The organism is Mycobacterium sp. SMC-4 (assembly GCF_025263265.1).
Classification (GTDB): domain Bacteria; phylum Actinomycetota; class Actinomycetes; order Mycobacteriales; family Mycobacteriaceae; genus Mycobacterium.
On record NZ_CP079869.1, the window covers coordinates 1,603,691 to 1,658,730 of the forward strand.

The following is a 55,040-nucleotide window of genomic DNA, read 5'->3' on the forward strand; positions in this document are numbered from 1 at the left end:
GCGCGGGAGGTGACCCGAGAGCTCGGGCGGCGGGTCAAGGGCAAAACGACCTGAAGGCCGGCGCGGCCGGCAGACAACAACACGCTGACTCTCTCGCATCCGGCCCAATGATCTGCGCCGATTAGCTAGTTTCTAGCTGGGCATTCCTGTCTGGTGGTTCGTCGGCACAGCGGGAAGGAGGCGGGTGACACCTACCTTCCAGCGACCGTGTGTGCTTCTCGTCGCCGCAGTCTCGGCGCTGGCGGTGGTCAACGCGCTGGCCTTGTGGGGCCAACAGGTGGCCGAGCAGGGCGAAACGCTGCTGCGGGCACTGACCAGCCTCGGTGCAGCGGCCTTGGGCGTGGTGATGGCGTCACGGATGAACGGCTTGGCGCGGTGGTGGCGGCTGCTGTCTGTCGGCGCATTGCTGACCTGGTTGATCGGCCAACTGATGTGGTTCGCCAGCGCCGCCCAAGCGGTGCCGGTGGTCGCGCAGGCGCTGTATGTGGTGATTCCGGTGCTTGCGCTGGGGTCGCTGGCGCTGCTGTTCACGTCCAGTGGTGGGGTGGCCCGGCGCGGCGGTGGCACCGTGCGGCACCGGCTGATCACCAACGTGATGGACGGCGTCGTCGCCGGTCTGTCGTTCCTGGTGCTGGCAATCCTGGGCCGGTTCGGCGCCAACACAGTCGAGTTGATATCCGGTTCGGAGGCGCCGGCGCCCGGCGTCGTCTTCGCCGTCGGTGAGCTGCTCGTGGTTGCCACCATCGTGATGATGGTGATGCTCTACGACGCAGACCGGCCCTATCGGGGGAATTTCCTGCTGCTGGCCGCCGGGTTGCTGACGCTGGCGGGGTCGGATCGGCTGGAGACCTATTTCCGGACCGTGGATGTGCAGGCCGGGCAGCTCTGGGCCGGCGTCGGGCTGATCATCGGTCCGCTGCTGATGGGTTTCGCGATGCTCGAACACCCGCAGCACCGGCCGGCCGCCGACTACGACGGATCCCGTGATCTGGATTGGGCGCAACTGATCCTGCCGTATTTCGGATTCGTCGGAATCACGATCTTGCTCACCTACCACCTGTGGATCGACCGGGACATCACGCCTGTGGTCTCTGGGCTGGTCATCACGATGATCGTGCTCATCGCAATTCGCCAGGTGTGGGCCACCCGGGCGCAGAACCAGCTGACGCAGCGATTGTTCTGGGCCCAACGTGGACTGGCCTACCAGGTGCACCACGACGCGCTGACCGGCCTGCCCAATCGGCTGCTGTTCGCGCAACGCCTCGATGCCGCCGTGCGTGACGGACCGTTCGTGCTGATCTTCATCGACCTCGACGACTTCAAGGAGGTCAACGACAGGTTCGGCCACGCCGCCGGCGACGAGTTGCTGTGCGCCGTCGGGGAGCGACTCAAGCGGTACGTCAACGAGGGTGACACATTGGCCCGGATCGGCGGTGACGAATACGCGATCCTGATCCGCGAAGACAGCGACGACCCGGACGTGGTGGCCGACCGGCTCCGGGTGGCCTTGCGCGAACCGTTCGCGATACACGGGTCCTCGCTGCGCGTGAAGGCGAGTATGGGTCTGGTCCACTCCGATGTCGGAGGTCCGTCGCAGACCTCCGACGATCTGCTGCGCCAGGCCGACATCTCGATGTATGCCGGCAAGCGGATGGGGAAGGACTCGGCGGTTGTTTACCGCCCCGCCACTAGCCGGCAGTGGGACTTCCCCACGGCGCTGCGGACCGCGGGCGGGGCAGTGCCCGACGGCTTTCGTCTGGTCTACCAGCCCGTCGTCGACCTCACCGACGGCACCCTGGTGGCCGTCGAGGCACTCGCGCGATGGACGGCCCCCAACGGCACCGAGATCCCCCCGGAGACGTTCGTGGCCGCCGCCGAGGCCGCCGGTCTGGGCGCCCGCCTCGATGAGCTGGTGCTGGGGCTGGCCTGTAGCGAGGTCACAGCTGCCGGTCTGAACGTCGACCTGCACGTCAACGTGGGTGCAGCGCGGCTGGGCAGTCCGGGGTTCGAACAGGACGTGCGACGCGTCCTGACGCGACACCGCCTACCGCCGCGGCGCCTGGTGCTCGAGATCACCGAGACGCTGCCGATCCTCGACCTCGCCGATGCGGCTGCGCAGATCGAACGGTTCCGTGCGGTCGGTGTGAAGGTCGCGCTCGACGACTTCGGCGCCGGCTACAACTCGCTGACCTACCTGCATGCGTTGCCGGTGCACATGGTCAAACTGGACCGCAGTCTCGTCGTCGGTGCTGAACCGGAGCGTGATCTGGCGCTGTACCGCTCGGTCATCCGGCTGTGCGCGGAACTGTCGCTTGACGTCATCGCCGAGGGCATCGAGACGACGGTGCAGGCCGGCACCATCCTCGCGGCGGGCTGCCGACTGGCGCAGGGCCATCTGTTCGGCCGGCCCACGGCCCTGGCCGACGTCCGACGCGAGTGGCGTCAGCCCGGCGACGCGGCGGATCAGGGCGGACCTCTGCGTGATCCGACTCAACTCACCAACGAAACGCCGTGAGCCCGGGGGAATGAAACGCCGTTGGGCGCTGTTGGTCAAACCGGTAGTATGGAGGTTTCCCGGCAACCGGTCGGGGAGCACTCAGGAAACACCTCAAGGGGGCTGAACGGTTTCGACTTCGAGCATCGAATCAAGGGAAGCGTGCCGGTGCAGGCAAGAGACCACCGTTAAGCGTCGTTGCAACCAATTAAGCGCCGATTCCAATCAGCGCGACTACGCTCTCGCTGCCTAAGCGACAGCTGGTCCGTCAGACCGGGAAAGCCCTCGACCCGGACCCTGGCGTCATCTAGAGGGATCAACCGAGAAGTTCGGTCGCGGAGCTCCTCGGGACAACCAACAGCGACTGGGATCGTCATCCTGACTTGTTCGCGTGATCAGGAGATCCGAGTAGAGGCATAGCGAACTGCGCACGGAGAAGCCTCGAGGGAATGCCGTAGGACCCGGGTTCAATTCCCGGCAGCTCCACAACGAAAGGGCCGCAGAGATGCGGCCCTTTTCGCGTGCGGGTGCGGTTCCGCCACCGTGAAGTTCTGCGCTGTCGCTCAGACTTCGCGGTCCTGGTCTGCGCTCGCCAGTGCCGACCGCAAGGCGCGGGCTTGGCTGGCGAAGAAGCGTTGCGACACCGAGGCATTCGGCACAATCATGTCGAACGCGTGAAACGCGCCGTCGGCAATCTCGACGTGGGTCGGGACACCGGCCTCCTGCAGGCGGCGACCGAAGTCAACGGACTCGTCATAGAACAGGTCCAATGTGCCCACCCCGATCCAGGTCGCCGGCAGGCCGGCCAGATCGCATCGTCGAGCGGGCGCGGCAATGTTGGGATCCGCGGCGCCCAGATACCAATTCCATGCGGTCTGGTTGTCCCGACCAGACCACAACACGCGCGGCGTGGCGCTGGCAGTGATTCCGGTGCGGTCGTCGAGCATCGGGTAGACCAACATCTGCAGCACGGGCGCGGCTTCGCCGCGGTCCCGCGCCAGTAGTGCCAGGGCTGCTGCGAAACCACCACCGGCGCTGGCTCCGCCGATCGCGATGCGTGTCGGGTCGACCCAGGGTTGCCGGATGAGCCACTGCAGAGCGGCGTAGCAGTCCTCAAGCGGGGTCGGATACGGGTGTTCGGGCGCCAGCCGGTGATCGACAGCTGCGATGGACACGCCGGTGAAGTTCATCAACGTGCGGCAGAATCTGTCCTCCTGCGCCGCGGCGCCCATCACGGTGCCGCCCCCGTGGATCCACAACAGCGCAGGCCTGGGTTCATCTGCCCCGGTCGGGCGGTGCAGGCGTACCCCGACATCTGCAGTGACCGCGACGGTGGGCACGTTGTTGAGCCGTCCGGTGCGCGCCGCCAGATTCATCAGCGCCCGGGGAACCGTCAAGCCACGGTGCAGTGCATAACCGCCCGGCAAGAGGCGCGCCGCCCGTCGCAGCTCGGGGTCGACGTCGCGGCTTTCAGCTCCGAGCCTGGCCATCAGCCGTCCGCTCCTCGATTGCGGCATCCCATTGTCCGTGCAGATGTTGCACCAGCGGCTCGGCGCGACCGAAGATGATGCTCTCGAGCCCGTGCTCTACACCTCGTTGGCATTCTTCTGCGGCGGGGAAGTCCTCGTCGCGCAGCACGGCGGTGGCGCCGTCGAACCCCGCCTGAGCCAGCAGCCGGTCGGCGTCGTCCCTCATCGGGTGCAGCGCGCCGCCATGCATGTGGACGACGCACGTGCCCGGGGTGTCCCCGGGATAGATCCGCAGCATCAGCGTGGACACCGGCGATTCCACCAGGACACAACTCGGAAAGATGCCGTAGACCACCGATCCGCTGAATCGGTCGGGCCAGTCCTGTTCCGGAAGATCGCGGAGGTCTTCGATGTTGCGGAACGGGAACGCCCACCGGCAATGAGGTCCGAAGAGGTCGAAGACGGAGTTGTTCGTGACGATCGGCGCCAGCGTGTCCTTGTGCAGGAACGGGAAGTGGTAACCCTCGAAGTTGACGTCGACGGCCAGCTTCCAGTTCGCCCGCAGGTGCAGAACCATGCTCTGCGCGTGCGCATACCGGTCGAAGCCGAAGCCGGCGAGATCATCGAGTGCGTCGTCGAGAAAGCCGTCGAGCGAGACGGACTCATCGAGCCCCAGGACGATCAGTCCGGCCTGTTCGGCAACGGGCAGTGGACGTAGTCCGAGGCCGGACACGTCCACCCCCTCGAACATCCGGCGTTGCGGCAGACTCGCCAGTCGGCCGTTCAGGTCGTAACTCCACGCGTGGTACGGGCAGGTGAACCGCGAGGCCCGGCCGCATCCCGATGCCACCTGAGCGCCGCGGTGTGCGCAGATGTTCGCGAAAGCCCTTGCGCACCCGTCTTTGTCGCGTAGCAGCAGCACAGGCGTGCCTGCGACGTCTTTGGTGGTGTAGTCGCCGGGCTCGAGGATCTCTCCGCCCCAGGCGACGACGTGGGGTGATCGCCGCATCATCGCTCGGTCGGCGGTGAATCGTTCGACACTGGTGAATACGTCGGCGGGAGCGATCAGAACGTCTTCGGCGACGTCGAGCGTGTTGGTCTCGAGGTGACCGAGGACCCGGCGGGTCATAGAGCGAACGAAAGGTAGTTGAGTGGAGGTGTTCTCGGCGGCTTTGCGCACCGGCGCCAAGACGTCGTCCAGCTCGCTCTCGGTCGTGAACGAGAACGCTGGGGCGGCCGCGTCGCCGTCGAATGTGGACATCTCCGTACGGCTGTCGGTCATCGCCCGACGCCTCCGTTGGTCATTGCCGGACGGTCAGTCGCTCCGATCGAGTACCAGCGGGCCGCGCTCTTGGGCTCGGCGTCGAAACGGTCGAGCCACCGTTGCGCGAAAACCGGCAGGTGTGCGGTCGCCGGGTCGTGATGGGGAGCCTGCGACCGCACCAGCCCCACCAGCATCGCCAGGAGTTCACTCCTGGGCACCCCCGCGTAGGTCGATTCACCCGGGAGCTCGCGTGTGGCCCGGAGCGTCACCCGGAAAGCGCTGACGGACAATCCGTTTGGTATCAGTACGCTGTAGTGTCCGCCATCGCACTCGGGCACGTGCTTGGCGAATCCGCGCGAGATGATCTTGAGTATCTGATCGATGTGCTTGACGACGCCCACGATCGTCTTGAGTCGGTAGGGGTAGCTGTCGTGCACGGCGTCATACACCCGCAGCGCCGAGCTGCGATGTTCGATTTCCTCGACGAAGTGCCACAGAAACAGCGAGGAGACCCTTTCGTCGCCGGGTTGGAACAGTTTGTCCTCGTGGTCCAGGAACACCTTGAAGTACGGGGTGAAGGTGGCTTCGATGACCGCGGTATAGGCGAGACGCCAGGCCAACGGTTTGGTGGCGGTCAGACGCTCGAACGAAGCCTCCACCTCCGCCACCGTCTCGCGCAGACCGGGCCAGCGCCGAGTCAACGCCCGGGTGTGGCTGGCGTGGGCCGCGGCGTGCTGGGCTTCCTGCCGCAGGTAGGAATTGGCTTCTTCGACGACTTCGGGATCCCGGATCAACGGGATGCCCTCTCTGGTGGCGTCGACGACGAACTTCTCGAACCCCGGCGCGAAGAACGAGATCATGTTGCACAGCATCCCGAACGCGGGCCGCTCCGGTTGCCAATTGAACGGCACGTCTGCGCCTGCGAAGTCGAACCGGATTCGCCGCACCTGAAGGTCTGTCATCGTCCGATTCCGCCTCTCCGCACCGCACGACTGGACACTGCTTGCGATGTGTCAACTCCAACGCTAGCATCGGCCAAGCAGCGCGCACAACGGCACCGGAACGGTAGGTATGAATCAATCGAGCGTCAGCGATACCGTGGAATGCGCTGCACACGGCAATCCCCTGTTGGGGGTGCCGTTCGGTGCCTCCGATGCCGCGATCCGCGCAGCGGTCGACGATGCCAGCGTGCCTGCGCTGCTGATGTCGATGGTGCACATGACCGGTGATCTCAGCCTGCTCGACGAGTTGCCGAGACCGTACATGCTGATCCCCATGGACCTGCAGGGCGGGATGAGCGAGCCTGACAAGCAGATTGTCCGTGACCGAGCATTCCACGTCATCTGCGACTACCGCGATCGGGGGTGCCCGCCGCCCTTCGTCCCCGATAGCCGGCAGATGCGTCGGATGCTCGATGTCATATCGGCGGGCGAAGTCACTGAGGACTACATCGACTATGTCGCCGCTGATCTGCGGCTCACCGATGACGATGAGCTCGGACCGACATTGACCTCCACCGCCGATCAGCGTGCGGACTTCCCTGTCGTCGTGATCGGTTGCGGTGAGGCGGGTCTGCTCGCCGGGATCAAGCTCAGACAGGCGGGTATCCCGTTCACGATCGTGGACAAGCAGTCCGGAGTGGGCGGCACCTGGCGTGCCAACCGGTATCCGGGATGTCGTGTCGACATCGCTAATCAGTACTACGCCTACTCTTTCGAACCGACCGACCACTGGTCGCACTACTACTCCGAGCAGCCCGAGATCCTCGAATACCTCGAAAACGTGATGGCGAAGTACGACATCGCCCGCTATACGAGGTTTTCCACCGAAGTCACCGGTGCGAGCTGGGATGACGAGTCGTCGATGTGGCGCGTCGTCGTCCGCAGCCGCAGCGGTGTCGAGGAAGAGTTGCACGCGCGGGCGTTGATCTGCGCAGTGGGGCAGTTCAGCAACCCGGTGATCCCGAACATTGCGGGCGCCGAGGAGTTCGTCGGACCCTCGTTTGACACTGTCGATTGGCGAGATGACGTCGACGTGACCGGCAAGCGGGTGGCCGTGATCGGCGCCGGCGCCAGCGGCTTCCAGCTCGTGCCCGCCATCGCCGACCCCGCCGAGCGAGTCGACGTGTACCAACGCACCGCACAGTGGATGGCACCCAACGTCGCCTATCATGACGCGATCCCCCAGGGTGCAAGATGGGCGATCCGTCACCTACCGTATTACGGCCGCTGGCTGCGATTTGTGTCGTGGTGGCCCTTGACCGACGCCGCCGAGGAACGGGTGATGATCGATCCCGATTGGGACACCGGCGGACTGTCCTGCGGCCAAGCCAACCACGACGTGCGTGACATGCTCATCGCGTGGATGCGGGCCTTCACCGACGACGAAGAGTTGCTCGCCAAGGTCATTCCGGACTATCCGCCGATGGGCAAGAGAATGCTGCAGGACAACGGAACCTGGCTCACAACGCTTCAGCGAGACGATGTGGAGCTGATCTGCGACGGCATAGCAGAGATCACCGCTGAGGACGTGGTTACTGTCGACGGCGCGCATCGGCCCGCCGACGTGTTGGTGTGGGCCACCGGCTTCAACGTCAACCACCCACTGGGCCCGGTCGATATCAAAGGCCTCAACGGTGCTTCCCTCAACGCGGCGTGGGGAGACTCGCCGTATGCCTACCTGGGTATCACCGTGCCGGGATTTCCCAACTTCTACTGCATGTACGGGCCGGGGACCAACGGCGTCAACGGCACGAGCATCATCTACAACTCCGAGTGTCAGATGCGCTACATCATGGGGTGCATCGACATGGTGCTTGCTAACAACGCGAGTTTGGCCGCGCCGCGGGCGGACGTGTGTGCCGACTACAACCGACGTAATCAGGCCAGGTTGAAGACCATGGTCTACACCCACCCGAACGTGGTCAGTTACTACAAGAACGCCGCGGGTGATGTTCCGTCGCTGTACGGGTTCAGGATCGTGGACTACTGGAAGTGGACCCGCCGTCCGGACCCCGATGACTACGAGATGCGTTACTAGCGCACGCTTCCGGTGCCCGCCTCAGGTCGGGACGTACTCGCTGATGATGCGGTGCACGACGTCGGGTTGATCGAGATGCATGAAGTGACCGGCAGACTCGATGATCTCGTGGCGGCTTCCTGCTGGCAGAACATGAGCTCCGAGCTCACCGAAGCGGACGTCGACGGCGCCGTCGATGCGCCCATGCATCACCAACATGGGGCAGAGGGGGGCGTGGCGCATCGCGTAGCGGTCGAGATCGCGATGGTGCCGGGCGCGGCGCAACGGACGAAAGGCCGCTCGGTAGTACGACAGGGCGGCGGTGCGGTGGCGTCGGTCGGGTAGGCTGCGCCGCACGTGATCGAGATCGGCGCCGGCGTCGTAACCCGGCGGACACCAATCCCGCCACAATTTCGGCAGCATCCAGTCGAGGTTGCGCTCGGAGATCCCCGGTAACTGCTGGAACATGATGTACCAGCTCATCCGCAGCTGCGCGCGAAGCAGCCGAAGCACGTCGCGGCCGTTACCCGCACCCCGGTCCAGACCCGACACGATCGGCACCCCCATCGACACCACTTTCCCGAAAGGGTTGTGCGGAAAGGCCGCCATCGCGTTGGCGGTCAAGCCGCCCCAGTCATGACCGACGAGCACAGCGTCGGGGCCCCCGCCCAGCGCCTGGTGCAGTGCGACGGCGTCGTGCATCAGCGCGCCGATGCCGTAGTCACCATCGCGCGCGAGTTCGGTCGGTGCGTAGCCGCGCATGAACGGTGCGACCACACGGAACGATTCGTCGGCGAAGCGCGCACCAAGGTACCGCCACGTCCAGGCCGTGTCCGGATACCCGTGCAGGCACAGCATCAGCCGGCCGTCCTCTGGGCCCCAAGCCAACGCCTCGAATCTCAGATGCGGAAGATCAAGCGACAATCGCTGCGGCTGCACCGTTTCAGCAGTCATGTCAGGGCTGCGGACGTTCGCTCGGAGTCATTGTGTTCAGGGATGTTTCGGGGACGGCCGTCGACGCGCAGGAAGCTGCCGGTGCGCTGCCTTCCGAGCAGATCACTGCGGTGTCCATCGGCGAACACGGTGCGGCCGGCGACCATGACCTCCTTCACGGTGGCGTCGTTGCGGTTGACCATCCGCCGCAAGCCGCCGTAGGCATCGATCGGCGCTTCGTGATACGTGTCGAGAGACGAGTCGAGCCGCTCGGGATCCACGACGACGACATCGGCCCAATCGCCGACGCGCAGATGCCCCGCGTCGAGTCGATACCAGTCGGCCAGTTCGCCGGTGAGCCGGTGGACCGCGCGTTCGACGGTCATGAACTCCTGGCCGGCGCGCTCGGCATCCCGAACATGACGCAGCAGGCGCAGCCCGCAGTTGTAGAACGCCATGTTGCGCAGGTGTGCTCCGGCGTCGGAGAACCCCATCTGAATACCGTTCTTGACGGCGAGTTGGCGGAGCATCTTCGGACGGTGATTCGAGATCGTGGTACGCCACCGCAGGTTGTTGCCGTGCTCAAGAACGAGGTCCAGGAACGCGTCCACCGGGTGCAGGCCGCCACGCTCCACACCGACGTCGCCGAATGACTTGCTCATCACCGTCTGGTCGGGACAGGACACGATCTCGGCGTCGAAGAAGTCACGATGCCAGGCGCGCGGTCCGAACTTGCTGTCGTAATCCTTGCGGAAGGCTCGGCGGTACTGCTCGTCCTTGATCAGCGCATTGCGTTCCAGTTCGGTCTTGAGGTGCAGCGCTGCGGCGCCCGAGCCGAACTCCTCGAAGATGACCAGGTCGATACCGTCTGCGTACACCTCGAACGGAACCGGCAGGTGTTGAAACCGCATGTCGCCGCCGAGGCGGTTGGCCATCGCGGCAAGAGCCACGGTGAGCCACATGCCAAGGGGCGCCGACTTCATGTCGGCCGCCGCCAGCAGACTTGTCTTCAGCCGTGGGCGGCCGAAACCGACCGACTGCAAGGCCTGCGACACGATGTTGTGCGGGTGGGTGATGTCCGGACCGGACTGCAACGCGCGGTCGCGCGTGCGCAGCATCGACTTGAGGCGACGAAGCTCCCGAGCTTTCGCATAGGTCGAGGGCAGCGTGCGGGAACGGCAGACGTCGCCGTCGATCCTGTCGAAAAGCAATTGCTGCGAAGACATTCCGACGAATCCGGCATCGAGCGCCTCGGTGAGCATGCGCTCCATGCGGGCCTGCTCGGCGCGGGTCGGCCGGACATCTTTTCGGGTGGCGCGGTCTAGTCCCATGACCGCGACGCGAATGTCCGAATGCCCGATGAAGGCGGTGACATTGGGGCCGAGCGGCAGGGTTTCGAGCGCCTGGATGTACTCGTCGGCGGTGTCCCACACCTTGTGCTCACCGACGATGCGCACCACATGCTCGTGCGGTATCGCCTCGACGCGGCCGAACAGGTCGGCGGCCTCCGAGGCGGTGACGTGCACAGTCGACAGCGAGCATGACCCCATGACGACGGTGGTCACGCCGTGCCTCAGTGACTCCGACAGCTCGGGCGCAGCCAGCACTTCGGCGTCGTAGTGGGTGTGGATGTCGATGATCCCCGGGATGACCCAGTTCCCCGTGGCGTCGACGGTTTCGACGCCTTCGATCGGCTCGGTCGTGACCGCCGCGATACGGCCGTGGCGAATGCCCAGGTTGCGCACGGCCGACGGACCGCCGGTGCCGTCGAACCAGCGGCCGCCCAAAATCACCTTGTCGAACGTCATGCGCGAGCACTCCCTTTCGCGATCTCGACTGGACAGTTTACAGATTTCGTCAACCCTGTGTGCTAGGTTGCCGCCGTGGGCTTCCTGAAACCCAACATGCCGCGGCTCGACGTCGCGCACTGGCTCACCACGAGTCGCTCCGAGCGCATCAAACCGATGGCACGGCACATCGCCGAACACGGGATGGGCAACCCCGACGTGTTCCACTTGCTGTACGCGGTCAAGATCGGTCTCTACATTCTGGGCGGCCTCGCTTTTGCGCTGACCACTTCGGGGATCGACGGATGGACGAACGTCGCGACGTGGTGGAGCGAGCCGATCGTGTTCCAGAAGGTCGTGCTGTGGTCGTTGTTGTTCGAAGTGCTCGGCCTCGGTTGCGGATTCGGTCCGCTGACCGGAAAGATCGCACCGCCGATGGGCTCGCCGCTGTACTGGTTGCGCCCGGGCACCATACGACTCGCCCCGTGGCCCGACAAGATCCCCTTCACCGGTGGTGATCGGCGCACGGTCGTCGATGTGGCGCTCTATGCGGCACTGCTCGTATCGACGGTCTTCGCGTTGGTCGCCGACGGCGCGGATCCCATCCCGCAGTTGGATACGGCGATCGGGCTCATCCCGGCCGAACGCATCATCCCGATCCTCGTGGTGCTCGCGGTGATCGGCCTGCGGGACAAGGTCATCTTCCTGGCGACCAGGGGCGAGGTGTACGGCTCGCTGACCGTGACGTTCCTGTTCGCCGGCCCGAACATGATCGTCGCTGCCAAGCTCGTCATGCTCGCCATCTGGATCGGCGCAGCCACGTCGAAGCTCAACCGACACTTCCCGTTCGTCGTCGCCACCATGATGGCGAACAATCCGCTGGTGCGGGCACGGTGGATGAAGAGGAGGTTCTTCCGCCGTTTTCCCGACGACTTGCGGCCGGGGCGGATCGCGCAATTCTTGGCGCATTTCGGCACGCTCGTCGAGTTCGGTGTGCCCCTGGTGCTGTTCTTCTCACCTGGCGGTGTCCTCACCTACCTCGCGGCCGCCGTGATGATCATCTTCCACCTGGTCATTCTCACGGCGATCCCGCTGGGCGTGCCGCTTGAGTGGAACGTCTTCATGATCTTCGGAATAGGCGCGCTGTTCGTCGACAAAGCTGCCCTCGGTGTGGCTGACGTCACCGAACCGTGGCCGATCGTCACGTTGCTGGCCGTGCTGTTGGCCACGATCTTGATCGGCAACTTCTGGCCCACGAAGGTGTCATTCCTGCCGGGTATGCGGTACTACGCCGGCAACTGGGACACCTCCCAATGGTTTTTCACCGAATCGGCCAGCCAGAAGCTCGCAGATCACCGGATCGGGCTCGGACTGGTTCAGCACAAACAGATCGAGAAGCTCTCAACTCCGGAGGGCACGCACGTATCTCTGGCGCTCGGGCACGCGTTCCGCGCGATGTACGCGCACGGGCGAGCGATGCTGACGTTGTGGGATCACGTCATACCACCCGGACGTGACGCCGACTACACCGTCATCGATGGCGAACCGGTCGCAGGCTATGCGCTCGGATGGAGCTTCGGTGACGGCCACCTACACAACGAACAACTCATCGCGGCACTGCAACGGCGCTGCCATTTCGAACCGGAGGAGTTGCGCGTCCTCATCCTCGACGGGCAAGCGATGCATCAGCAGTGGCAGCAGTACCGGATCGTCGACGCCGCCACCGGCGAGCTCGAGCGCGGCCGCTTCCGCGTCGCCGACGTGGTGTGTCGTCAGCCGTGGGAGCACGATGTGCCCATCACCGTTCTCGACAAGCTCGCAGGTCGCACCGATCAGCGTTGATGCCGGGCGATCTCGGAGGTCACGACGGGCCCGAGCCACCGGCGGATGTAGCTGCGCAAATCCTTGCCGCGGCGCGGTGGACGACCCGGGTCGATCATGAACGACTGCAGCATCCGGAGCATGTACTCGACGAGGTCGTCGATGGCTTCGTCGTCCATTCCCATCGCGGCCCAGTCGACGTCGAGGCCGGCCAGGATCCCGTGGCCGAACTGCTTGGCCATAGTGGACGTCACTCCGACAGACGTGCTGCCCAGATCATTGGACAGCATCAGCTGCACCGGTTTGTCGTCGGGGATCCACTCCAGTGTGAAGGCAAAGCTCTCCACCAAAGCATCCACCGGGTCCTCGATACCGCCCAGATGAGCGACCAGCCGCTCGATGAAGCGCAGCCCGGAGCGGTTTGCGACCGCCTCCACCAAAGAGTTTCCCGGGAAATAGTTGTAGACGGTCTGACGGGATATCTCCAGGGCGCGAGCGACGTCGGCAACGCGCATCGTCGCGCCCCGTTCATCGATGGCCGCGCTTGCCGCGTCAAGGATTCGTTCGATGGCCTCTTCGTCACTCGCAGGGGTGGCTCCGCCCCACCCGTGGGTGCGCATGGTCAGTGATCTTGTCGGTGTGATGTCGCAGGTGTCAATCCGACCCCACAGGTCGTCGCACTCAGGCGTCCTTGAGCCGCACCAGCCGGGTGGTCGAGCTTTCGTCGAGTTCGACGATGTCCGAGCGCGAGCGCAGGAACTCACTGAACGACTTGAATCCCAGCGACTTCTCACTGAACGACGGGTCCATCCGCTTCATCTGCGCCTTCACCACGGAGTTGTGCAGCCAGTCGACGTCGTCCTTCTCCAGCCCGATCCGCAGTGCGCGAACCAGCAATCCGGTAGCTGCCGCCTGCCCGTCCGGCTCGTCTGATTCGTCGGGTTCGTTGTCCGGTTCGGACTTGCGTCGCCCGCCGCGACGCTTGGGTTCGTCGTCGGCCGACACCGGAGGAGGCTCGGCGACCGGGATCCCGGGCAGCGCGTCATAGCTGACGAACTCGTCGCATGCCGCCGCCAGCATGCGGCTCGAGGATCCGGCCACTCCGATGCCCACCACGTAACGGCCCAGCCGCTTGCACCGCTGCGCCAGCGCGATGTAATCGGAGTCCCCGCCGACGATCACCACATGTGTCAGGTCCGGCAACCGGAACATGTCCTCGACCGCGTCGACGGCCAGGCGGATGTCGGCACCGTTCTTCCCGTACGCCGCGGCCGGGAAGAGTTGGACGAGGTCGACCGCGCGACCCACCAGTTGCCCGCGGTAGGCGGCGTTGATGTCGGCCGACCAGTCGGCGTAGGCCCGGGTCAGCACGAGGGTCCCGAACGACGACGCGAAGTCGATGATCGCCCCGACATCGACGGTCGCTCGGGCCAGCCGCTCCGGACTGTCGTCGAGGCCCTTGGCTTTGTCGCGTTGAAACGAATTGCGGCCGTTGACCTGGTCATACCGCGAGATCACGATGTTGTCGAAGTCGAGGTACACCGCGACACGGGCCGCGCCAGATTCGGTCATGGCCTCAGTCTGCTTCATGAGTCGCCGTCGGTGCCGCTGGGTTGGTCATTGTGTTCGTGAGAACATCGTGTGATGACACCGCCCCGGAAGGCTTGCCCGTGACTGTCGTCTTGGCGATTCGATGTGCGAACGGCATTGTGCTGGCCTCGGATTCGCAGATCACCGACCCCGGCCGCGGACTGACCTACCCCGCGCAGAAGCTGCACTCGCTGGGGACGCACGCTGCCTGGGGTGGTAGCGGGTCGCGCGCGGTGCTCTATGACGTCGAACAGATCTTCTACGACGAGGCCGACGCGATCATCGAGGCCAAGAATATCGGGCACGCGCTGCAGTCGAGGGTCCTGCCGGTGCTCAAACACCACTACGACGCGTTCATCCCGAAGGTGCCCGGCGAGGAGGCGGCCGGAACTCCGGCCACCTACGTCCTGGCGGCGGGCTACTCCGGTGACACGCCGTTCATCATCGACCTGGACCCCAACGGACTGGTCGGCCACCACGAGGACATCGGCTTCCAGGCCGTCGGCAGCGGGGCGCCGCAGGCGCAGCAGGCCCACGCTCTGCTCACCCACTTCCGGATGACCCAACGTGACGTCGACTACGGCATGGTGGCGGCGCTTCGGGTGCTCGACGCGCTCGACGCCTCGTCGCCCAGCGTCGGCGGGCCGATGGACATCTGCCGGCTCACTGCCGACGGTGCCCATCACCTCGATCCCGACGAAGTCGAGGATGTGCGGCGCCAGGTCACGAGGTGGATCGACCTCGAACGCGACGCTCTGGACCGATTGTTCGACTGAGCCTGTGCAGGGCCCCATGTAGGGCGGGCGGTTTCCGTCGGCGGCGTGGTGGCAATACGCCTCACATCGCGGTGCGCCCGCTCCGAAGGAAGAATCTTGTAGGTAGACGTGAGGAGGACGGTTATGTCGGAGTTGGCCGACAGCGACGATGCGCCGGAGCTGGTCGAGCCGACCTACGCCGAACACCTGCATCCCGCCAGGCCCCGCACCTTGCGCTTCCGCCCCCGAGTCAAGACACCCTTCGCGCGGCGCTCCATCGCCCAGGACGGTCCGGCCAACGGCAACAACCCCGCCTACGTGGAGTGGCTGCGGGCACAGTCCATGCTTGCCGATGCCAACGAGATCAGCTCCCAGTTCTCCGGTCAGGGGTCGATGTGGCAGAACCCCTACGCCACCCCCAACCCGAGGGCGGCCGTCGAGACCGCCTCGGTGTGGTTCACCGCCTACCCGCTGTCCCTGATCACTCGCCCCGACGAGTCGTTTCTCAAGGCGATGGCCAGCGAGGAGATGTGGAAAGCGTTCGCCGAGATCGGCATCGAGGCCATCCACACCGGCCCGGTCAAGCGGGCCGGCGGCATCTCCGGCTGGCAGTACACCCCCAGCGTGGATGGGCACTTCGACCGGATCGGCACGCAGATCGACCCCGCGTTCGGTACCGAGGACGAATTCCGTCAGATGTGTGCCACCGCAGCGTGGTACGGCGGCACCATCATCGACGACATCGTGCCAGGTCACACCGGTAAAGGCGCGGACTTCCGGCTGGCCGAGATGAAGTACGCCGACTACCCGGGCATCTACCACATGGTCGATATCGACCCGCGCGACTGGCACCGGTTACCCGAAGTCCCCGCCGGAGCCGACTCGGTCAACATCGACGCCGAGACCGAGGAGTGGCTGGACAAGGCCGGTTACATCATCGGCCGACTGCAACGCGTCATCTTCTACGCCGAGGGCATCAAGGAGACCAACTGGAGCGTCACCAGAGCAGTCACCGGCGTCGACGGCGTGGAACGACGGTGGGTGTATCTGCACTACTTCAAGGACGGACAACCGTCGATCAACTGGCTGGACCCGTCCTTTGCCGGTATGCGCCTGGTCATCGGCGACGCTCTGCACTCGCTGGCCGATCTGGGCACCGGAGCGCTGCGGCTGGACGCCAACGGCTTCCTGGGAGTGGAAAAGGCGGCCAGCGAAGGAAATTCGGCGTGGTCCGAGGGGCATCCGCTCTCCGAGGCCGCCAACCACCTGATCGCGAGCATGGTGCGAAAAGTGGGTGGCTTCACCTTCCAGGAACTGAACCTGACCATCGACGACATCCGCCAGATCGGCGAGGCCGGGGCGGACCTGTCCTACGATTTCGTCAACCGCCCCGCCTACCACCACGCGCTGGCCACCGGTGACACCGAGTTCCTGCGTCTGACGTTGCGGACCACCTTGGAGCTCGGCGTGGACCCGGCCTCGCTGGTGCACGCCCTGCAGAACCATGACGAGCTGACCTATGAACTGTTGCACTGGGAAAACGGGCACCGCGACGACGTCTACGAGTACAAGGGCGAGGATCGGACCGGCGAGCAGATCGCCGCCAGCGTGCGCAGTGACCTCATCAAGCAGCTGACCGGACCGGGAGCATCCTACAACCTTGTTTTCACCACCAACGGAATCGCCTGCACCACAGCGACTGTGGTGTGTGCCGCGCTGGGCATCACCGACCTCGACACGATCACCGACATCGACGACATTCGACGGGCACACCTACTGCTGGCCATGTTCAACGCGCTGCAACCCGGGGTGTTCGCGCTGTCGGGCTGGGACCTGTGCGGCATGCTCACGCTGCCGGGCGGCGAGGTCACCGAACTGATCTCCGGCGGCGACACCCGCTGGATCAATCGGGCCGCCCACGACCTGATGGGCGCCAACCCGCGTGCCACCCAGTCCATCGCCGGGATGCCGGCCGGGCGCAGCTTGTACGGATCGATCCCCGATCAGCTCGCCGACGACACCAGCTTCGTGCGCCAGCTCCAGGCGATCCTCAAAGTGCGCTCGCACTACGGTATTGCGACCAGCCGCCAAGTCGACATCCCCGAGGTTTCGCAGCGCGGGATGCTGGTGATGGTCCATGAGCTCGACACCGAAGGTCGGTTCGCGCTGACCGTGCTGAATTTCACCAACGAGCCCATCGCCGGCACCGTTCGGTCTGAACATCTGCCGCCCGGCGCGCACGTCTCGGATATGTTCAGCGGGCACGACCTGACCACCGTCGACGACCTGCACAGCTTCGCCGTCGAGATCGCCGCGCTGCACGGTCTGGCGCTGCTGGTGCAAACCCCACAAGCGATGGCAGACCCGCCATGATGGCCGGACGATCAGCGTTGGGTGGTGGACCGTTCGGCCGCGTGGTCCTCGATCGCCTTGCCGATGGCGTGCGCAGCTCGGTCGATGAATGTCGTTCCGCTGCCGACGACCCAGTCCTGTGAAGCCTGCGCCGAGGCCAGCTGCCCGGTGAAGTGCGGGATGACGTACTGCGCGAACAGTTCGTAGCTGTGCAACTTGGCCGCTGGCGGTGCCCAGTCGTGGTCGAACAACAGGAAGGCCCCGAAGCCACCGTCGCTCGCCTCGACGAGTTCCTCGATCTTGGCGATGGCGTCGTCGGGGGTGCCGATCACCGCGAATCCCGACGCCCGGTTGTTCTCGATGATCTCGGCGACGGTGTCGCCCTGCACCGGACCGGCCGGCAGCAGATGGGCGAAATAGCGGGAGAATTCCACGATCCCGTACTCGACATCCCGCTCGGCCTGCGCACGGGTCTCGGCGATGTGCATCGGGCCCACCAGGCGCCACTTCGAGCGGTCGGCGACGTGGCCGTGCTCGGCGGCCACCTCCTGCCAGGTGTTCCAGTGCTGGGCCAGCAGATCCATTCCCTGCCTGGCGGTCGCCGCGATCGAGAGCATGCCGACGCCGTGCTTGCCCGCACCGCGTGGTCCGGTCGGCGAAAACGACGCTGCGACGGCGATATCGAAGCACGGATCGCTGTAGGGCCGCAGCTGCAGGCGGGCGTCGGCCAGGGTGAACCCGTCGGTCGTCATGGTCACCGTCTCGCCGCGCAGCAGACGCACGATCGCCTCCAGGCACTGCTCCATCCGTGGCCGCTGAGCGTCGGCGGGGATGCCCAGCATGTGCGCGTCGGAGGTGAGCTGGCCAGGCCCACAACCGAGCATCACCCGGCCCCTGGTTAGGTGGTCGAGCAGCACCATCCGATCAGCCAGCATCAGCGGATGGTGATAGGGCAACGAGCTGACCCCGGTGCCGAGCTTGATGTGCTTGGTGCGTTCGGCCGCGATCCCGATGAACACCTCCGGCGACGCGATGATCTCGAATCCCGCGGAGTGATGTTCGCCGACCCAGGCCTCATGGAACCCCAGCCGGTCCATCGCAACGATCAGGTCGAGGTCGCGTTCGAGAGCCAGCGTCGGGTTCTGCCCGACGGGGTGGAACGGGGCCATGAAGTTTCCGAAGCGCATCCTCCGATTCTGACCGTCCGAGCCCGCGGTCGGGCCACAATGCGGTAGCCGGCTCATCTCCTCGTGGCGGTGACCAGCAGGTATTCGGCCGGGTACGCGGTGCGGTCCGGATCGTCGCTGCGGTTCCACTGCTGCAGCAAGCCCAGAAAGTCCCGGTCCAGTGCGTTGACCTTGTCGAGGTCGTCGGCGATGTACCGGTAGACCGCGATGGTCGGGCCATAGTTGCGCTTCCAGTACTCCCGGAAATCCTCCGGGCTGGGGCAGTGGTCCATCGTGATCGTCTGACGATCCATTGTCAGTTCGGACACGTTGTCGCCGAACATGTCCCGCACATGCTCGGGGCTACCCCACATCGGTGGCGGGGAGGCACCGGGCGGCGGGGGTGGCGAGTAGGGCTTCATGGTGGCAAACAGCTGGCCGATGAACCCCTCGGGAGTCCAGTTGATCATCCCGATCGTGCCGCCCGGCCGTACCACTCGCACCAATTCGTCGGCGGTCACCTGATGGTGCGGGGCGAACATCGCCCCGACACAGGACATCACCACGTCGAACTCTTCGTCGTCGAACGGCAGTGCCTCGGCATCGGCCTGCACCCATTCCAGCGCGACGCCGCGCTGCTCGGCCCGGGCCCGCCCGGCGTCGAACAACTCCGGTGTCAGGTCACTGGCGATCACGGTGGCACCGGTGGCGGCGGCGGGTATCGCGGCGTTGCCAGATCCGGCAGCCACGTCGAGAACCCGCTGGCCCGATCGCACCCCGCACGCCTCGACCAGCCGCGGTCCCAGTTCGGGGATGAGTTCGGCGGCCACCGCCGGATAGTTGCCGGAGGCCCACAATGCCCGGTGCTTGGCTTTCAGTTCGCGGTCGGCGTTGTGCTTGGCATTGTGCTTGGCATTGTGGTCGGCTGACGAATCGCTCATGGTGACTCCTCGACGAGCATCCGCTTCCGGGGCAATCAGTGGATCAACCGTGGTGATGTTACCGCCGAAACATCACCAGATCAGCGGAAATGTCGCAGATTCAGGGGACCGAAGCGGCGCGGCGACGCCGAAGCCCGGCGAACCGTGATGCCGCGATTGCCGGGATGGAATAATGGCGCCATGGCAAACCCGGTACACACCCCGCAGGACGCGGATGTGACCGGGACGCGGGAGCTACGCGCGGGGGAGTTCCGCTTCTGGTTCGTCGGCCAACGGTGGGAATGGTCCGACGAGGTGGCTGCGATGCACGGCTATCGGCCGGGCACGGTCACTCCGACCACCGAGCTGTTGCTGGCCCACAAGCATCCCGAGGACCGCCAACACGTCCAAGAGTCGCTCGATCGTGCGCTGCATGCCGGTGGATCGTTCTCCAGCCGGCACCGTTTCCTCGACACCGCCGGACGGGAGCACTCGGTGTTGGTGATCGCCGACCGGATGTACGACCCCCGAGGGGCCGTGGTGGGCACCGAAGGCTATTACGTCGATCTGACCGACACGCTGGATCAGGTCCGCCGCACCGTACTCGACGAGTCGCTGCCCGACCTGTTCGAGTCCCGCGCGGTGATCGAGCAGGCCAAAGGTGCGCTGATGTTGGTCTACCGCATCGACGCCGAGCAGGCGTTCAAACTCCTGCAGTGGCGGTCCCAGCAAACCAACACCAAGCTGCGGACGCTGGCCGCGCAGCTGGTCGCCGACCTCGAATCCATCGAGGTCAACCTGGAGGCGTTGCGCCGCGGGTTCGACCATCTGTTGCTGACCGTCCATCAACGTGCTGCCGCCACGGCAGGTCGGGGGTAGGTGAGTGCACGTCGGGTCGCAAGGGGTGGATACGGAGGAGCGTGGGTCTGTTAGATGTGCGGTGCGAGGTCGCGGGCAGCGCGATCGTGGTGTCCGTCAAAGGGGAAGTCGATTCGGGCACAGTAGAAGTGCTACATCCAGTGCTTGACGAGGGCCTGGGCAGGGCGCTGGTGGCGCCGGCCCGGCTCCTGGTGCTCGATCTCGATGACGTCACCTACTTCGGCAGTGCCGGACTGAATGCGGTTCTGGGCTGTTTCGAGCGCGGCACCGACGCGGGTATCGCGGTACGGGTCGTGGCCACCAACGCTGAGGTCACCCGGCCGTTGGAGATCACCAAGCTGGATCAGGTGCTACGGCCCTATCCGTCGGTGTCGGCGGCGCTGTCCGACGATGGCGACCCGGCGTGACCCCGCCCGCCGTGGCGCCCATGGCATCGCCAGGTGCACGGCATGGCTGAAATCCCGGACGAATCCCCGGTTTTCGATGCCGGTGGTGCGGTAGGCCGCGATCACGCGAGGGTGGATTGGGCGGCAACCCCGCTGGGCCCGCCGCGGAATTGGCCGCAAAGCTTACGGACCGCGGTCAGCATCCTGTTGTCGTCGCGTTTCTCGATGTGGATGGGGTGGGGGCCGGAGCTCACCTTCTTCTGTAACGACGCGTACCGCCGCGACACTCTGGGACAGAAGTATCCGTGGGCGCTCGGTCGCCCGACCAGTGAAGTCTGGGCCGAGATCTGGGACGACGTCGCGCCGCGAGTGCAGCAGGTGCTCTCGACCGAGGAAGCAACGTGGGACACCTCTCTGCTGCTGTTCTTGGAGCGGTCCGGCTACACCGAAGAGTCCTACCACACCTTCAGCTACAGCCCGCTGCACGATGACGACGGTGCCGTGGTCGGGCTGCTGTGTGTGGTCAGCGAGGACACCGCTCAAGTGATCGGTGAGCGCCGCATGGCCACGCTGCGCGACCTGGGCTCAGACCCGAGCGTGGTGCGTACCGAGACCGAGATCCTGTCGTTCTCCGACCAGCAGATGTCGCAGAACCAGCGGGACCTACCGTTCACGCTGACATACCTCTACGACGATGACGGCACCGCCCGATTGGCGGGACGCAGCGGCGTGGCCGCGGGGCACCCGATCGCGGTGGAGAAACTCAGCGCCGAGGGTGGCGGTCTGTGGCCGGTCGCCGAGCCAGCGGCCGGGCAGTCGGTCCTCGTCGAGCTCGGCGCGGACCGGTACCGCGACCTGCCGACCGGCGACTGGCCCAAGCCGCCCAGCCATGCACTGGTGGTTCCGCTTCTGCAGCAGGGTGATTCGCCGGTGGGATTCCTGGTGACGGGGCTGAACCGCTACCGGCTGCTCGACGACGCCTACCGCGGCTTCGTCACGCTGGTCGCCGGTCACATCGCCGCCGGTATCGGTCTGGCCCGCAGCTATCGTAGCCAGCAGCGCCGAGCCGAGGAACTGGCCGAGCTCGATCGCGCGAAGACGACGTTCTTCTCCAACATCAGCCATGAGTTCCGCACCCCACTGACGCTGATCCTCGACCCGATCGCTGAACTGCGTCGGTCCCGTGATCTTGACCAGAGTATCCGTGAGGAACTGGATGTGGTGTGGCGCAACGGGTTGCGTCTGACCAAACTCGTCAACACGCTGCTGGATTTCTCCCGAATCGAGGCCGGCCGCACCCAGGCCAACTACGCGCCGACCGACCTGGCCACCGTGACCGCCGAATTGGCCAGCGTGTTCCGCTCCGCGGTCGAACGTGCCGGCCTGATCCTCGAGGTCAACTGTCCGCCGCTGGATGAACCGGTCTATGTCGACCACGACATGTGGGAGAAGGTCGTCTTCAACCTGCTGTCGAATGCGTTGAAGTTCACCTTCGCGGGCAGGATCTCGGTGCACGCCCGCCGCAGCGGCGCCGACGCGGTTGTGGTGGTCTCCGATACCGGCACGGGTGTGCCTTCCGCAGAAATGCCGCGGTTGTTTGAACGCTTTCATCGCATCGAGAACGCGCAGGCCCGTTCGCACGAGGGCAGCGGAATCGGGCTGGCGCTGGTCAAGGAACTTGTCGAGCTGCACGGGGGCAGCATCAGTGCCGAGAGCATCGAGTCGGTCGGTACCACCTTCACCATCCGTATTCCGTTCGGCACCGCCCACCTTCCCCCCGACGCGATCGGCTCGGCGACTGCGCGAAACCGCAGTGCCGGGGCCGAGGCCTACCTGGAGGAGGCGCAGCGGTGGCTGCCCTCGGGTTTGGGACCCACGCAGCCGGATCCGGACGTGACGGCGCCTGACGCCTCGGCGCTCACGTCAATGGCCGGCGAGCAGCCTGGCGGGTCGACCAGGATTTTGATCGCCGACGACAACGCCGATATGCGCGGCTATCTGAGCCGATTGCTGCGCTCCGACGGATACCAGGTCGAAGCGGTTGCCGACGGGCAGCATGCCTTGGATGCGATCCGAGCGCACGCGCCAGACCTGGTGATCAGCGACGTGATGATGCCCCGGGTGGACGGCCTGGCACTGGTGGCGGCGCTGCGTGCCGAGCGCCGGACCGCTGCGGTGCCGGTGTTGCTGCTCTCTGCACGGGCCGGCCAGGAGGCCTCGATCAGCGGTCTGCAGGCCGGCGCCGACGACTACCTCGTCAAACCGTTCGCCGCGGCCGAACTGTTGGCCAGAGTCCGGGCCAACGTCGAGCTGGCCCGGCTGCGCGATCACCACGCGCGCTGGCGTACCGCGCTGGTGGACTCGCTGCAGGAGGCATTCTTCGTCTGCGACGACGACGGCGCGGTCATCGAGATCAATGCAGCGTTCAGTGACATCCTGGGCTACGACGCGGCCGGATTGCCCTACCCCCCCGAGTATCCGTGGTGGCCGTCGGCCGACACCGACCCCGAGTCCCACCGCACGTTCGGACAGGCGGTGCGTGACCTGCGGGAGTTGACGCACGGCACGATCCCGGCGGTGCCGGTGACCCACCGCGATGGCCATCGGCTTTGGGTGGCAACAACTTTCACCCAGGCGGAGGATCCGAACAACGGACGCAAGGTCGTGGTGGGGACCATGCGCGACGTGACCGCCGAGCACTACCTGGTGCAGCGGGAGACCGCATTGTCGTCGTTGAATCAGGCGCTGGCGCAAGCGGACACGCTCGATGATGCGGTGCGCGCTGCGGCTGATGAACTGCAGCAGGTCTGGCACGCGCGACGAGTGCTGGCGGTCACCCTGCCGGCAGTCGGCAGCGGTGACGACCAGGCTGCCCCGCCGCTGATCTGCACCGGGGAGCCGGCGGGATGGGACGAGCTTTCGGTGCAGACCCGCAACGCGATCTCGGTGCTTCGAGATGGCGAACTCCTGGACCCGGAGACCACACACGCCGGGTCGGCCGGCGTGGCGTTGCAGCATCCGCGTGGGGTCCTGGTGCTCTATGTCGAGTTGTTCGAGATGCGGCGATTCACCGGTGAGGACCACACGTTGCTCACGGTGCTGGCCGGCAGGTTGGGTCAGGGCCTGCAGCGCGTGCACCAGATCGACCAGCAGCGCGAGACCGCGCTGGCCCTGCAGCACGCCATCCTCGGACCAGCCGTGTCCAGCGGGTTCGCTGTGCGCTACCAGCCGGCCACCCGGCCGCTGCAGGTAGGTGGCGACTGGTACGACGTGGTCAATCTCGACGACGGTCGGATCGCCATGGTGGTGGGCGACTGCGTGGGCCACGGATTGGACGCCGCCACCGTGATGGGCCAGTTGCGCAGTGCCTGTCGCGCACTGCTTCTCGAGCATCCCAGCCCCGCGGCAGCGCTGTCGGCGCTCGACCGGTTCGCCGCGCGGCTGCCCGGAGCGCGGTGCACCACCGCATTCGCTGCGGTACTCGACCCGCGCAGCGGCGATCTCGTCTATTCATGCGCCGGTCACCCGCCGCCGATTCTGGTCTGTGCCGATCGGTCGACCCAGCTCCTCGACCAGGGCCGAGCCACCCCGCTGGGGTTGAGGTACGCGCCCCAGCGGCCTGAGGCCCGCACCACGATGCCGGCGCGGTCGACCTTGCTGCTGTACACCGATGGGCTGGTCGAGCGCCGCCGCGAAGCGATCGACGACGGCATCGCGCGGGCCACCGACGTCGTCCAGGACAACCGAGACACCGCGCTCAACGACCTTGCCGACCTCATCATGGCGCGGTTGGCCACCGGGGAGGGCTACCACGACGACGTCGCACTGCTGCTGTATCGGCAGCCAGCTCCGCTGGATCTGGAGATGCCGGCGCAGGTCTCGGAGTTGGCGCCCAGCCGAACCGCGCTGCGGAACTGGCTTGACCGGGCCGGGATTGGCACTGAACAGTCGCTCGACGTGCTGATCGCCGTGGGGGAGGCGCTGGCCAACGCCATCGAACACGGTCACCGGGACTCACCCGGCGGGATGGTGCGCCTGCGGGCGGTGGCGCAGGCCGACCAGCTCCATCTGACCGTCGCCGATACCGGTCGCTGGAAGGTGCCCGCGGCGGTGCCGTCGGCCCACCGGGGCCGGGGCGTCTCCTTGATGCGCGCGCTGATGCAGGACGTCACGATCGATTCCCAGCCCGCGGGTACCACCGTCCAGATGCACACCAGGATTCACTGATGGCAACGCCTCTGCACGTCACCCAAGACCGCCGTCGTGACGGCACGACGGTACTGACGGTCGTCGGTGAGCTCGACCTGAGCAACGTTGCCATTTTCGCCGACGCCATCGCCACCGCCCGAGCCGGCAGCGACGGTGCCCTGCTGCTGGTGGACCTCAGTGGCGTCGAGTATCTGGACAGCGGGGCCATCAACGTGCTGTTCGACCACGCCGATCAGATCGAGCTCGTCGTCAACCCGATCCTGGTGCCGGTGTTGACCGTCAGCGGGCTCACCGACGTCGTCGCGGTCAGGCCCGCGTCGGACTGACCGTCATCGGGCTTCGTTGCGGCGGGCCCGTGCACGCCGTTTGCCTTCGTGCATCGCGGCCACGCGTGCCACCGGGATGGTGCGGCCGTGTTCAATCAGTGCGTCGGGCAGGTGCTGCGGGGCCGGCATGGTCTCGTCCCACGGGTCGCGGCCGGCCAGCGCGTCGACGGCGGTGCGTACGGTGAACTCCGCCGGGTTCACGCGGTCCAGGTCGGACCAGGCCAGCGGGAACGACACCGGGGTGCCCGGCCGCAGGCGCGGACTGTAGGCGGCGGCGACGGTCGCGCCGCCCGCCCGGGTTGCGTCGACGAACACCCGGCCGTGGCGGTCTTCGACGATGAACGCGGTGGTGGCCACCGCAGGATCGAGTGCTTCCGTGCGCGCCGCCAACGCGCGGGTGGCCGCGGCGACGTCGTCGACCGGAGCGCTGTCGTCGATCGGCACGAAGATGTGCAGCCCGCGTGACCCGCTGGTCTTGACGGCACCGGCTAAACCACTGTCGGACAGCGCTTGTCGTACCAACCCGGCGACCTTGACCACAGCGGCGAAATCCCGGTGGTCCGGCGGGTCGAGATCGAGGATCAGATGTGTGGGGCGGTTGATGTCCTCGGCGAGGCCGAGCGCCGGGTGAAACTCGACCGCACGTTGGTTGGCCAGCCACAGCAGCGTTCGTCGATCGTCGCAGAGGGGGTAGTGGATCTCGCGATGGGACGACTCGGCCCAGATCGCCACGGTGCGGATCCAGTCAGGGGTGTACTTCGGGACGTTTTTCTGCATGAACGGAGCGCGCCCGCGCAGCGCACGCAACACGGTCAGTGGCCGTCCGGCCAGCACCGGCAGCATGCGGTCGGCGACGGCATCGAGGTAGTCGACCAGGTCGCGCTTGGTGGCATCGGAATCCGCAGCCAGTGTCTGATCGAGGTTGGTCAATTCGACACCGGCACGCTGCTCGCCGGTACTCATGGCGTCAGCCTAGTCGGTGTCGATACCGGGCCGTACGTGAGAGCGGCTGTAGTTCAACGGTTCTGCTGTCCCCGGGTGACCAGCTCGCCGATGCGGGTGGAGTCGAGTTTGGCCAGCAGGTCACCGGCATCCTCGAAAACGTCCATCGCACCCGCCTCATACAGCTCGGGGCGGGATACGCCGCCGCTGAGCACCGCGATGGACGCCACACCGGCGCGGGCGGCCGCGGCGCAGTCCCACACCGCGTCCCCGACGAACACCGCATCCTGCCCGCCGACACCGGCGCGGTCGAGCGCGACCTGCACGATGTCGGGCCTGGGCTTGGCAATCTCGACATCCTGCGAGGACGTCACCTCCGAGATGACGTCGTCGCAGTCCAGGACCTCACGCAGGATCTGCAGTTCATCCTCCGGCGCCGAGGTTGCCAGCACCACCTGCAGGCCCAGGGCCGCGACCCGGCGCAGCAGATCGCGCGCGCCTGGCAATGGAGCCAGCAGGTTCACGGTCTGGCGGTAGTACTCGCTGTGCCGATCCTTGAGCCGGTCGAGCACGTCCTGTCCGGCAGCACCGCTCAACGTCCGGACCAGGGTCGTGCCGTCCATCCCGATGCAGCGGTGAATCCGCCAGCCGTCGGCCGGAATTCCCTCGTCGTGGAACGCTCTGAGCCACGCACTGACGTGCAGGTAGTTGGAGTCCACCAGCGTCCCGTCTACGTCGAACAGGACAGCCGGACGCTTCGTTGGCATCGCAAATCCTCGTCATCGTCGGAAGTGGCCGCAGGCAGCATCGGTGACACCGTGCGTCGCCGGCTTGTTGTCTGCCCATTTACCCGGGCTGACGGGGGCCGAAACGTGCGCTCGCCGGGGCACGCGGCCGCGAGTAATGTGCCGACCATGTTCGGCGCGACGATCGAGGGGACCCGATGAGTGGCGGGCTGATCGCGCTTCTCGACGACGTCGCGATGCTCGCGCGGCTGGCCGCCGCCTCGGTGGACGACATCGGTGCCGCTGCCGGGCGCGCCACCGCCAAGGCCGCGGGTGTGGTGATCGACGACACCGCGGTGACACCGCAGTACGTGCACGGTATCGCCGCCGAACGAGAACTGCCGATCATCAAGCGCATCGCGCTCGGGTCGCTGCGCAACAAGCTGCTGTTCATCCTGCCGGCCGCGCTGTTGCTCAGCCAGTTCCTGCCCTGGCTGCTGACGCCCATCCTGATGCTGGGTGCGACTTATCTGTGTTTCGAAGGTGCGGAGAAGGTCTGGGGCCGCATCGCCGGTCACGACACGCACGCGGCGCCGGTGGCACTGGTCGGCGCGGACGCCGAACGTCAGATGGTCTCGGGTGCGATTCGCACCGACTTCATCTTGTCGGCCGAGATCATGGTGATCGCACTCAACGAGGTGGCCGATCAGTCGTTCTTGCCTCGACTGATCATCCTCGTGGTGGTGGCGATCGTCATCACGGCGGTGGTGTACGGGGTGGTCGCGGGCATCGTCAAGATGGACGACGTCGGACTGAACTTCGCCGGGCGGTCGTCGGCTCTGGTCCAGAAGACCGGTCGAGGACTGGTCAAGGGGATGCCGAAGTTGCTTGGTGCGCTGTCGATCATCGGCACGGTGGCGATGCTCTGGGTCGGCGGACATATCCTGCTGGTCGGCACCGACGAGCTGGGCTGGCACTGGCCCCACAGCGTGGTGCACCACGGCGAGGCAGCCGTGCATCACGTCCCCGCGGTGGGCGGCGCGCTCGGCTGGCTGGTCAACACCGCGGCCTCGGCGGTCATCGGGCTGGTGGTCGGAGCGATCGCCGTCGCGGTGATGCACGTGCTACCGGCACGCCGCAAGAACGGCAGCCACACCTAGCGGGACTACGTGATCGGTGGGAACCGCAGCGCGAAACCGGCGCGCCGAAGCGCAAGCTGTTCGAGCCGCTGCGCCTGGGTGAGATAGCGGGTGCCAGCCGGGAGCACGGCGGGCAAGAAGCGTCGCTCCACCACCTGCGCATGCACCGTCGGCAAGACGTCGGACTCGGGATCGAGATCCTGGAAGCGCATCGAGATGGTGCCCTGGTTCAGCCCCCCGGTAGAGACCCAGTTGTGCACACCGGGGTCGCGGGAGGAGATCACGAAGGTGTACGTTCCGTCGGCATTGCGGTCGGCCTGGGCGTTGTTGAGGCTGGTCTGCTGATCCCAGTAGTTGTCGGTGATGGTCCACAGATTGGTGACCGGCACCGTGAAGTACCGGGCATTGCCGGGATCGATCGTGATGACCAGCGCCTGCCGGTCGGTCAGCTGGAAGTAACCGGCGCTCTGCAGCTGGGTCGCCAGAAACTCCGCATTGCGTGATGGGTCGCGGAACTCGTTGGGCGCCAATCGCTGACCGGTCTGCGGGTCGGTGGTGGCAACCTTGATGTACTTGGCTTCCATCGACAGGCCCAGCGCCATCACCGCGGCGGTCACGGTGCCCCGCAGCAGCGCCGGCTGGAAGGGCAGCGGCGGAATCAGCGACACCAGCGTGGTGAGCAGCGGGCTCCCGGTGACCGTCGGCCCGATCAACGGAATCGCGAAACCGCCGAGCTGGCTGAACAAGCTGTTCGGAGGGCCGCTGACCCGTTCGATTGCCAGCTGCATCGGAACCTGAGAGTCCCACTGCGACAACGTGTCGCGTACCGCGATCAGGGTGGTGTCGCGGGTGAGCTGAAGGTGATTGACCTGCCCCGGTAGCGCCGCGGCTCCGCTGACGGTGATGGTGAAGAAACCGTCGGCGTCGACCTGCAACTGCCGGCCGGTCAGGACATCGGCGGTGATGCCCGAAAGCCCGGTCAACACACTGAAAGTGAGGTCCGCGGCGGGTTCACCGGTGAGACGGCCGGTGATGACGTAGGTCGACGTCTTGTTGACGCCCATGAAGCGATAGACGGTGTCGGGGTTGTCGTAGAGGATGCGTGAGCCCGCAACACTCATGCCGGACCACGTGTGCGGCGGCGCGACTTGGGCCACCACAGTCGGTCGCATCGGGTTGAGCAGCTGCTGCTGAAACGCCGCGGCCATGGCGTACTCGTCGACGGCCCGGGCGAGCTGGCCGAGGTTGACCCGGTCGGGCCCGCCGATGGCCCGGTACTCACGCCTGGCGGTGGCCAGCCAGCCGTTGCGCAGCAGGCTCTTCATCAGCATCACCGGCAGGGTTTTCACCGTCCGGCCGGCGATGCGCTCGGCGTCGAGCTGTTGCTCGGTGGCCAGCGGGCTGGCCGACGGGGCGGTCTCGGTCAACGCGTCCCGGCGAGCCGATCCGGCCAGCGCCAACAGCGCGGTGGATGCCGGTTCGGCGGGTGCTTCGGGCCTGTCGGTGGGTGGCTGCGTGGCGACGCGCTCGGGCTCGGCGTCGGACCCGACGGCCGGCTCGTCGCGCAGGGCGACGGTCGTTCGACGCTGCATCCGGGGCGGGTCGGCGTCCTCATCGGCGCGGCGGGACTCCCGCCTCGGTGTCGACGATTCCGGGGATGATTCGAGAGATCCCGAGCGTGGCCCTGCCGACCGGGTGTCGGCCGAGCGTGGCCCTGCCGACCGGGATGACTCGGCGGACTCCGATGACCGCTGGCGCGGCGAGGAGGTGTCGTCGGCGGCCGCGACCGCCGGACTGTGGGCCAACGCCACCCCGACGCCGGCCATTACGGCCAGGGCGCCGAAGCGGCCGAGTAGCCGCTCGTGTCGTGTCAGAGGCGTCGCTGGCAACGGCGGGATCCTTCCGCTGTTTCCCCCGGCCGTACGGTAACCATCCCGGTGGGCACTGCACGGCGGAATGACGGAATCGGGCCACGGGGTCGACGAGGTCAGCACTGGCTGCCGGAGCGCTCCCCGACGAAAGCCAGCAGCCGCGGGTCATCACTGGTGAAGCGCGCGACCTCTTCGCCGCCGTCGCAGCGCAGCAGCGCCACCGTGATCTCGCCGGATCGGCGGCTGAGGACCTGCCACACCGCGCCGGCATCCTCCCAGCGCTGCAACTCGGCGACCCGGTCGATGTCCACCGGTTCACGATGTCACCTAGCCTGAGCACCGTGCACACAGCGTCCGCGGTCGCCGTGGCGGCGACATTCCTGTGGTTGGGGATGGTGCTGGCTATCTCGTTCCTGGAGGCGCCGCTGAAGTTCCGGGCGCCCGGGGTGACGCTGCAGGTGGGCCTCGGGATCGGCCGGTTGGTGTTCCGCGCCCTCAACGGTTGCGAACTGGCGCTCGCCGCCACCGCCGTGCTGGCGTTGCTGATCGGGGGAATGCCCGATGGCGCGCTGACGGCCCTGGTCGCGGCGACGGTGATACTGGCCGGTCAGCTGCTGTTCGTCCGCCCGGCGCTGACCCGCCGCTCCGATGAGGTGCTCGCCGGGGCCGAGGGCCCCCGGTCGCGAGCCCACTACGTCTACGTCGCCTTGGAGGTGCTCAAGGTCATCGCGCTGATCAGCGCCGGTGTACTGCTGCTGGCGGGATGACCCGAACCCTGCCAAGGTAGGCAAAGCTATCCTCACCTGCTCGGGTAGGCTCTGCGGTCACCATGACTGACGTGTTACCCGTCCTGCCCCGGGAGCTCACCGAGCTCAGCGACGACGTTCGCGCGGTCCCGCCGCCACCGATCCCGCAGCTGGCCACCCCATACGCGACGCGGGTGGTCGATCCTGAGGTCGACGCCGAGACGATCGCCGAATGGATGAACCGGCCGCATCTGGCCGAGGCGTGGGAGTACGACCGGCCGGTGACCTGGTGGCGCGGCTACCTGCGCGCGCAGCTGGCCGGGGACTACTCACGGCCGGTGCTGGGGAGCTTGCGCGGCGAGGACCGCGGCTACGTCGAGGTCTACCGCGCCGCCAAGGACTCGATCGCCACCCGCTACGCGGCCGACCCGTACGATCTCGGGCTGCACGCCGCCATCGCCGATCTGCACGTCGTCAACCGCGGCTTCGGCCCGCTGCTGCTGCCGCGGCTGGCGGCCAGCCTGTTCGAACTCGAACCCCGTTGTCGGCGGATCATGTTCGATCCGGATCACCGCAACAGCGCCGCGCGCCGGCTCTGTGAGTTCGCCAAGTGTGAGTTTCTCGGCATTCACGAGATGGCCAACCGGACGATGGCGCTCTACGCGCTGCATCGGCCGGGCTGACCGCGGCAAGTCAGGCTGGTGGGTCACCGATCATCTCGGCATACCCGTCGAAATCGGGCCGCATCGCCGCAGCCACCAGTTCCCACAGCACTTCGTCGGTGCCACCACCGACCCGGGCCAGTTTCATGTCACGCCACCAACGGCCCAGCGGGGTCTCGTCGACCAGGTACCCCGACCCGCCGAAGATGTGCATGCACTCGGAGAGCACCTCTTCACCGAGACGAGCGGCGGTGACTTTCACCGCCGCCGCGGCGCGCAGATCCAGCCGGCCCAGCGCGGCGATGCCGTTGAGGCCGTGGCGTAGCAGGTCCACCCGGGCCTGTAGGTCTGCCATGCGCATTCGCAGCGCCTGATGCTCGAACAGCGTGGCCCCGAACTGCCGGCGTGTCACCATGCGCGCATGGGTGATGCCGAGCACCCGCTGACATGACGACGCGACCTGACCGGCGATCGACATCCGTTCGTGGGCCAGGCCCCACGAGATCGCGGCCAGGCCGGTACCCGGGCGGGCGATGAGATGATCGGCGGGTACCCAGGTGTCGATGTGGACGGCGGCGGTGTCCAGCGGTCCCGCCCCGACCTTGCGGTAGGGCGTCTGGACCTCGACCTGACTGGTGGGCACCGCGATCACCAGCACGTTGCCGTGCCGGCTGTCGGGGTCGTGGTCGACGCTGCGGGCCACGACCATGATGTGATCGGCGATCGGGGACAGCGACACGTACTTTTTGATGCCGCGGATCTCGAAACCATCGCGGGCAGAACGAACTTCGGTCTGGACAATCTGCAGGTCCGATCCACCGGACTCCTCGGATGCGCCGATGCACAGCACCGCCTGCCCGTCGATGGCCTGTTCACAGATCGTCTTGAGATGGTCGGACTTGCCGAAGCGTCGCAAGATCGCAATGGCAGAGTCGTGCAGGCTGACACCCACACCGATTCCGGCGGAACCGAGATGGCCCAGCCGGTAGGCCAATTCGACGAGCTTGGCGACATCGGGGTGCTGTCCACCCTCGGGGTCACCCCACTTGCTGCGGAACACCCCGTGGGCGCCGAGGTGCTCGATGAGCTTGCGCGGGAAGCGTTCCGAGCTCTCGGCGGCTGCGGTCCATTCGGTGATCGTGTCGTCGAAGACCTGCCCGAGAAGCTCGCGGTAACCTCCGACGTCGAGTGCGGCAGAGGTGGTCACGCGCGTACGGCCTCCAGGTTCTGCTTGACTTCCAGTCGTCGCAACTTGCCCGAGGAGGTCCGCGGCAGCGAACCCGGGGCGAGGAAGACCACATCGGCGGGCACCACACCGCACTCTGAAGCCACCCGCGCGATGACCTCGGTGCGCGCCCCGGCCTCGTCGGGACCGCGGAACTCCGCGGCGATCACCAGGCTCTGGCGCGATGAATCGCCGCTGCTGCCCACCGCCACCACGGCGCCCTCGCGCACCCCACGCACCCCAGCGGCGACGCGTTCGATCTCGCTGGGGAAGATGTTTCGTCCGGCCACAGTGATGAGTTCCTTGATGCGGCCGCAGACGACCAGTCCGGAGTCGGTCAGGTAGCCCAGGTCCCCGGTGGGGAACCATTCACCGGCTTGCAGGGACTGCAGCCCGTGGTAGCCCGACATCATCGACGTACCACGAATCTCGATCTCGCCGATCTCGCCGATCTCCCGATCACCGGGGCCGGCATGGTCTTCAGCAGGGTTGATGCGGATCTGCATACCTGGCACCGGCTGGCCCAGAATCGCATGCTGCTTCACCGAATCGGTTGCCGGATCGACGATTTGGTCGAGCAGCAGGCCGGTGTTGGGCAACGGCGCGGTCACCGCGCAGGTCGACTCGGCAAGTCCGTAGCTGGGGGCGGCGGCGTGCGGGTCCAGGCCGAAGCGTGCCATCTCGGTGAGGAACAGCTGGTAGCCCTCACAGTCGATCGGTTCGCCGCCATTGATGGCGAACCGCAGGCGGGACAGGTCGACGTCGGAGACCCGGCGGGCGTAGCGACCGAGCACCGTGTAGGCGAAGTTGGGTGCGGCGGTCAGGCTGGCGCGGCTCTCCGACAGCCAGTTCAGCCAGCGAAACGGCGACGCCGCGAACGCCGCGGTCGGTGCCAGCCAGATCTCCGCGCCCGACAGCATCGCGGACAGCAGGAACGTCAACCCCATGTCGTGGTACAGCGGCAGCCAGCTGCATCCGACATCGCTGCCGGGGTCCACCCTGGTGTGCGCCTGCAGCGCGGAGACGTTGCTGTGTACCGCATCGGGGGACAGCAGCGCGGTGCGCGGGCTGCCCGTCGATCCGGCGGTGCCCTGCAGGACCGCCGGGGTCCCCTCCGGCGCCGCGCGTGCGGTCAGTGTGCTGGAGCGCTGTGCGCTGCCGATGGTCGCCGCGTCGTGGATCGTCAGTTCAGAGCTGTTGGCGGACAGAAGTTCTCGATACTCCGGGGTGACGACATGGGTCACCCCGATGCCGGCGAACCGCCCGGCGGTGGCGCGGGCCCACTGGTCGGGGTCAGCGCCGCGCACCGGTCCCGGCAGTATCGACAGCGGCCGGCCGGCCAGCCAGGCGCCCTGGATCGCGGCGATGAACTCGACCGAGGGCTCGCCGACCAGGCCCACCGCGCCGTCGGCGCCCTGGCCCACCCGTTCGGCGATGTTCTCCGCCCGCGCGTGCACCTCCTGCCACGGGTGACGCGTCCAGGTCGACGTCGCGCGGTCGAACAGCACGAGGTCGCGGGGCGAGGACGTCATCGACGCCGACAGCGCGGCGGCCAGGGTGCTCACTGGTCCGCGGGAACCTTCGCCAGGATTGCGGCCTCCAAGTCGCCGACCGTATCGCAGGTCAGCAGGTCCTCCTCGGACAACGCGACCCCGATCTTGTCCTCGATGGCGACCATGCCGACCGCGAACGCCACCGAGTCCAGACCCACGTCGTCGATCAGGCGGGAGTTCCGGGTGACCCGGCTGACGTCGACGTTCAGGTCGTCGCGCAGAATCTCGGCGAGAGCCGCAGTCAGGGCTCCTGGGGGTGGCGAAGATGGGGTCTCCATGCGGCGGAAGGTTACACGGCCTAGTTGTCGTGACCTGAGAGGTTGTTGACGGCGCGCCTGCTTGAAATGGGGAGGACCTCCTGACGGAGTGGATGTGTCTGGCATTCACCCGTAGGAGGTCCTCGTGTCTCACGCTAACGCCCGTACCAACCTGTTCGCACGTCGCTTGATCGTGGAGCGTGTCGCGGCCGGCTGGCCGCCCGCGCAGGTTGCTGAACAACTGGGAATTTCGCGGGCCACGGTCTACAAGTGGCTGCGCCGATACGCCGAAGGTGGTGACGAAGCCCTCGCTGACCGGTCCTCGCGTCCGCACCGGATGCCCCGGCGCACCAGCGACCGAGTCGAGAAGAAGGTGCTCGCCGCGCGGCGACGCCGCAAGCGTGGCGCAGTCATGCTGGCTGCTGAACTTGGGATGCACGCCTCGACGGTGGGACGGATCCTGGCGCGTCACCAGGTACCGCATTTGAGTGCAATCGACCCGATCACCGGTGAGCCGGTGCGCTCGTCGCGGCGCAGCCCCAACCGCTACGAGCACCGCACCCCAGGATCAATGGTCCACGTCGACGTCAAGAAGCTGGGCCGCATCCCCAAAGGCGGCGGGTGGCGCCTGCACGGCCGCGACGCCGCGGTGTCAGTGGCCAACCGGCACAAGAAGACCCGCATCGGCTACGACTACGTGCACACCGCCATCGACGACCACACCCGGCTGGCCTACAGCGAGGTACTCACCGACGAGAAAGACCTGACCTGCGCGGGATTCTTGCACCGAGCGTTGGAATGGTTCGCCAGCCACGGTGTGCGGGTGCGTCGGCTGCTGACCGACAACGCCATGGTCTACCGACACGGCACCAACTGGGGCTGGGTGTGCACGGCCTGGGGACTCAAACGCCGGTTCATCAAACCCGGCTGCCCCTGGACCAACGGCAAAGCCGAACGCTTCAACCGCACCCTGCTCAACGAATGGGCCTACGCCCGCCCCTGGACATCCAACAGCCTACGAAAACGAGGACTTGACCGATTCCTACACCGCTACAACACTCAACGAGGCCACTCCGCCCTCGGCGGACACCCACCCATCAGCCGACTCGCCGCCTGACAACAACGTGTCAGGTCACAACACCTAGTAAAGGTAGGCTACGCTTACCCCGCTGGTCCGAGGCTTCCGCGGCCCTGGCCGTTGTCCCGGGTCACCGCAGCGTCGACGTGCTGGCAAGTGACCAGGCCCTCACGCTCGGTGAGCTCCTCGACGACGGGGTAACTGCGCGCGATGTTGGCTGCGGTGTCGATGATGCTGGTGACCACCGGGACGTGGCGAGTCAGGCTCAGAAAACCATCCCCGTGCGGTACCGCACCGTTGTGGAACCCCCAGATGCCCCGAACCGAGGTCGCGCCACCCACATGACCCGCCTGCATCAGTCGCGCGATCAGTCCGCGGTGGATGGGGCGGCGGTCATGCAGCGTGTCCTCGGCGGTGCGCACGATCAGTTTGAGGTATCCGGAATCGCCCGGTTCCGGGAGCGGGGCCACGGTGTGCCCGCCGGACCGGCACACCACCACCGGGTCAACGGTGATCGGCGCCGTGGGCAGCTGCCGGCCCAATTCGCTGCGGGCAGTGTCAAGTTGGGCTGCAGTGCCCACCGCAGTCACGCGCAGGGGTACGTCGGCGTTGCGGCCGAACAAGTGGGCGCGACGGCGGTGACCTGAGATCGTGCCATCGACACCCAGCAGTACCTCGGCGGCGGTGAACTGCAGACGGTGCAGCAACTCGCACACCGCGACGTGGCCGACCTTGCCGGCCAGCTGGTGCCGACGGCCGAGGTAGACCGACAACCGGGCCGCCGTGTCGGCGCGGGGTCCGGCCTGGGCGCGGTCGTGCTGCAGCGTGACCACCCCGCGACTGATCATGGCGGCCACCTCGTCGGCCACTGCCGGGATGGCCTGCGCGCCGTCGACGGCGATCAGGACGGCGGGGGGATCCTCCGACAGGGTCAGCGACCGGTCGGTGCGCGCGAGGTGGGACGGCCCGAAACCGGCGATACCGCGCAGAACAACGCTGGTGGCCAATTCCCGCCGGGCGAACATCTCCACCATCTCCTCGACCAGGAACCGCCCGTTGCGGCGGTCCCGCTCGGCGAACCGCGCCGTCAAGGTCATCAGATCGGTGCTCACCAGCCCGCCCCCCAGTGCTGACCCAACCACGCTGCGGCCAGGCCGAGGACCACACTGGCGGCGATGTTGGCGAAGGCCGGCCAGAGCTGGCGTTCCTCGGACAGGCGCTGGGTCTCGAACATCCAGGTGGAGAACGTGGTGTAGGAGCCGACGAAAGCGGTGCCCGCCAGCAGGGCCACGTGCGGTGCGAACGCCAGGCCGGCGAAGAACCCGAGCAGGAAGGCGCCGCTGAGGTTGACCACCAGGGTGCCCAGCGGCAGCGCCCACCTCGACCGGCGCGACACGGTGCGGTCGACCAGGAATCGCAGCAGCGCACCGCACCCGCCGAGGACGCCGACACCAAGCCAGAGCAGCACCGTGTTCATCGCAGTACCCGGGCCCTGCGGGCCAGCGCGGTCGCCAGCGCGACCGCCACCAGGCCGACCGCCACGCTGGCACCCGTGTAACCGGCCGCCAACCCGTAGTGGCCGTGTTCGAGCATCTTCAGCGTCTCGACCTGCATCGTGGAGAAGGTGGTCAGACCGCCGCAGAACCCGGTGCCCAGCAGAGGGCGCCGGTAGCTCGACAGCGGCAGGCGCTCGAGCAGTCGCGTCACCAGCCAGCCCAGCAGAAACGCGCCGGCGATGTTCGCCGCGAACGTGGGCCAGGGCCACCGGGACGGATCGGGTACGGCAAGTTCCTCCAGACCCGCACGGGCCAGGGTGCCCAGCGCGCCGCCGACGAACACAGCGGCCAGTTCACGGCGGTCGAGGGCCATGGGGAGCAGTATGCCGACCTGCCGTTGTGTGGTGTGTCAGGACGCATAGCAGAATCGTTCTCATGGCCGCCAACCCCCGTGCCGGAACGCCGGCGCAGCCCGAGGACCTCATCGACGTCGCCGCGGTGGTGACGGCTTACTACACCGTGGCGCCCGACCCCGACGATGTCGACCAGCAAGTCAGCTTCGGGACCTCCGGGCACCGTGGTTCCAGCCTGGACGCGGCATTCAACGAAGCGCACATTCTGGCCACCACCCAGGCCATCGTCGAGTACCGGGCCGGCCAAGGCATCGACGGGCCGCTGTTCATCGGCCGCGACACCCACGCCCTGTCCGAGCCGGCCTGGTCCTCGGCGCTGGAAGTGTTGGCCGCCAACGGTGTTGAGGTCATGGTGGATTCGGCGAACCGCTACACGCCCACGCCGGCGATCAGCCACGCGATCCTGAGCCACAACCGGGGCCGAGAGACCGGCCTGGCCGACGGGATCGTCGTCACCCCGTCGCACAACCCGCCCCGCGACGGCGGGTTCAAGTACAACCCGCCGCACGGCGGTCCGGCCGACACCGACGCGACCGCGGCGATCGCCAAGCGGGCCAACGAGATCTTGCGGGACGGACTCACCGCGGCCAAGCGCGTCCCGCTGGCCCGCGCACTGCGCAGCGCGCACCGGCACGACTACCTCGATGCCTATGTCGCCGATTTGCCGAACGTGGTCGATCTGCACGCGATCAGTGCCCAAGGCATCCGCATCGGCGCCGATCCGCTGGGTGGAGCCAGTGTCGATTACTGGGCCGCCATCGCCGAACAACACAACCTGGACCTGACCGTGGTGAACCCACTCGTCGATGCCACGTGGCGGTTCATGACGCTGGACACTGACGGCAAGATCCGGATGGACTGCAGTTCGCCCAATGCGATGGCCGGACTGATCGCCAACCGGGATGCCTATCAGATCGCCACCGGCAACGACGCCGACTCCGACCGGCACGGCATCGTCACGCCGGACGGTGGACTGCTCAACCCGAACCACTACCTGGCGGTGGCCATCGATTACCTGTTCGCCCATCGGCCCGACTGGGCCGCGCAGACTGCAGTCGGCAAGACCGCTGTGAGCTCGTCGATCATCGACCGGGTGGTGGCCGGGCTGGGCCGCGAACTCGTCGAGGTGCCGGTGGGCTTCAAGTGGTTTGTGGACGGACTGCTCGGCGGCATCATCGGTTTCGGCGGTGAGGAGAGCGCTGGAGCGTCGTTCCTACGACGCGATGGCTCGGTGTGGACCACCGACAAGGACGGCATCATCATGGCGTTGCTGGCTGCCGAAATTATCGCGGTCACCGGGATGACGCCGTCGCAGCGCTATGCCGAGCTGGCCGAGCGGTACGGCGCGCCCACCTACGCCCGCATCGATGCCCCCGCCGATCGAGAGCAGAAAGCACGACTGGCCAAACTGTCGCCCGAGCAGGTCGCCGCCACGGAGCTGGCGGGCGAACCGATCACCGCGAAACTGACCTCCGCCCCAGGCAACGGTGCACCACTGGGTGGTCTGAAGGTGACCACGCAGAACGCGTGGTTCGCCGCGCGCCCGTCGGGAACCGAGGACGTCTACAAGATCTACGCCGAATCATTCCGTGGGCCAGACCATCTCGCTGAGGTGCAAGCAGCGGCCCGCGAGGTGGTGACGGCGGTCATTTCGTGACCTCGCCCGCTCAGGGCGACTGCGAACCCGAGGGCAAGCGCCGCCTGCCCCGCGAAGTCTGGGTGCTGGTCGTCGCCAACGTCGTGGTGGCGCTGGGCTACGGCGTGGTGGCCCCGGTGCTGCCGCAATACGCCCGGCACTTCGGTGTCAGCATCAGCGCCGCGACGTTCGTCATCACCGCATTCGCGGTCATGCGGCTGGTCGGCGCGCCGCCGGCGGGGCTGCTGGTCCAGCGACTCGGGGAGCGCCACGTCTACATCAGCGGGCTGATCATCGTCGCCGTGTCGACGGCAGCCTGCGCGTTCGCCCAAACCTATTGGCAACTATTGCTGTTCCGTTCGCTGGGCGGCATCGGTTCGGCGATGTTCACGGTGTCCTCGCTTGGGTTGATGATCCGGATCTCGCCGCCGGACGCGCGCGGTCGTGTCGCGGGATTGTTCTCCTCCGGTTTCATGATCGGCTCGGTCGGCGGGCCGATCCTGGGCAGTCTGACCGTCGGATTCGGACTGTCGGCGCCGTTCCTGATCTACGGTGCCGCGCTGCTGGTTGCGGCCACCGTGGTCTTCGTCAGCTTGCGCAACTCACCGGTGGTCGGCCGGCCCGAAGCCGAAACCGAAGCTCCGGTGCCGTTCCGCACCGTCTTCGGGCACCGGGCCTACCGCGCCGCATTGTTCTCCAACTTCGCCACCGGGTGGGCATCCTTTGGACTGCGCATCGCGTTGGTGCCGCTGTTCGTCGTCGAGGTGCTGGGTCGCGGTCCGGGCGCGGCCGGCCTGGCACTGACCGCGTTCGCGGTGGGCAACATCTCGGTCGTCATTCCCAGCGGTTATCTGTCCGATCGGCTCGGACGGCGCAAGCTGATGATCTTCGGGCTGGCGTTGGCTGCGGTGTCGACCGCGCTGGTCGGGTTCACCACCTCGCTGCCGGTGTTCCTGGCCGCGGCCTACATCGCCGGCGCGGCGACCGGCATCTTCATCTCCCCGCAGCAGGCCGCCGTCGCCGATGTGGTGGGCAACAAGTCGCGCGGCGGGACGGCAGTGGCGACGTTCCAGATGATGGCCGACTTCGGCGCGATCGGCGGGTCGCTGCTGGTCGGTCTGATCGCCCAGTACACGTCTTACGGCTGGGCCTTCCTGATCAGCGGCATCATCCTGGGCGTCGCCGCGGTGTTCTGGGTCTTTGCCCCTGAGACCCGGCCGCGGCAATCCGACGAGCACACCGAGCCCCGGCCGCTGGGGCCCGAGGCCGGTGGCGAGGTGCCGTGACCAGCGATTTTGAACGGCAACCGGTGGTGGTGTAACTTCGGTGGGCACAACTTGAGGGGCTATGGCGCAGTTGGTAGCGCACCACACTGGCAGTGTGGGGGTCAGGGGTTCGAATCCCCTTAGCTCCACCAGATTTCTGGTCCTCACCAGCATGGACTCAAGGTTCCAATCCAGGTCCACGTCAGACGGTCCACATACAATCCGGGCATGTCGATCCGGATCCGGAGACGCAAGGACGGCTCCACCTACTCTCAAGTGCGGTTTCGTCATGCCGGCAAGGAAACGTCGGTGTCCTACGACGACCACGCCCAGGCCCTCCAGTTCGAGAATCTCGTCCACAAAGTGGGGGCTGAGAAGGCGCTGGAGATCTGCAAGATCGTCGCCGCCCCCGAGCGGACGATGACGGTGCGGTCCTGGCTGAAACGCCATAACCAGGCTTTGACCGGCGTGGAACCGGGCACGCTGGCCCGCTACAACTCCTACCTGGCTAACGACATCGGCCCGGTGCTGGGGGACCTCCCCTTAGCGGCACTGACGAAGGACGACGTCGCGCGCTGGATCAACGGGATGCGCACCAAGACCGGCGGCACGCCTTCCGGGAAGACGGTCGCCAACAAGCACGGCTACCTCGCCGGCGCGCTGAACGCCGCCGTCGCGGCCGGGCACATCAAAGCCAACCCGTGCGACGGGAACCGGCTGCCGCGCTGGGACCGCGAAGAGATGGTGTTCCTCACCCCCGACGAGTTCCAGCTGCTGCTGCCGTGCGTCACCGAGCCGTGGCGCCCCCTCGTCGAGTTCCTCGTCGCGTCAGGATGCCGGTGGTCGGAAGCCACCGCGCTCAAGCCCGCCGACGTCGACCAGGCCGCCGGCACCGTGCGGATCCGGCGCGCCTGGAAGACCGGCGACGGCGGCTACACCCTCGGCGTGCCGAAAACCCGCAAGAGCGTGCGCACCATCAACGTGCACTCCTCCGTGCTGGCCAAGCTCGACTACTCCGGCGAGTGGCTGTTCACCAACCCGGGCAGCGGCGCCGGCGGGCCCAGCAAGAAGCGCCCCGGCGCCGGCGGGCCGGTCCGGATCCACAACTTCAACCCCAACGTCTGGACACCCGCGCGGGCCCGCGCGAAAGAGCAAGGCCTGACCAAGAAGCCACGTGTGCACGACCTGCGCCACACGTGCGCGTCATGGCTGATCCAGTCCGGCCGGCCACTGCCGGCGGTGCAGCAGCACCTCGGCCACGAATCGATCACGACGACGGTAGGCGTGTATGGGCACCTGGACCGATCGAGCGGCCGAGGCAACGCCGACGCCCTCGGCGCCATGCTGGGCGGCTGAGCTTCGGGCGTCATCTGACCAGGCGCCATGAACCGCAGTGATGCGTCGCGAATACGACCCGTCCACCGGTGGACTCGATGATCCCCGTCCATGACGACACTTTCCCGGGCGGGGCGATGTTGACCTGGGTCGACTGACCCGGGTTCGCACTTCCTTCTCTGAGGATGGTGGCGCCGCTGTAGGGGTTCGTGAGCCGGATCGACCACTCGCAGGGCCGTGGAGAGCCGGTGGACTGCCATGTGCCCCAGTCCTTGCCGTCGACGCCGCCGATGTCGTGGTAACCGTCCCCGGGCATCACCTGGTGTGAGGGTGGAGCTTTCTTCGTCGTGGTGGTGCGTGTGTCGGACTTTCGCGATTCCCGATCGCGGCTGCTGTCGCTGCCGCATTGCGAGCCGAGCCACCCGACCGCGATCAGCAGCGCGACGACGCTGCCGAAGCCGACCTTTCCTTCAGCCATCCCCGTGCTCCCCGTGACTGTTCGGACAAACGATAGTGCGCGCGTCTAGGACGTGCCGATGGTTTCGTAGCCCGGTCGCCGGTTTTCACGAGAGAGGGCGATCCGTCGTAGCCGGTTCACGCTGACGGCTGCGTACGCGACCGCCTTCTCGGTGGCCAGCAGCCGACCGAGCAGCTGGTAGTAGCGAGTCGGCGACAACCCCAGCGCGCGGATGCCGTCCTCTTTGCCGGCGGCGGTGGCCCACCACTGCTGTTCCAGGTCGAGCATCGCTCGTTCGAGGTCGGTCAGGGTATCCAGAGCCACTGGTCCTCCAGGTGGTGTTCGAGCTCGGCGACCTCTAGCGGGTCGAGGCTGTCCATGCGGGCTGCCAGCATGGGCGGATCGACCCACAGGTGGTCTGCGAGCTCATCGGCGCACCGTGTCGAACACGCCCGAAGCGCGTCCACGAGGTCCGGTAGCTCAATGAGCCGGCGCGCCGCGGTGCGCTCGACGAGCGTCTCCTCGCGTGCCCGCAGCGCCGGCGCAGCCGGGAAGACGCGGCGCTCGTCGTGCACCAGTTCATGTGCGAGTGTGCAGCGCCGCTCTACCTGCAGCTGATGGCGGTCGATCAAGATGACATCGCCGCAGAGCACGCCGCGTCGGCCGCCTGGAAGGTCGATGAAGTCGACGGTCAGATAGCTGCGCTGGTTGAGATCGCCCCACGGGTCGTATTTCCCCATGCAACCGGACGGTAGGAGACGGGTCTGACACAAATCGCCTCTGACCAGGAATTACACTGTGGTGATTCGCGCTAGGATGCGAGGGCCATCGATAGCAGCGGCGCGGCAAATTCGGAATCATGGCGCTGCTGAGCCGTCATCACAGCGTTCCGTACCACCTCGAACGGAGGATTCATCAAGTCGTCGATGAATTCTTCCTCCGTCATGTCACCCGGAATCCGGTAGCGCCAGCCGCCAAGTGGGCTCAGTCATCGGCCGCCTCGGCGGCCTGATCTTGCTCCTCGCGCCGGCGGCGGCCCTCAGAAGAGCCGGCATCGCGAGCCGCCAGGTCATAGTCGTCCTTGCGCCCGTGTTCCTGCTGCTGTCGCTTGTCACGAAGCTGTGTCAGGAGGGTGTTTAGCTTCGACCCGTATGCAATCGATCGGTCGATCCCATCCTTGAGCGCCGGCTGTGCCTCCAGCGCATTATTCGCGAGGTACTCACATTCGGTAAGGAGCGCTGCGATCTCCCCGACGGAAAGCTCCTGGTGATGCTCGACGTACTCCAGCAGGGCTTCCAGATAGAGAAGCCAGTCCGGCTCTTCATAAGGCGCACGAACCTCGGCGCCGAACATCTTCGTCTCGATCGCTCTGACCGTGGCCTCGGAAGCGGTCATGCCTGCGACTCTGAGCGCATCGTCGACGTCCCAACCCACAGCGAGAGCCGCGGCAACGACGGTTTCTGCGGTCGTGCCGATGGGAACGTCCTGGCCTTTCGCTTTCTGGATGCCCGATTCGAGTTGATACCACCGCCCTGAACTGACCAGGCCACGCGTGCGCTCAGCTGCTTTCCGTGCGGATATGCCAGCGCGCTCACGCGCTGCCCTCAGTGCCGGCCCAAGAGGCCAGTCGTCACGCTCAGTCACGCCTCACATGTTCGCGTGCGAACAGATGCAAAGTCCATCTCTGCGCTCCGGGTGAACCTTTGCAATGACACGTTTGCAATTTTCGAACATCGCTGCTCAGGGCAATGTTCGCACCTACTTCGCGCAAATGCTTGCTGTTCGCGCTTGTTTGCACTACCGTTCGCACCATGGGAAAGCGATCCACCACTTACGGGGTCTGGCGGGAACTCCGCGTGATCCGGGAGCGCACTGGATGGGCTTCAGCCGACCTGTCGCGGGAGTCTGGGGTTTCGGCGCCGTATCTGTCCCAACTCGAAAACGGCGACCGCTGGCCCAACCCGCGCGTGACCAAGAAGCTGGCCGACGCCTTGCGGGTGCCAGTCTCAGTCCTGGAGCGACCGGCTTCTGAGAAGGACGTGGCCTAGATGGGCGCCGCCGACGAACGTCAGCAGTCCGCCGTGGTGAATGGCGTCATCCCCGACACCGGCGCCCCGTCTGGCACCTTCACTGCGTTGGAGCGCACTACCCCGATCGTGCAGCGTGCAGACGATGGCACCCCGACTACGACGTCGATGCGCGTCGCCAATGGCACGAAGAACGAGCACGCCTCGGTGCTGCGGCTCATCCGCGACAACATCGCCGACTTCGAGGAGTTCGGCTTGGTCGGATTTGAAATCCAACCAAGGCCGGCCGGTCAGCATGGCGGCGGTGATGTTCAGATCGCGATCCTCAATGAGGAGCACGCGACCCTGTTGCTGACCTACATGCGGAACAACGCGGTGGTGAAGGACTTCAAGAAGCGGTTGGTCCGCGAGTTCTCCGCGCTGCGTCGCGCTGCCACGCCTCAGACCCGCGAGGAGCGGTTTGCACTAGCGCTCGCCGAGGCCGGCCAGATGCTTGCTGAAAAGGACGAGCAGATCGCCGCGATCACCACGGAGAAGAAGTGCCTCGAAGCTGCGATCGAGCGGGACGCCCCGCTGGTCGCCAAGGCTGAGGCGCACACCGGCTCAGACTCCGATGTGCACCGGCAGGAGTTCGCCCGCGAGGTCCAGGCCTGGGGTGCGAAGCAGAACGTCGAGATCCGGCAGGCCGACGTGATGCGGTTCCTCGGCCACATCGGGTTGTTCATCCGCGGGGAACGTTCCGACACCGGCCACGCGACTGCCGAGGCGCAGCGCCGCGGGCTGTCGTTCACCCACAAAGACACCGCGAAGAACGGCTACGCCTACGCGGTGGGGAAGCTGACCCCGGCCGGCCAGGACTACGCCTGGAAGCGGATCACCAAGTACGTCGCCGAGCACGGCACCCTTCAGTTGCCGCGCGAGCTGCGGGGCGGTGATTCGGCGTGAAGTTCTCCGGCGAGTACCTGTACCGGGTGCGGATCGTCTCCTACCCGAAGGGGTCGTGGGAGCAGATCGGCGACCCCGAGGCCGACATGTGGATGCCTACCCCCGGGTGGCGGCCGCCGGGGTGGCGCCCGCAGGGTGACTACGTCCGGTTGCACGGCACCGACGAGTTCGTGTGGCCCACCACTACGCACGTGTGGGGGAGTTACGCGACGGCGAAGAAGCGGGCCGACCTCATTGAGTCGTTCGGGGCGACAGCCGTGGTCGAGAGGTCGAGCCGGATCATCTGGCCTGAACCTGAGGCGCCGGAGGTTGCGGCATGACCATCGTCACGCACAGCCTCGAAGAGTCGGCAGCGCTGATCTGCGGCGCCGACGAGCACGGAAACCCGCTACCGGGGAAGGTGCAGTGGCTGTCGCTGCAGCTGCGCAACGGGAAACTGCCCGGTTACAAGTCGGGCAGGAAGTGGCGGATGACCGACGAGCACATCGCCGAGGCCATCAAAGCTCTGGAGCCGCAGCGCATGTCGATACCTGACATTCCCGGCGTCCAAGGCATGACCCCGACATCGCGAAGGCGGTTGGCGGGATGAGCCCGCCGACAGCTGTCGCGACCAACCAACCCGGTGGTACCACAACAGGCCGAACGGCCCTCACCGGCAAGCACCTCGAATTGATGGTGCGCGCTGCGCACACAGCCCTCAGGGAGTGCGAGGTGGTGATCTCGCCGTCGAAGGTGAACCGCCTGGTGCGTCGCTTCGCGAAGGCGATCGGCCGGCAGGGCATGACGTTTCACGAGTTCCTATCCGACGAGGCGAACCTGTCACCGCGGCAGCGTGTCCAGCTTGTGGCGAACCCAGACCTGGCTCGTGCGATCGCCTACCTGGATCCGGTGGGGGAGACCGCGGTGAACCGGGTCATGAGGCAGCGCGGCTGGTAATGGGCGACGCCGTGGGGGTGGATCGGCGGACCAGGCGACTGGAAGCGAAGATCACCCGCTCGGACTGTGCGCTGCCCGAGATCGATGGGTGGCGGCTGTCCTGCCACGCGGCGGCACGCATGGTTGCGCGCCGCATCGAGATCGACTGGGTGCGTGAGGCTCTCACGCGACCTGGCCGGCCGAACCATCCGTCCGGCACTAGGAAGCACGTCGGTGACATGGCGATGTGTGTGGTGTCGGAGAAAGCGAAGGTCATCGTGACCGTGGGTTTCGGCTCACGCAACGGGGACCCCCGCCAGTAACTGATCGCGTCGCCTGCGGCCCACTGGTGCGCCCGGCGACTACCCGGCCGGGGTGAGACTCGCCCCCGTGTTTCCCCCGGCCGGGGACCCAAGAGTTTGGGCGGCCACCCGCTGGAACGAGTGGCCGCCAGAGACATCGAACGAACAGAGAGGAAATCCGATGTCAGATCAGGATGATATCCAAGGCAGCTTCATGGTGCACGCGGCGTTATCTGGTGAACCGCTCATCTTCATCCGGGATGAAGGTGCTCGGCTGCAGATCTACCCGTTCGGCGGGTTCGACGCATGCATGTTCATCAGCCCCGCCGACTGGCGGAAACTGAATAAGAAGGTGGAGGCCGCTATTAGCGCCGGCGTGAAGGCGCGCGTGGGCGAGGCTGTCGCCACTGACATGGCCGACCCGATCGTTGCCGCCTCACCCGTGCTGCATTCCTACCTGGCATGCGAGGGCATCGAGGTTCGGTCATGAGGCCTCGCCGAGCTCGGGCAGTCAACCGCGCCCTGATCGCCATGGCAGCTGGGTGGCTCATGGCAGCTGGCGTGTCGGTCGCCGAGTCCGACGCGCAGACGGCAGTCATGGCCGGCAGTTTCGGTGCCGGCCCGAACTACCGCACCTTGCAGGTGTGCCCGTGTGAGCGGTTGCGGTTCAACACGTTGCCGGTGTCGTCGAAGTCGGCGCAGCGGGCGATTACACGCTGGGCCGCCACACCCGCAGCTGAGGTGAAGTCGGCTGCGGTGCCAGGCTCGGGGCGGGTGCTGTTCGCCTATTCGCTGTCCGCTGACGGCGCGCTGGGGTGGGTGTGGTCGAACCCGGAGCAGGCGCGGCAGGTCGAGGTGTGGCTGCTGGGCTCGCTGAACACGGTCGGCAACGGCAACAAGGGCCGTAACCGCGCCGACGGGCAGGTGCTGCCCGATGGTGACTGGTCGAACGTGACGACGGTCGTCAAGCAGTACGACATTGTGGCTGACGCCCCGCATGATCGGTCGAACTGGCTGGCCGTGGCGAATGCGTCTCTCGCGGTTCACATGTTCGGCTACAACGGCCTGGACTTGACCGCCCCGGACTCGGTCTACGTGGACCCGCGCACCGGCGCCCGGACGTTGTATTTCCGCACCGATGTGTTGCCGATCCTCCGCTGGCGCGCGTGGTTCACCTCGCCGGAACGCATGGCCGAGCTCGACGCGAAGTATCGCCCGATCATCGAGGCCGCGTACGACCGGCCCGTCACGATGGAACCGAAAACGCAAGTGCAGGAGACGAAGACATGGACCGAACCGGACTCACGATCGGCCGCACCGCGAAATTCCGAATCGGAACCTGCGTTCACCGCAACTTCTGTCCGTACGCCGGATGGCCAGGACGAACCTGGCACATCTACGGAGTCCCGCAAGGCGAACCTCTCGGAACGTTCCGAACAGGCGCAGAAGCTCACGCGCGATTCGCGCAAGGACTCTGACCGTTCTGATGATCGTCGGCGTCCCCACCGGGCGGAACGAGGTGCGCGGTGAGCGACATGTCCCGGGCCGCGTGCGTCGAAGCGCCCGACGCGGAAATGTTCTTCGACTCGACTCGCTACGGCGATGCCTTGACCTACTGCGTGCGCTGCCCCGTCATCGACGCGCGCGCCCAGCTGCGGCGGGGCCGCAACCCCGGGGTGTGGGGTGGGGTCGCCTACGACGAGGACGGCCTGGTCGTCAACAGGACATGGTCACGCCACGGCACGGAGAGCGGCTACAACGCCCACCGGCGCCGCGGTGAAACCCCATGCCGGGCATGCAAGGCGGCGGCGAGCAGAGCGTCAAACCAGCGGCACCAACGCAGGCAGGCCATGGCGGTATGAGCAGGAGGACCTCGGAGCGCACCCTGATGCGCCGCGAACGCATCGTCGAACTCACCCGCAACGGCTGCTCCGCCCGTGAAATCGCCTCAATCCTGGGAATCACCCGCAGGACCGTGGTTCGGGTCCGGGAGGCGACCGGCACCTCCCAACCGGTAGCCGGGGTTCCGCTGACAGCCGACCAGGTTCGGCAGGCCGAACGGCTCCTCGACGACGGCTGCTCGATCAGCGAAGCCGCCCGCACGATCGGCTGCTCCTACCACACACTGCACCGCCGCTTCCCGGACCGGGTGTGGACCCGAGAACAGTGCGTCGAGCACGCGGCCATGTTGATGCGGTGGCGCCACATGTTCGACCGGGACTCGTTGCCGCACAACTATCGGAGGGTGTCATGACAACCATCCGTGCCGCGCTGGTTGTGTCCGGGATCGGCGCGGTGGTGTGGGCGTTGCTGTTGTCGTTCATCGCGTCGTGGTTCTGCCTTCTTGCAGTCGTCGGTGCCCTGCTCATCATCGCCGCCTACTGGCCGGGCGGTGACCCCGACTGTGGTTTCGACACGACGGTGTTTGGGCCGTCGGCCGACGACCGCTGCCGATGCGGCCACTACCTGGCCGTGCCGGGCGGGCGTGGCCACGGCGGAGATCCACACGGCAAGTGCAAGCACGCCGCGTGCGGCTGCACCCGATTCCGCCAAGACATCCACCGCCCGATCCCGAGTGAACCGCCAGGAGGCGCATTGTGAGCAAACAGCAGAGAGAAGCCGCGACGCTTCTGGCGTTGTGCGTGGCCCAACGCCACGCTCTCGAAGACCTTGAGAAAGAGGCCAAGGCGATCGTCGACTGCACCTACGGCGAGGAGAAGGTGTGCGGCGTCGTTGACGGCGTGGTGGTCGGCACTACCGGCCGCTATGAGCGCCGCCCGAACGAACCGTTCACTGTCCTCGACGAGGCGGGGTTCGTGGACTGGGTGAAGGCGCGCTACCCGACCGAGGTGGTGGAGGTGGTGCGGCCCGCGTTCCTGAAGGTGCTCGCCGAGCGGTCGGAGAAGCACGGTGTCCTCGTCGACGACGACGGCGAAGTGTGCGACGCCGTCAAATTGAACGATCCGATCGTGTCGGTGCGCACCTATGTGAAACGCACCGACGAAGCGCAGGCAATCTTCACGGTCCTGCAACAGTTCCCGCTCGCTGTCGTGGCTGACAGGATCCGTGAGCTCGCCGCAGAGGTCGACTGATGCGCCCCAAGACACCACCGCGGATCTGGACCGACGACGATGGGCGCGAGCATCGAACAATGACCGTGCAGCGATGCTGCAACGGCTGCCGCCGAGAGATCGGTGATGTCACCGCTGAGGAGATCGAGCGCGCTGTCGCCGGCTTGCCACTGCTCGACGTGCGAGACGAATGCCCCTGGTGCGCAACATTCCTCGCGGAGGCGGCCAGCTGATGAGCGGCGTGACGATCTCCTTCAAGCCGGCGACACGCGAGGCCTCCCATGCGCGCATCGCACTGTCGGGGCCATCCGGGTCCGGGAAGACGTACACCGCGCTCACCCTGGCTGCCGCGCTTGCTGACCGGTTCGCTGTGATCGACACCGAACGTGGGTCCGCCTCTAAGTACGTCGGATTGAATGGATGGCAGTTCGGCACCGTGCAACCCGACAGCTTCTCCCCGCTGTCGCTGGTTGACACTCTCGGCGTGGCTGCCGGCGCCGAGTACGGCTGCGTCGTCGTCGATTCCCTGTCGCACTACTGGATGGGTGTCGACGGCATGCTGGAGCAGGCCGACCGCCGCGCGAAGGGCGGCAACAGCTTCTCCGGATGGAAAGAGGTTCGGCCGGAGGAGCGCCGCATGATCGACGCCCTGGTGGCCTACCCGGGCCACGTCATCGTCACCATGCGTTCGAAGACCGAGTACGTCATCGAGGAGAACGAGCGCGGTAAGAAGGTGCCCCGCAAGGTCGGCCTGAAACCCGAGCAGCGCGAAGGAATCGAGTACGAGTTCGACGTCGTCGGAGACCTGGACCACGACAACACGCTGACGGTGGTGAAGTCCCGTATCCACACTCTCACCAAGGCTGTGATTCCCATGCCCGGTGAGGATTTGGCGGCGACGATCGCGGAGTGGTTGGCGAACGGCGAGAAGGTCCCGACGGTGGCCGAGTACCGCAAGCGCGCGCTCGCGCTGACGGATCTTTCTGAGCTGAAGGCCCTCTACGACGAGGTGATCGGGCATCGGATGGGGTCGGCGCCGACCATCGACGCCGAGAACCAGCCGACGCTGCTGGCTGAGCTGATCGAGGACCGCGCCCGCTGGCTCCGTCGTGCACCGCAGTAGGCGGCATCATGACCGAACGCCAAGGCTCCCTGATGCGGTGGATGGCTGACTGCGGTCACTGGATGGTCGTCTACTCGCTGGAGCCCACACCCAGCTGTTGCCCGGACTGCGCAGACGCGATGCGAGATGCGATCATTCACGCATTCGATCAGAGCGCGCCGTGGATCGAAATCGAGGGCCCGGGCGACTTCGACGAATGGTTCGCTGACTCGGGACTGGACGAGCTCCCCGCCGATCTGCGGCGGCAGCTGGCCGCGGCGTGCGAGAAGTTCGAAGAGGCGCGGCGGCTGGCCGAGGAAGCAGCCGATGTGTGCAGCACGGCTGCGCGTGACGCGATGCGCGCGCTCGACAAGTGGGTGCCTAGCGCGGAGCGGCTCACCATGCCGGAGGCGATAGATGCCTAAGCCCAGGATGATCGGCCCCAAGCCGCCATGCACCGTCGACGGGTGCTTGAAGGTTGCCGTTGCACGCGGGTACTGCGGCGCTCATTGGGCGCTGTGGAGGAAGTACGGCACCCCGAATGGCCGACCAAAGCATGAGGTATGCGTGGTCGAAAACTGTGATAGCTCCGTACGGAGCACCTACAGCGAGCACTGCGAACTGCACTACTACCGTCTCCGACGCTCCGGCACCGTCGCCGAACCCGAGTACATCTCAGGTCACTGCGAAATCGATGGCTGCGAAGCTGATGCCACCACTAACCGTGCTGCTATCGACGGCCAAAAGATGTATCTGTGCCGGCTGCACTACCTGCGTATTCAAAAACGCGGAGACGCATCCTTTGAATGCCGCGGCGAGAACAGTCCCAACTGGACTGGCTCGGAGGCCAGTTCGGGTGCGGTGCATTATCGAGTGAGGAAGGCGCGCGGTCCGGCTGCTAGCTGGAGCTGTGTCGACTGCGCTCGCCCCGCAGAGCATTGGTCCGACGACCATATGGACCCCAACGAAAAGTCAGACCCTGAAGAGGGGCCGTACAGCCTCGACATCGACCACTACTTTCCCCGCTGCGTCCGCTGCCATAAGCGGTTCGATCTGGACTACCTCGCGCGAATCGAGGTGGCTTCATGAGGGAACGCGAATGCCGTCCCATCGTGAATGGGCGAGCCGATGGACTCTGCGAACGTTGCGGGCACCCTGGCAGGCTCACACTGCACCATCGTGTGAAGCGGTCCCAGGGGGGACCGTGGACTCCGCAGAACTGCGTGATGTTGTGCGGTCACGGAACACTCGGATGTCACGGATGGGTTGAGCACAACCCCAACGCTGCTGCCGACGAAGGCTTCCACGTACGTCCCTGGAACTCACCAGCAGAGGTGCCCGTCTTGTACCGCGGGCGTTGGGTGCTGCTGGACGACCTCGGCGACACCTACCGCATCCCCACCCCGGCCGGTGGTGTGGCGTGACACAACCCGACATGCCCGCCGCCGCGGTCGAGCTGCGCACCCTGTGCAACGACCGCATCGCCTCCTACAAGGCATTCAACGGCACCAAGCAGATCCTTCCGCCGCTCGTCTCCGTCGACGCGGTCCTCCACATCCTCAGAAAGCACGGAATGTAAATGACGAATCTCACCGCCAAGCAGAAATCCTGGGACGAAACGAAGGCCGCCCAGCGCCAGGAACGTCGCCGGCCGATGTTGCCCAACGTGCTGGTCGGTTTGGCTGCCGACACGCCCCGGACTGGCAGCTTCTACCGCGACCCCCGTAAGGGCAGGGGTGTCCGGACACCGGTCATGCCGCGGTCGCGGCCCCGCGGCCAGTGCACCGAGTGCCCGCACGGCTGGAAGCACCACAGCAAGTCCGGTAACTGCCGACTCAGGTGCGCGTGCTCGCAGGGGTCGCATCGATGAACTATCCACCCGGCATGACGCTGCGGCCCCTCGACGGCTGGCCGACAGAGTTCACCCGCTCGCGGCGCGACGCACCGTTCCGGTCGACGTTCACCTCCACGATCGAGCTGCTCGACCGAGAGCTGCGTCAACTCGACCCGAAGGACCGGCACTACCCGCCGTCAGTGCTGCAGCTCGCCCTGCGGGAACGCGACTTCCGGATCGATGGGATGCCGCGGGCGAACTCCTACCCGGAGCACCCCGGCGTCATCCTGAACATTGAGCCGCGCAACAAGCCGGCCATGTCGTTCCCGTGCGACACCTTCACCGACTGGAGGGACAACCTGCGCGCTATTGCGCTCACGCTTGAGGCGCTGCGCAAGATGGACCGGTACGGCACCACCAACACCGGTCAGCAGTACCGCGGCTGGCAGGCCCTCCCTGAGAAGAGCTCGGTTCGGGCGTTCACCGTCGACGACGCCGAGCAGTTCCTCCGCTCCCTAGCCGGCGAGGAGGGTGCTGGCCTGGACATCGGCACGGTGCAGCAGGCGTACCGCCGCGCCGCCCGGGTCACCCACCCTGATCACAACGGCGGCGACCGCACACGCTGGAACCTCGTCGAGGCAGCAGCCGGTGTGCTGCGGGCAGCAGGGAAGCTGGCATGACCGAGTTCATCTGCAATCGTTGCCAGAAGCCGAAGGCCTGCACGCCTCGACGGGGTATGTGCCCAGCCTGCTATATGGCGTGGCACACCCGCCAGCACGCTTACGGTCGATTCGTCAGCGAGTTCGTTGACGCCGAGCCCGTGCGGCAGCACGTCGCGATGCTCATGGGTTCGGGGCTGACGGTGCGCTACATCGCCTCGGCGGCGGACGTCACGCGCAAGGCGGTGACCCAGCTGTACGCCGGACGCAAAGGCAAAGCGCTTCAACGGATGTCGGCGGCCAACGCTGAGAAGCTGCTGGCAGTCCAGCCGGCGACCGTCCCTCACGCTGCGGCCGCCGATCACCAGCCCGTCGGCGCGCTGGGCACCCGCCGGCGCCTACAAGCGCTTGTGGCGTTCGGCTACACCGGGGAAGACCTAGCGCAGCGGCTCAGCCTCACAACGACGACCCTCAGCGCGATCCTGACCGGACGCAGGGACAGCGTTCTGGCAGTCACCGCGCGCGCTGTCGAGAAGCTCTTCAGCCAGCTTCAAACCACACCTGGCCGGTCCCAGCGGGCACGTAACCGCGGCACAGCCAACGGGTGGCCGGTTCCCCTGGCGTGGGACGAAGACACCATCGACCACCCCGCCGCGACGCCGGCACATGTGCCCGCTGCCGGGGTGCCCTTCCTGGAAACCTACAGCGAGCTTCGCGACGAGTTGCGACTGCCTGACTGGCAGATAGCGAGACGGCTCGGCATCAAGCTGTCGTCATTGGAGCGGCGGCTGGATCGGCACGGACGATCAGTCAGCCCTGAGCTTCGCGCGTTGGCGCGTGAAGAGCGTTCTCGACAGTCGGTGGCGTCGTGACCACCTATTCGGAGTTTCTCACTCGCAAGGTGCAGTTCGACCGTGCATACGGCCACGCGGCTGGGGCGCTGCATTCGAGCCTGAAGCCCCACCAACGAGACATTGTCACGTGGGCGGTGCAGGGCGGCCGGCGTGCCGTTTTCGCGCAGTTCGGCCTCGGCAAGACCCGCATGCAGTTGGAGATCATCCGCCAGTCGATCCAGTTCCGCGGCGCGCGCGGCCTGATCGTCTGCCCACTCGGGGTGCGCGGCGAGTTCCGCCGCGACGCCGAAGCAATCGGCATGAACACGAAGTTCGTCAGGTCCCCCAGCGAGCTGAGCGACACCGGCGTCTACATCACGAACTACGAGACGATCCGTGACGGAAAGCTCGACCCCAACCTGTTCGCCGCGGTCAGCCTCGACGAAGCCGGAGTACTGCGGTCCTACGGGTCGAAGACCTACCAGACGTTCCTGCAGCTGTTCTCACGCGTGCCCTACCGGTATGTCGCCACCGCCACGCCGTCACCGAACCGGTACAAGGAGCTGATCCACTACGCAGGATTCCTCGGCGTGATGGACACCGGCGCCGCGCTGACCCGCTGGTTCCAGCGCGATTCGACGAAGGCCAACAACCTCACCCTGTATCCGCACAAGGCTGAGGAGTTCCACCATTGGCTGTCGACGTGGGCTGTGTTCCTCAACCGGCCGAGCGATCTTGGCTACTCCGACGAGGGCTACGAGCTGCCGGACATGGCCATCGAGTATCACGAGGTCGACGTCGACCATTCAGACACTCCGTCTGATCGTGATGGGCAGGGGTTCCTTTACCGTGGCGGCGCGCTCGGCGTGAAAGACGTCGCTCGCGAGAAACGTGACAGCTTGTCCAGTCGAGTGTCGGAGATGGAACGGATAATCCTGGCTTATGCCCGACGAGGAGACGCGCAAGGCGAAGGCCAGAGCGTATGCGCGGGATGCGAAGCGTGCCGACGACAACCCGGATCTGTTGCGAAAGGCCCTGGACTACTTGATCAGATCATCATCTGGGTTGAACTCAACGACGAACAACGAGCAGTCGAGCGCAAGCTAGACGACCTCGGGATCAGTTACTCCTCGATCCACGGTTCACTTTCGATCGAGGAATGCGAGCGACGCCTCGAGATGTG

Annotated in this window: 62 protein-coding genes, 1 tRNA gene and 1 other RNA gene (2 of these 64 running past the window's edge); 41 read left to right on the top strand and 23 right to left on the bottom strand. The window is 66.4% G+C overall.

Translation table 11 applies throughout. The features are described 5' to 3' along the window. The 3 genes from smpB to ssrA all read left to right on the top strand — a co-directional run. A protein-coding gene (gene smpB, locus KXD98_RS07625) for an SsrA-binding protein SmpB (RefSeq protein WP_260762951.1) crosses the window boundary here: on the top strand, nt 1-54 show its end. Its footprint begins 444 nt before the window's first position; only the last 54 of its 498 coding nucleotides appear in the window; its start codon lies off the left edge, out of view; it ends in the stop codon at nt 52-54. A 130-nt stretch (nt 55-184) separates the two neighbouring features. Then, nucleotides 185-2,515, top strand: a complete 2,331-nt coding sequence (locus tag KXD98_RS07630; RefSeq protein ID WP_260762953.1) for a bifunctional diguanylate cyclase/phosphodiesterase — start codon at nt 185-187, stop codon at nt 2,513-2,515. Nucleotides 2,516-2,613: 98 nt separating this feature from the next. Then, nucleotides 2,614-2,983, top strand: a transfer-messenger RNA (tmRNA) gene (gene ssrA, locus KXD98_RS07635). Nucleotides 2,984-3,057: 74 nt separating this feature from the next. Here the strand turns inward: ssrA and KXD98_RS07640 are convergent. Genes KXD98_RS07640 through KXD98_RS07650 form a run of 3 tightly spaced genes read right to left on the bottom strand, consistent with a single transcriptional unit; the run spans nt 3,058 to nt 6,189 of the window. Beyond that, the gene (locus tag KXD98_RS07640) at nt 3,058-3,984 is read right to left on the bottom strand and encodes an alpha/beta hydrolase (RefSeq protein WP_260762955.1); all 927 of its coding nucleotides are present in this window, start codon (nt 3,982-3,984) and stop codon (nt 3,058-3,060) included. After that, nucleotides 3,965-5,245 (bottom strand): aromatic ring-hydroxylating dioxygenase subunit alpha, encoded by a 1,281-nt coding sequence (locus KXD98_RS07645; RefSeq protein ID WP_260762957.1) that lies wholly within the window; start codon nt 5,243-5,245, stop codon nt 3,965-3,967. Before KXD98_RS07645 ends, KXD98_RS07640 begins: the two co-directional genes overlap by 20 nt. Beyond that, nucleotides 5,242-6,189: a metal-dependent hydrolase gene (locus tag KXD98_RS07650; RefSeq protein ID WP_260762960.1), complete on the bottom strand. Its 948-nt coding sequence runs from the start codon at nt 6,187-6,189 to the stop codon at nt 5,242-5,244. The genes KXD98_RS07645 and KXD98_RS07650 overlap by 4 nt, the downstream gene beginning before the upstream one ends. A gap of 109 nt (nt 6,190-6,298) precedes the next feature. Between KXD98_RS07650 and KXD98_RS07655 the strand changes: the two genes are divergently transcribed. Further along, entirely contained in the window at nt 6,299-8,266 is a 1,968-nt protein-coding gene (locus tag KXD98_RS07655; protein WP_260762962.1) for an NAD(P)/FAD-dependent oxidoreductase, read from the top strand. A 21-nt stretch (nt 8,267-8,287) separates the two neighbouring features. Here the strand turns inward: KXD98_RS07655 and KXD98_RS07660 are convergent, their stop codons facing one another. Further along, complete coding sequence (locus KXD98_RS07660) at nt 8,288-9,199, bottom strand: alpha/beta fold hydrolase (protein WP_260762964.1); 912 nt, start codon at nt 9,197-9,199, stop codon at nt 8,288-8,290. Further along, nucleotides 9,196-10,986, bottom strand: a complete 1,791-nt coding sequence (locus tag KXD98_RS07665) for an amidohydrolase family protein (RefSeq protein ID WP_260762965.1) — start codon at nt 10,984-10,986, stop codon at nt 9,196-9,198. Before KXD98_RS07665 ends, KXD98_RS07660 begins: the two co-directional genes overlap by 4 nt. A gap of 75 nt (nt 10,987-11,061) precedes the next feature. Here KXD98_RS07665 and KXD98_RS07670 point away from each other — a divergent pair, with 75 nt between their 5' ends. Continuing rightward, nucleotides 11,062-12,807 (top strand): DUF3556 domain-containing protein, encoded by a 1,746-nt coding sequence (locus KXD98_RS07670; RefSeq protein WP_260762967.1) that lies wholly within the window; start codon nt 11,062-11,064, stop codon nt 12,805-12,807. On the opposite strand, the gene KXD98_RS07675 is transcribed toward KXD98_RS07670, so the two are convergent. Further along, nucleotides 12,798-13,406 (bottom strand): TetR/AcrR family transcriptional regulator, encoded by a 609-nt coding sequence (locus KXD98_RS07675; RefSeq protein ID WP_260762969.1) that lies wholly within the window; start codon nt 13,404-13,406, stop codon nt 12,798-12,800. The two genes, KXD98_RS07670 and KXD98_RS07675, sit on opposite strands and share 10 nt — an antisense overlap. Nucleotides 13,407-13,467: 61 nt before the next feature. Further along, nucleotides 13,468-14,358, bottom strand: coding sequence for an NYN domain-containing protein (locus KXD98_RS07680; RefSeq protein WP_260762971.1), 891 nt, complete (start codon nt 14,356-14,358; stop codon nt 13,468-13,470). A 98-nt stretch (nt 14,359-14,456) separates the two neighbouring features. On the opposite strand from KXD98_RS07680, the gene KXD98_RS07685 reads away from it, so the two are divergent. Further along, nucleotides 14,457-15,152, top strand: a complete 696-nt coding sequence (locus tag KXD98_RS07685) for a proteasome protein (protein WP_260762974.1) — start codon at nt 14,457-14,459, stop codon at nt 15,150-15,152. Nucleotides 15,153-15,275: 123 nt separating this feature from the next. Continuing rightward, the gene (gene treS, locus KXD98_RS07690) at nt 15,276-17,504 is read left to right on the top strand and encodes a maltose alpha-D-glucosyltransferase (RefSeq protein ID WP_260762976.1); all 2,229 of its coding nucleotides are present in this window, start codon (nt 15,276-15,278) and stop codon (nt 17,502-17,504) included. Nucleotides 17,505-17,515: 11 nt separating this feature from the next. On the opposite strand, the gene KXD98_RS07695 is transcribed toward treS, so the two are convergent. Next, on the bottom strand, nt 17,516-18,670 hold the full coding sequence (locus tag KXD98_RS07695; RefSeq protein ID WP_260762979.1) for an LLM class flavin-dependent oxidoreductase: 1,155 nt from the start codon (nt 18,668-18,670) through the stop codon (nt 17,516-17,518). Nucleotides 18,671-18,723: 53 nt separating this feature from the next. Continuing rightward, entirely contained in the window at nt 18,724-19,590 is an 867-nt protein-coding gene (locus KXD98_RS07700) for a class I SAM-dependent methyltransferase (RefSeq protein ID WP_260762981.1), read from the bottom strand. A gap of 180 nt (nt 19,591-19,770) precedes the next feature. Between KXD98_RS07700 and KXD98_RS07705 the strand changes: the two genes are divergently transcribed. The 4 genes from KXD98_RS07705 to KXD98_RS07720 are packed head-to-tail and all read left to right on the top strand — an operon-like array spanning nt 19,771 to nt 25,369. Next, nucleotides 19,771-20,448 (top strand): PAS and ANTAR domain-containing protein, encoded by a 678-nt coding sequence (locus KXD98_RS07705; protein ID WP_260762983.1) that lies wholly within the window; start codon nt 19,771-19,773, stop codon nt 20,446-20,448. A 41-nt stretch (nt 20,449-20,489) separates the two neighbouring features. Next, nucleotides 20,490-20,855, top strand: a complete 366-nt coding sequence (locus tag KXD98_RS07710) for an STAS domain-containing protein (RefSeq protein WP_260762984.1) — start codon at nt 20,490-20,492, stop codon at nt 20,853-20,855. Between the two features lie 42 nt (nt 20,856-20,897). Beyond that, a complete protein-coding gene (locus KXD98_RS07715) occupies nt 20,898-25,061 on the top strand; it encodes a SpoIIE family protein phosphatase (protein ID WP_260762986.1) in 4,164 nt (1,387 codons plus the stop codon). Next, nucleotides 25,061-25,369, top strand: coding sequence for an STAS domain-containing protein (locus KXD98_RS07720; RefSeq protein WP_260762988.1), 309 nt, complete (start codon nt 25,061-25,063; stop codon nt 25,367-25,369). The genes KXD98_RS07715 and KXD98_RS07720 overlap by 1 nt, the downstream gene beginning before the upstream one ends. A gap of 3 nt (nt 25,370-25,372) precedes the next feature. Here KXD98_RS07720 and ligD read toward each other — a convergent pair whose 3' ends face one another. Then, nucleotides 25,373-26,332, bottom strand: a complete 960-nt coding sequence (ligD, locus tag KXD98_RS07725) for a non-homologous end-joining DNA ligase (protein WP_260762990.1) — start codon at nt 26,330-26,332, stop codon at nt 25,373-25,375. 53 nt (nt 26,333-26,385) lie between these two features. Continuing rightward, complete coding sequence (locus KXD98_RS07730) at nt 26,386-27,078, bottom strand: HAD family hydrolase (protein ID WP_260762993.1); 693 nt, start codon at nt 27,076-27,078, stop codon at nt 26,386-26,388. 176 nt (nt 27,079-27,254) lie between these two features. Here KXD98_RS07730 and KXD98_RS07735 point away from each other — a divergent pair, with 176 nt between their 5' ends. Then, the gene (locus tag KXD98_RS07735) at nt 27,255-28,196 is read left to right on the top strand and encodes a DUF808 domain-containing protein (protein ID WP_260762994.1); all 942 of its coding nucleotides are present in this window, start codon (nt 27,255-27,257) and stop codon (nt 28,194-28,196) included. 5 nt (nt 28,197-28,201) lie between these two features. Here the strand turns inward: KXD98_RS07735 and KXD98_RS07740 are convergent, their stop codons facing one another. After that, complete coding sequence (locus KXD98_RS07740; protein WP_260765059.1) at nt 28,202-30,001, bottom strand: hypothetical protein; 1,800 nt, start codon at nt 29,999-30,001, stop codon at nt 28,202-28,204. A gap of 161 nt (nt 30,002-30,162) precedes the next feature. After that, nucleotides 30,163-30,357, bottom strand: a complete 195-nt coding sequence (locus KXD98_RS07745) for a hypothetical protein (RefSeq protein ID WP_260762996.1) — start codon at nt 30,355-30,357, stop codon at nt 30,163-30,165. 9 nt (nt 30,358-30,366) lie between these two features. On the opposite strand from KXD98_RS07745, the gene KXD98_RS07750 reads away from it, so the two are divergent. Beyond that, nucleotides 30,367-30,813, top strand: a complete 447-nt coding sequence (locus KXD98_RS07750) for a hypothetical protein (protein WP_396882673.1) — start codon at nt 30,367-30,369, stop codon at nt 30,811-30,813. A 62-nt stretch (nt 30,814-30,875) separates the two neighbouring features. After that, the gene (locus tag KXD98_RS07755) at nt 30,876-31,475 is read left to right on the top strand and encodes a GNAT family N-acetyltransferase (protein WP_260763000.1); all 600 of its coding nucleotides are present in this window, start codon (nt 30,876-30,878) and stop codon (nt 31,473-31,475) included. Nucleotides 31,476-31,485: 10 nt separating this feature from the next. On the opposite strand, the gene mbtN is transcribed toward KXD98_RS07755, so the two are convergent. Genes mbtN through KXD98_RS07770 form a run of 3 tightly spaced genes read right to left on the bottom strand, consistent with a single transcriptional unit; the run spans nt 31,486 to nt 34,510 of the window. After that, nucleotides 31,486-32,661, bottom strand: a complete 1,176-nt coding sequence (gene mbtN / locus KXD98_RS07760) for a mycobactin biosynthesis acyl-ACP dehydrogenase MbtN (protein WP_260763003.1) — start codon at nt 32,659-32,661, stop codon at nt 31,486-31,488. Further along, nucleotides 32,658-34,244 (bottom strand): long-chain-fatty acid--ACP ligase MbtM, encoded by a 1,587-nt coding sequence (gene mbtM, locus KXD98_RS07765; protein ID WP_260763004.1) that lies wholly within the window; start codon nt 34,242-34,244, stop codon nt 32,658-32,660. Before mbtM ends, mbtN begins: the two co-directional genes overlap by 4 nt. Beyond that, nucleotides 34,241-34,510, bottom strand: coding sequence for an acyl carrier protein (locus KXD98_RS07770; protein ID WP_260763007.1), 270 nt, complete (start codon nt 34,508-34,510; stop codon nt 34,241-34,243). The genes mbtM and KXD98_RS07770 overlap by 4 nt, the downstream gene beginning before the upstream one ends. Nucleotides 34,511-34,634: 124 nt before the next feature. Between KXD98_RS07770 and KXD98_RS07775 the strand changes: the two genes are divergently transcribed. Beyond that, nucleotides 34,635-35,606, top strand: coding sequence for an IS481 family transposase (locus tag KXD98_RS07775; RefSeq protein ID WP_064898557.1), 972 nt, complete (start codon nt 34,635-34,637; stop codon nt 35,604-35,606). Nucleotides 35,607-35,650: 44 nt separating this feature from the next. Here the strand turns inward: KXD98_RS07775 and KXD98_RS07780 are convergent, their stop codons facing one another. The 3 genes from KXD98_RS07780 to crcB (KXD98_RS07790) are packed head-to-tail and all read right to left on the bottom strand — an operon-like array spanning nt 35,651 to nt 37,436. Beyond that, the gene (locus KXD98_RS07780) at nt 35,651-36,679 is read right to left on the bottom strand and encodes a DUF190 domain-containing protein (RefSeq protein ID WP_260763008.1); all 1,029 of its coding nucleotides are present in this window, start codon (nt 36,677-36,679) and stop codon (nt 35,651-35,653) included. Next, nucleotides 36,676-37,044 (bottom strand): fluoride efflux transporter CrcB, encoded by a 369-nt coding sequence (gene crcB, locus KXD98_RS07785; RefSeq protein WP_260763010.1) that lies wholly within the window; start codon nt 37,042-37,044, stop codon nt 36,676-36,678. Before crcB (KXD98_RS07785) ends, KXD98_RS07780 begins: the two co-directional genes overlap by 4 nt. Next, entirely contained in the window at nt 37,041-37,436 is a 396-nt protein-coding gene (gene crcB, locus KXD98_RS07790) for a fluoride efflux transporter CrcB (protein ID WP_260763011.1), read from the bottom strand. Before crcB (KXD98_RS07790) ends, crcB (KXD98_RS07785) begins: the two co-directional genes overlap by 4 nt. A gap of 62 nt (nt 37,437-37,498) precedes the next feature. Between crcB (KXD98_RS07790) and pgm the strand changes: the two genes are divergently transcribed. From pgm to xerC, 4 genes are all read left to right on the top strand, one after another. After that, the gene (gene pgm / locus KXD98_RS07795; RefSeq protein ID WP_260763013.1) at nt 37,499-39,133 is read left to right on the top strand and encodes a phosphoglucomutase (alpha-D-glucose-1,6-bisphosphate-dependent); all 1,635 of its coding nucleotides are present in this window, start codon (nt 37,499-37,501) and stop codon (nt 39,131-39,133) included. After that, the gene (locus KXD98_RS07800; protein WP_260763014.1) at nt 39,130-40,398 is read left to right on the top strand and encodes an MFS transporter; all 1,269 of its coding nucleotides are present in this window, start codon (nt 39,130-39,132) and stop codon (nt 40,396-40,398) included. Before pgm ends, KXD98_RS07800 begins: the two co-directional genes overlap by 4 nt. A gap of 55 nt (nt 40,399-40,453) precedes the next feature. Continuing rightward, nucleotides 40,454-40,529: transfer RNA gene (locus tag KXD98_RS07805), tRNA-Ala, on the top strand. 76 nt (nt 40,530-40,605) lie between these two features. Beyond that, nucleotides 40,606-41,733 (top strand): tyrosine recombinase XerC, encoded by a 1,128-nt coding sequence (gene xerC, locus KXD98_RS07810; protein WP_260763015.1) that lies wholly within the window; start codon nt 40,606-40,608, stop codon nt 41,731-41,733. A 10-nt stretch (nt 41,734-41,743) separates the two neighbouring features. On the opposite strand, the gene KXD98_RS07815 is transcribed toward xerC, so the two are convergent. The 4 genes from KXD98_RS07815 to KXD98_RS07830 form a co-directional block, all read right to left on the bottom strand. Continuing rightward, complete coding sequence (locus KXD98_RS07815) at nt 41,744-42,190, bottom strand: hypothetical protein (RefSeq protein ID WP_260763016.1); 447 nt, start codon at nt 42,188-42,190, stop codon at nt 41,744-41,746. Nucleotides 42,191-42,235: 45 nt separating this feature from the next. Then, complete coding sequence (locus KXD98_RS07820; RefSeq protein WP_260763017.1) at nt 42,236-42,493, bottom strand: DUF3263 domain-containing protein; 258 nt, start codon at nt 42,491-42,493, stop codon at nt 42,236-42,238. Next, nucleotides 42,475-42,909 (bottom strand): ImmA/IrrE family metallo-endopeptidase, encoded by a 435-nt coding sequence (locus KXD98_RS07825; protein WP_260763018.1) that lies wholly within the window; start codon nt 42,907-42,909, stop codon nt 42,475-42,477. The genes KXD98_RS07820 and KXD98_RS07825 overlap by 19 nt, the downstream gene beginning before the upstream one ends. 244 nt (nt 42,910-43,153) lie before the next feature. Further along, complete coding sequence (locus KXD98_RS07830; protein WP_260763019.1) at nt 43,154-43,813, bottom strand: helix-turn-helix transcriptional regulator; 660 nt, start codon at nt 43,811-43,813, stop codon at nt 43,154-43,156. A 167-nt stretch (nt 43,814-43,980) separates the two neighbouring features. Between KXD98_RS07830 and KXD98_RS07835 the strand changes: the two genes are divergently transcribed. The 22 genes from KXD98_RS07835 to KXD98_RS07940 form a co-directional block, all read left to right on the top strand. Then, a complete protein-coding gene (locus tag KXD98_RS07835; RefSeq protein ID WP_260763020.1) occupies nt 43,981-44,217 on the top strand; it encodes a helix-turn-helix transcriptional regulator in 237 nt (78 codons plus the stop codon). Beyond that, a complete protein-coding gene (locus tag KXD98_RS07840; RefSeq protein WP_260763021.1) occupies nt 44,218-45,141 on the top strand; it encodes a Rha family transcriptional regulator in 924 nt (307 codons plus the stop codon). It abuts the gene before it with no gap. Next, nucleotides 45,138-45,461, top strand: a complete 324-nt coding sequence (locus KXD98_RS07845) for a hypothetical protein (RefSeq protein ID WP_260763023.1) — start codon at nt 45,138-45,140, stop codon at nt 45,459-45,461. Before KXD98_RS07840 ends, KXD98_RS07845 begins: the two co-directional genes overlap by 4 nt. Further along, a complete protein-coding gene (locus tag KXD98_RS07850; protein WP_260763026.1) occupies nt 45,458-45,730 on the top strand; it encodes a hypothetical protein in 273 nt (90 codons plus the stop codon). Before KXD98_RS07845 ends, KXD98_RS07850 begins: the two co-directional genes overlap by 4 nt. A 122-nt stretch (nt 45,731-45,852) precedes the next feature. After that, nucleotides 45,853-46,077, top strand: coding sequence for a hypothetical protein (locus tag KXD98_RS07855; RefSeq protein WP_260763027.1), 225 nt, complete (start codon nt 45,853-45,855; stop codon nt 46,075-46,077). Next, complete coding sequence (locus KXD98_RS07860) at nt 46,077-46,379, top strand: DUF4258 domain-containing protein (RefSeq protein ID WP_260763029.1); 303 nt, start codon at nt 46,077-46,079, stop codon at nt 46,377-46,379. The genes KXD98_RS07855 and KXD98_RS07860 overlap by 1 nt, the downstream gene beginning before the upstream one ends. A 160-nt stretch (nt 46,380-46,539) precedes the next feature. After that, nucleotides 46,540-46,848 carry a hypothetical protein gene (locus tag KXD98_RS07865; protein ID WP_260763031.1) on the top strand — a complete coding sequence of 103 codons (309 nt, stop codon included), beginning with the start codon at nt 46,540-46,542 and terminating at the stop codon, nt 46,846-46,848. A 59-nt stretch (nt 46,849-46,907) separates the two neighbouring features. After that, nucleotides 46,908-47,888 carry a PE-PPE domain-containing protein gene (locus KXD98_RS07870; protein ID WP_260763033.1) on the top strand — a complete coding sequence of 327 codons (981 nt, stop codon included), beginning with the start codon at nt 46,908-46,910 and terminating at the stop codon, nt 47,886-47,888. 5 nt (nt 47,889-47,893) lie between these two features. Continuing rightward, a complete protein-coding gene (locus KXD98_RS07875; protein ID WP_260765062.1) occupies nt 47,894-48,220 on the top strand; it encodes a WhiB family transcriptional regulator in 327 nt (108 codons plus the stop codon). After that, a complete protein-coding gene (locus KXD98_RS07880; protein ID WP_260763035.1) occupies nt 48,217-48,612 on the top strand; it encodes a helix-turn-helix domain-containing protein in 396 nt (131 codons plus the stop codon). The genes KXD98_RS07875 and KXD98_RS07880 overlap by 4 nt, the downstream gene beginning before the upstream one ends. After that, nucleotides 48,609-48,959, top strand: coding sequence for a hypothetical protein (locus KXD98_RS07885; protein WP_260763037.1), 351 nt, complete (start codon nt 48,609-48,611; stop codon nt 48,957-48,959). The genes KXD98_RS07880 and KXD98_RS07885 overlap by 4 nt, the downstream gene beginning before the upstream one ends. Further along, entirely contained in the window at nt 48,956-49,450 is a 495-nt protein-coding gene (locus KXD98_RS07890) for a hypothetical protein (RefSeq protein ID WP_260763039.1), read from the top strand. Before KXD98_RS07885 ends, KXD98_RS07890 begins: the two co-directional genes overlap by 4 nt. Continuing rightward, nucleotides 49,450-49,662 (top strand): hypothetical protein, encoded by a 213-nt coding sequence (locus KXD98_RS07895; RefSeq protein ID WP_260763040.1) that lies wholly within the window; start codon nt 49,450-49,452, stop codon nt 49,660-49,662. Before KXD98_RS07890 ends, KXD98_RS07895 begins: the two co-directional genes overlap by 1 nt. Continuing rightward, on the top strand, nt 49,662-50,552 hold the full coding sequence (locus KXD98_RS07900) for an ATP-binding protein (RefSeq protein ID WP_260763043.1): 891 nt from the start codon (nt 49,662-49,664) through the stop codon (nt 50,550-50,552). Before KXD98_RS07895 ends, KXD98_RS07900 begins: the two co-directional genes overlap by 1 nt. A gap of 8 nt (nt 50,553-50,560) precedes the next feature. After that, nucleotides 50,561-50,956: a hypothetical protein gene (locus tag KXD98_RS07905; RefSeq protein ID WP_260763045.1), complete on the top strand. Its 396-nt coding sequence runs from the start codon at nt 50,561-50,563 to the stop codon at nt 50,954-50,956. Nucleotides 50,957-51,098: 142 nt separating this feature from the next. Further along, nucleotides 51,099-51,620, top strand: a complete 522-nt coding sequence (locus KXD98_RS07910) for a hypothetical protein (RefSeq protein ID WP_260763046.1) — start codon at nt 51,099-51,101, stop codon at nt 51,618-51,620. A gap of 92 nt (nt 51,621-51,712) precedes the next feature. Then, nucleotides 51,713-51,955 (top strand): hypothetical protein, encoded by a 243-nt coding sequence (locus KXD98_RS07915; RefSeq protein ID WP_260763048.1) that lies wholly within the window; start codon nt 51,713-51,715, stop codon nt 51,953-51,955. Then, nucleotides 51,952-52,110, top strand: coding sequence for a hypothetical protein (locus KXD98_RS07920; protein ID WP_260763050.1), 159 nt, complete (start codon nt 51,952-51,954; stop codon nt 52,108-52,110). Before KXD98_RS07915 ends, KXD98_RS07920 begins: the two co-directional genes overlap by 4 nt. Next, nucleotides 52,111-52,401, top strand: a complete 291-nt coding sequence (locus tag KXD98_RS07925; protein ID WP_260763052.1) for a hypothetical protein — start codon at nt 52,111-52,113, stop codon at nt 52,399-52,401. It begins immediately after the preceding gene. Beyond that, nucleotides 52,398-53,045: a molecular chaperone DnaJ gene (locus KXD98_RS07930; protein ID WP_260763054.1), complete on the top strand. Its 648-nt coding sequence runs from the start codon at nt 52,398-52,400 to the stop codon at nt 53,043-53,045. Before KXD98_RS07925 ends, KXD98_RS07930 begins: the two co-directional genes overlap by 4 nt. After that, nucleotides 53,042-53,896, top strand: a complete 855-nt coding sequence (locus KXD98_RS07935; protein WP_260763056.1) for a hypothetical protein — start codon at nt 53,042-53,044, stop codon at nt 53,894-53,896. Before KXD98_RS07930 ends, KXD98_RS07935 begins: the two co-directional genes overlap by 4 nt. Next, on the top strand, nt 53,893-55,040 hold the 5' portion of the coding sequence (locus KXD98_RS07940) for a helicase-related protein (protein WP_260763058.1). It continues 2,449 nt past the right edge of the window; only the first 1,148 of its 3,597 coding nucleotides appear in the window; the start codon lies at nt 53,893-53,895; its stop codon lies off the right edge, out of view. The genes KXD98_RS07935 and KXD98_RS07940 overlap by 4 nt, the downstream gene beginning before the upstream one ends.

What these genes read in the sequence shown, in the direction of transcription:
- KXD98_RS07885 (WP_260763037.1), top strand. Translation starts at nt 48,609, where the DNA reads ATGACAACCATCCGTGCCGCGCTGGTTGTGTCCGGGATCGGCGCGGTG.
- KXD98_RS07675 (WP_260762969.1), bottom strand. Translation starts at nt 13,406, where the DNA reads ATGCGCACCCACGGGTGGGGCGGAGCCACCCCTGCGAGTGACGAAGAG.
- KXD98_RS07665 (WP_260762965.1), bottom strand. Translation starts at nt 10,986, where the DNA reads ATGACGTTCGACAAGGTGATTTTGGGCGGCCGCTGGTTCGACGGCACC.
- KXD98_RS07655 (WP_260762962.1), top strand. Translation starts at nt 6,299, where the DNA reads ATGAATCAATCGAGCGTCAGCGATACCGTGGAATGCGCTGCACACGGC.
- KXD98_RS07730 (WP_260762993.1), bottom strand. Translation starts at nt 27,078, where the DNA reads ATGCCAACGAAGCGTCCGGCTGTCCTGTTCGACGTAGACGGGACGCTG.
- KXD98_RS07770 (WP_260763007.1), bottom strand. Translation starts at nt 34,510, where the DNA reads ATGGAGACCCCATCTTCGCCACCCCCAGGAGCCCTGACTGCGGCTCTC.
- KXD98_RS07880 (WP_260763035.1), top strand. Translation starts at nt 48,217, where the DNA reads ATGAGCAGGAGGACCTCGGAGCGCACCCTGATGCGCCGCGAACGCATC.
- KXD98_RS07870 (WP_260763033.1), top strand. Translation starts at nt 46,908, where the DNA reads ATGGCAGCTGGCGTGTCGGTCGCCGAGTCCGACGCGCAGACGGCAGTC.
- KXD98_RS07865 (WP_260763031.1), top strand. Translation starts at nt 46,540, where the DNA reads ATGTCAGATCAGGATGATATCCAAGGCAGCTTCATGGTGCACGCGGCG.
- KXD98_RS07930 (WP_260763054.1), top strand. Translation starts at nt 52,398, where the DNA reads ATGAACTATCCACCCGGCATGACGCTGCGGCCCCTCGACGGCTGGCCG.
- KXD98_RS07750 (WP_396882673.1), top strand. Translation starts at nt 30,367, where the DNA reads ATGTCACCTAGCCTGAGCACCGTGCACACAGCGTCCGCGGTCGCCGTG.
- xerC (WP_260763015.1), top strand. Translation starts at nt 40,606, where the DNA reads ATGTCGATCCGGATCCGGAGACGCAAGGACGGCTCCACCTACTCTCAA.
- KXD98_RS07680 (WP_260762971.1), bottom strand. Translation starts at nt 14,358, where the DNA reads ATGACCGAATCTGGCGCGGCCCGTGTCGCGGTGTACCTCGACTTCGAC.
- KXD98_RS07740 (WP_260765059.1), bottom strand. Translation starts at nt 30,001, where the DNA reads ATGGCCGGCGTCGGGGTGGCGTTGGCCCACAGTCCGGCGGTCGCGGCC.
- KXD98_RS07715 (WP_260762986.1), top strand. Translation starts at nt 20,898, where the DNA reads ATGGCTGAAATCCCGGACGAATCCCCGGTTTTCGATGCCGGTGGTGCG.
- KXD98_RS07755 (WP_260763000.1), top strand. Translation starts at nt 30,876, where the DNA reads ATGACTGACGTGTTACCCGTCCTGCCCCGGGAGCTCACCGAGCTCAGC.
- KXD98_RS07640 (WP_260762955.1), bottom strand. Translation starts at nt 3,984, where the DNA reads ATGGCCAGGCTCGGAGCTGAAAGCCGCGACGTCGACCCCGAGCTGCGA.
- KXD98_RS07900 (WP_260763043.1), top strand. Translation starts at nt 49,662, where the DNA reads ATGAGCGGCGTGACGATCTCCTTCAAGCCGGCGACACGCGAGGCCTCC.
- crcB (WP_260763010.1), bottom strand. Translation starts at nt 37,044, where the DNA reads ATGAACACGGTGCTGCTCTGGCTTGGTGTCGGCGTCCTCGGCGGGTGC.
- crcB (WP_260763011.1), bottom strand. Translation starts at nt 37,436, where the DNA reads ATGGCCCTCGACCGCCGTGAACTGGCCGCTGTGTTCGTCGGCGGCGCG.
- KXD98_RS07735 (WP_260762994.1), top strand. Translation starts at nt 27,255, where the DNA reads ATGAGTGGCGGGCTGATCGCGCTTCTCGACGACGTCGCGATGCTCGCG.
- KXD98_RS07700 (WP_260762981.1), bottom strand. Translation starts at nt 19,590, where the DNA reads ATGAGCGATTCGTCAGCCGACCACAATGCCAAGCACAATGCCAAGCAC.
- KXD98_RS07905 (WP_260763045.1), top strand. Translation starts at nt 50,561, where the DNA reads ATGACCGAACGCCAAGGCTCCCTGATGCGGTGGATGGCTGACTGCGGT.
- KXD98_RS07705 (WP_260762983.1), top strand. Translation starts at nt 19,771, where the DNA reads ATGGCAAACCCGGTACACACCCCGCAGGACGCGGATGTGACCGGGACG.
- KXD98_RS07815 (WP_260763016.1), bottom strand. Translation starts at nt 42,190, where the DNA reads ATGGCTGAAGGAAAGGTCGGCTTCGGCAGCGTCGTCGCGCTGCTGATC.
- KXD98_RS07825 (WP_260763018.1), bottom strand. Translation starts at nt 42,909, where the DNA reads ATGGGGAAATACGACCCGTGGGGCGATCTCAACCAGCGCAGCTATCTG.
- KXD98_RS07660 (WP_260762964.1), bottom strand. Translation starts at nt 9,199, where the DNA reads ATGACTGCTGAAACGGTGCAGCCGCAGCGATTGTCGCTTGATCTTCCG.
- treS (WP_260762976.1), top strand. Translation starts at nt 15,276, where the DNA reads ATGTCGGAGTTGGCCGACAGCGACGATGCGCCGGAGCTGGTCGAGCCG.
- KXD98_RS07935 (WP_260763056.1), top strand. Translation starts at nt 53,042, where the DNA reads ATGACCGAGTTCATCTGCAATCGTTGCCAGAAGCCGAAGGCCTGCACG.
- KXD98_RS07835 (WP_260763020.1), top strand. Translation starts at nt 43,981, where the DNA reads ATGGGAAAGCGATCCACCACTTACGGGGTCTGGCGGGAACTCCGCGTG.
- KXD98_RS07860 (WP_260763029.1), top strand. Translation starts at nt 46,077, where the DNA reads ATGGGCGACGCCGTGGGGGTGGATCGGCGGACCAGGCGACTGGAAGCG.
- KXD98_RS07720 (WP_260762988.1), top strand. Translation starts at nt 25,061, where the DNA reads ATGGCAACGCCTCTGCACGTCACCCAAGACCGCCGTCGTGACGGCACG.
- KXD98_RS07925 (WP_260763052.1), top strand. Translation starts at nt 52,111, where the DNA reads ATGACGAATCTCACCGCCAAGCAGAAATCCTGGGACGAAACGAAGGCC.
- KXD98_RS07875 (WP_260765062.1), top strand. Translation starts at nt 47,894, where the DNA reads ATGTCCCGGGCCGCGTGCGTCGAAGCGCCCGACGCGGAAATGTTCTTC.
- KXD98_RS07840 (WP_260763021.1), top strand. Translation starts at nt 44,218, where the DNA reads ATGGGCGCCGCCGACGAACGTCAGCAGTCCGCCGTGGTGAATGGCGTC.
- KXD98_RS07895 (WP_260763040.1), top strand. Translation starts at nt 49,450, where the DNA reads ATGCGCCCCAAGACACCACCGCGGATCTGGACCGACGACGATGGGCGC.
- KXD98_RS07850 (WP_260763026.1), top strand. Translation starts at nt 45,458, where the DNA reads ATGACCATCGTCACGCACAGCCTCGAAGAGTCGGCAGCGCTGATCTGC.
- pgm (WP_260763013.1), top strand. Translation starts at nt 37,499, where the DNA reads ATGGCCGCCAACCCCCGTGCCGGAACGCCGGCGCAGCCCGAGGACCTC.
- KXD98_RS07645 (WP_260762957.1), bottom strand. Translation starts at nt 5,245, where the DNA reads ATGACCGACAGCCGTACGGAGATGTCCACATTCGACGGCGACGCGGCC.
- ligD (WP_260762990.1), bottom strand. Translation starts at nt 26,332, where the DNA reads ATGAGTACCGGCGAGCAGCGTGCCGGTGTCGAATTGACCAACCTCGAT.
- KXD98_RS07695 (WP_260762979.1), bottom strand. Translation starts at nt 18,670, where the DNA reads ATGCGCTTCGGAAACTTCATGGCCCCGTTCCACCCCGTCGGGCAGAAC.
- KXD98_RS07650 (WP_260762960.1), bottom strand. Translation starts at nt 6,189, where the DNA reads ATGACAGACCTTCAGGTGCGGCGAATCCGGTTCGACTTCGCAGGCGCA.